We start from the raw sequence: 55,250 nt of genomic DNA, 5'->3' as shown, positions 1-55,250 counted from the left end.
ACGGCGGGCCCAAGGACCGCCGTTTTTCAAATCCGCTGTGGGAGACCAGCCCGTATTTTCATTACGTGAAGCAGCAGTACCTGACCAATGCCGATGCGATCCGCAAGGCGGTGCAGGATGCCGGCGAGATGGAAGGCAAGGACAAGCAGCGGCTGACCTATTTTGCCGACCAGATCATCGAGATGATGTCGCCGACCAATTTCCTGCCGACCAACCCGGATGCGCTGGAGAAGGCGGTGAAGACTGAAGGCCAGTCGCTGATCGACGGGCTGGAGAACCTGGTCACCGATCTGGAAGCCAACAATGGCGAGCTGGTGGTGCGGCTGGCGGATGAGAGCGCGTTTGAGCTGGGCAGCAATATTGCGACCACGCGGGGCGATGTGGTGTTCCGCAACCGGATGATGGAGCTGATCCAGTACAAGCCGGCCACGGAAACCGTGCATGAAACGCCGATCGTGCTGTTTCCGCCATGGATCAACAAGTTCTACATCCTCGACCTGAAGGCGCAGAACAGCCTGATCAAATGGGTGACCGAGCAGGGCTATACTCTGTTTGTGGTCTCTTGGGTCAATGCCGATGCCAGCCATGCAGAAGTGGGCATGGAGGATTACATCCAGGAAGGCTTCCTGACCGCGATTGAGACCGTCAAGGAGATCTGCAAGGTCAAACAGGTCAACGCGGTGGGCTATTGCATTGCTGGCACCACGCTGAGCCTGACCCTGTCTCTGCTGAAACAGCGCGGCGACAAATCGGTGAAATCGGCAACTTTCTTTACCACGCTCACCGATTTCGGCGACCAGGGCGAGTTCACTCCGTTCCTGCAGAACGACTTTGTCGACGGGATCGAGGCGCAGGTGGAAGAGGAGGGGCTGCTGCGCTCCTGGGTGATTGCGCGGACGATGTCCTTCCTGCGCTCCAAGGACCTGATCTATGGCCCCGCCGTCAAAAGCTATATGATGGGCGAGACGCCGCCGGCGTTTGATCTGCTTTACTGGAACGGCGACGGTGCAAACCTGCCGGGCCGGATGGCGGTGCAGTATCTGCGCGGCCTCTGCCAGAATAATGAGTTTGTCGGCGATGGCTTTGAGCTGATGGGCCACACGCTGCATGTGCGCGATGTGGATGTGCCGCTGATGGCGATCACCTGCGAGACCGATCACATTGCCCGCTGGAAGGACTGCTATGCCGGCGTGCAGAAGATGGGCTCGCGCAGCAAGAGCTTTATTGTGTCGGAGTCCGGCCATATTGCGGGCATCGTCAACCCGCCCAGCAAGAAGAAATACGGCCATTACACGAATACTGATCTTAAGGGCGATAGCACCGCCTGGATGGAGCAGGCGGAGTTCCACGAGGGCTCCTGGTGGCCGCGCTGGCAGGAGTGGCTGAAGAAGCGTTCGGGCAAGCAGGTTCCCGCCCGCGAGGTCGGGGATTCGGGCTATCCCTCTTTGGCTCCAGCGCCGGGCACCTATGTAAGGGTCAAGGCAAACCGTTGATTTTGCGGGTTTTGCGGAATTTTTCTGCACTGCAGCAAGAAAAAACTTGAAATGCTGCGGTGCAGAAACGATATTCACCTCATGCTGAAGAGCGCAGGATGGTCCTGCCGCAGCTTTCTGAGGAATTAGAACTATGGCAAAGACCCAAGACTTCACCGCGATGATGAAAGACTTCATGGGCGCCTTCCCGGTTGACACCAAAGCCATGGAAGACGCGTTCAAGACCACCGCTGCCCTGAACGAAAAGCTGTCCGCTGTTGCTCTGGACGCTGCTGAGAAATCCGCTGAGATCTCCAGCAAGTGGACCAAAGAAACCCTGGCCAAGCTGGGCACCGTGTCCAAGGTCCAGGAAGATCCGGCAGACTATGCCAAAGCGGCAACCGATTTCGCTTCCGCTTCTGCTGAAGTGGCTGCCGAAAACCTGGCTGCCTTTGCTGAAGTTGCCAAGAAGGTCCAGATGGACACCGTGGAACTGATGATGGCTGCCGGCAAGGAAGCCTCGGAAGAAGCCACCGCCGCTGTGAAGAAGGCCACCGCTGACGTGACCACCGCCGCCAAGAAAGCGGCTGCGAAGTAAGAACGTCCACGGACCGGCCCCGGCTCTCCTCCCTGATAGGTGCCGGACCGTGAAGAAGGGCAGGCCGTGAGGCCTGCCCTTTTGCGTTGCGGGGGTCAGGCCGGAAGGCCGGCCCGCTGCAAGCCCTTGCAGTAGTGCTCCAGATCCTCAGCCCGGACAAAGGGCAGCGTCTTGCAGATACTGGCAATGGAAAACCCCGGTTCCATATCCAGAATGCGCCCGCATTCCCGCGCGGCCGCGGTCTTGTCGCCCGCCTGGGCATAACAGGCCGCAAGATGGCGGTGCGGGGACGGGAAGCCGGGAAACAGCGCAACCGCCTTGTTCACTTCGGCAATGCCTGGCTGGTATTCCCGGCACATGTAAAGCGCGAGCCCCCGGAACCAGTGGAAATAGGTCGGGTGGAACGGGTTCCGCGCCGAGGCCCTGTCGAGCTCGGCTATCGCTTTGTCCGGCTGGCCCTGAAACACGTAGGACAGGCCGCGGAATGCCATGGTATCGGTGTCATTCGGGTTCAAACTCAAAGCACGCTGGAAGTGATCTTCGGCCAAGGCGAATTCGCCCTTGCACAGATGCATCACGGCCAGCCGGCGCTGTGCGACACTGTCCAAGGGGTCGATGCGGGCAGAGCGGCGCAGCAGCGGGAAGGCAAGGTCCAAGGTGTCCTCGGGGGATGTGCTCCAGCCGCTCATCCACTCCACCAAGTAGGTGAGCGCCAGGCCGGAGTGGGCCGCGGCGCTTCCCGGATCGCTGTGGCAGGCCTGTCGGTACAGCTCTCTGCACTGGGCCAGAGTGTCACGCGAATCCAGTATAAGAGCCTTGGCCCGCAGAACCATTTCCCGGGGCGTCTCCTGCCCGGCGCTGGCGGCCAGTTGCTGCGACTTCCGTTTCGCTTCTGCCTGAAGCTGTCCTGCCAGGGTCTGGGTGATTTCCGCTGCCAGCGCATCCTGGGCGCTGAAGCCCGCGGCCTCTTCCTGAACATACTGCTGGCTCAGCAGCGCCGAGCCGCTGCTGCCCTCTGTCAGTGTCACGGTAACCCGCAGCTTGCCAGGCAGCTTCCGCACGCTGCCTTCCACCAGGTAACGGACGCCAAGCTCGACCGCCGCGGGGGCCGTGTTGCCGGCTTCCGCGGCATAGCGGAGCGCGGTGGTGCAGGAGACCATGCGCAGGTCCCGGAACCGGGAGAGGCCGATTGTGACATCTTCGGTCAGGCACTCTGCCAGGGCTGCGGCGGCCGGAGCATCCGGCGTGCGGCTCACGAAGGGAAGCACCGCGGCTGAAATTTCGGCGGCTGGGCCCTCGGCCTCGGGTGCGGGCAGTGAATTTCCGGAAACGCGGAACAGGCGGACGGGTTCGGAAATGTTGCGCACCAATTGCAGGCCCAGGTCCTCGAAGGAAGCCTCAACTTTGCCGCGGGCCTGGCGCTGGACGGTGCCGGAGACGCAGATTTCACCTGGTGCCGCGAGGGATTCCAGGCGGGCGGCGATGTTGACGGCGTTGCCGTAGAGGTCGCCCCCGGCTGCGAGAACAGCGCCTGCGTGAATGCCGATCCTGAGGGCCAGGGCCTTGCCCTGCGCTGGGGCCGCGGATTTTCTGGAAATCAGCAGCGCCGCCCTGACGGCCTGCGCCGCAGTGGGGAAGGCCAGCAGAAAGCCGTCCCCTTGTGTTTTGACAAGCTCGCCGGAGTACCGTTGCGCGGCAGGCGCAACGATGTTTTCCGCCAGATGCCGGATTGCGGCCACAGCATCAGGCTCCCCGGCCTCGACCAGCGCGGAGAAGCCCGCCACGTCAGCAATCAGAATGGCAGCCTGTCTTTGTCTGTCCCTTTGGTCAGCCATATTCCTTGCCACCACAGACTCAAAAGACCTGCCCCGAATTATATCACATTGAGAATCTTTTTCTGTGACTTTTGCCACAAAACTCCGGATTGCCGTTCAGGGGGCGCGCCTTGCCTGTCAAAACTGGGCGTCGCGGAAACTGGTGAACTGCGGCTGCCAGCCGGTCAGGCGGCGCAGCTTGTCCGAGCCCATCTGCTGGTCCAGCGTCGGGCCTTCGGCCCAGTCGCCGTATTTGATCAGCGCGTGTTTCAGCGAGCGCACCACGTAGCTTCCGTCATGGCCGTGGCGGCGGGCAATTTCGCCGGTGATCTCGGAGACCTGTACGCCGTCCTGGGCACTGGCATTGAAATGGCCGGTGAGTTGCGGGTTTTCCAGCAGCAGGCAGTAGGCACGGGCAAGATCGTCGCGCTGCACCAGCGGCCAGCGGGTGGCGATGCTGCCCCAAATCTCAAATGGCATCCTCTGGCGGGCGGCTTCGAGGTAGCGGGAGAACACGCCGCCCTCCTGGTGATAGACCATGGCGGGGTGGATTACCGCGGCGGAGACGGCCGGGGAGGCCAGTACCTTGGCGGCGTTCCTGTGCATCCAGGCGAAAGGCTTGATCGGGCGCATCGGAGAGGATTCGCTGGCCACCCGGGGGCCGGTGGCGCCGTACAGCCAGCAGCCGCCGGTGTAGATCAGCCGCAGCGGTTCCGGGCACAGGGCGGCCTGGCGCAAAATGGCGGTGATGGCGGCGGTGTCGGCTGCACCCATGTCTTCGTCAAATGTCGCGGCCAGCTGGATCAGCCCGTCCATGGCGGAAATCTCCCGCGACCAATCGCCGGGAAACCGCAGATCGCCGCGCAGGGGGCGGGCGCCGAGGGCGGCGAGTCTTTCATCCGAGGCTTGCGAGCGGCTGAGCCCGGCGACCTGATGGCCGCGGCGGATCAGTTCTTGGGTGACGGCGGTGCCGATGGATCCGGTGCCGCCTAGGATCAGGACTTTCATGCGTGCGCTCTCCTGCAGATTCTGGTGCAGGTACGATCTGTAAAAGCTGAAGCCAGGTTGAGGTCAAGCGGTTTGGATGCAGGTGCAGCAATGTTCGCAAGCTGGAGGTTCGGAGAACAAATATTGCTGAAATGACGCTGAGGCTTCCATTTTGTTCTGCGCTGGCATAGTCTTCGCTGCGATGCATCATCGCCGGGGAGGGAACGGATGGCGGAACAGGACAAGCCCTTGCTGATCAAACGGTATGCGAGCCGCAGGCTCTATAACACCGAGACCAGTGATTACGTGACGCTGGAAGATATCGCGGGGTTCATCCGGGACGGGCGCGAAGTGCAGATCGTTGATCTGAAAACCGGCGACGACCTGACCCGCCAGTACCTGCTGCAGATCATTGCGGAGCATGAAAGCCGCGGCGAGAACGTGCTGCCGGTCAATGTGCTGAACGACCTGGTGCGCAGCTATATGGTGCCGGGCGGCGGGGTGATGCCGCAGTTCCTGCAGGCCTCTTTCGACATGCTGCGCGACAGCCAGTCGAAGATGATGGAGAACATGAACGCGATGAACCCGATGGCGCAGATTCCTGGGTTCGAGGCAATGAAGGCGCAGCAGGAGGCGTTCCTGAAGGCGATGACCGGCGGTTTCGGCACTGCGGGCTGGACCGGCGGCGCGCAGCCGGAAGAGAAATCCGAAGGCGGCGAGGATCTGGACGACATCAAAAAGCAGCTGGCCGAGCTGCAGGAAAAACTGTCGAAGATGAAGTGAGCCTTGGGCGGGCCTCCTCCTGCAAGGGGGCGCTCCCGCCTGCTCACGCGCATTCAAAGAATGCGGTTCACAGTTGGGCATGGCACCGCTGGCGCGGTGCCTTTTCATTTTTGGCGGGAAGATTGGCGGCAGCGGCTGTAGTGCGCCTGGAGACTGCCCGGATTACGCCTTGATTTTCAGGATGTTGTGCAGCCGGTGATAGGGGGCGTTCTGAACGATGTCGTCAAGTTCCTTGGCCTCGGGCTGCGGTTTGGCGCGGTAGAACAGGTAGACGCTCGCAGCAAAGGACAGGGTGCAGGCCCCTGCGATTGCGCTGACGATGACAGTGTCCAGTCCCATATTCAGTCCCAACGCCTCAAACATGCGGTTCTCCGGTTTCGGGACCAATATAGGGGGAGAAGGGTGAAAATTCCATATCAGTCTTCGCCTCCTGCAGATTTGGCGGCTTCGAGAACATGGCGGGCCAGGGTTTCCGCTGCCTCGCGCTCCTGCGCCTTGACGCGCATGCGGCTGCGGCTGCCGAGGCGGGCGGCGGTGGAGAAGATGAAGCCCGAGAAGGACAGGAGCGTGAGGCCGAATGCGGCTCCGCCGGTGACGGTGCCTGCGATGGCGGCGCCGAAGCTCGCGAGCAGGGCGCCGGCCGCCAACCGCTGCGCCCATTGGCCGAGGACCTGATCGCTGTCGCGCTCCCGGGCTTCGCCTTCACCTGCCTCGGCGGCATAGGCGGTCAGCAGGTCGGCCACGGTCAGGCCGCTGTCAGGATCATTGGCGGCGCGGACGGCGGCCAGCAGTGCAGCGCGCTCAGCGCGGCTGGAGACTACTGCCTGGATGATCCGGGTCAGATCCCGATCAGGAATTGCGTCGCCCATGCTGAGCGCATTGGCCATTGCCACCAGCGCCGTGGCCGGGCGCCGTTCGAATTCAGGAAGCGGAGTCATGGCGACAAGGTGGAACGCACAAGCCAGGATTGCAATCACGAAAAAGCCCCGGCGCGAGGGCCGGGGCTGTGATGTCTTAAGGCAAGGGCTGGTCAGGCGGCGGCCTTGCCCATGGTCTCTTCCACAGCAGCCAGAAGGATATCCGCAATCACGTCCAGCTCAGCCCGGGTGAGGCGTACCGGCAGGCGCACGTCGCAGGCCTTCATCAGCATGGCGCGGGTCTGCGGCAGGTCGGGCTGATCGCGCAGGAACTGCCAGTTCCAGAAGGCGCGGGCGTTGTCGGTGGAGAGGCCGAAAACCTGCACCTTGACGCCTTTGTCTGCCGCGGCAATGGCAAAGGCGCGGGTCTGCTCCTCGCTGAGGCCTGCCAGGTTGAACTGGATCGAATCCGGAGCGCGGCTTTCCGGCGCCAGCGGCTCCGGCACCTGGAAGAAGGGGGAGGTGTTCAGCCGCTCTGCCACGTAGTTGTGGTTGGCAAGGCCCAGGCGCACCCGGCGTTCCAGCTCCGGCAGCTGCGGGCGGATCACGGCGGCGGACAGGTTGCTCATCCGCAGGTTATAGAGCGGCAGCTGGTTCTGCCATTTGGCAAAGGCCTGCTGCAGATCCGGGGTGTTTTCGCCGTGCGGGCCCTTGTGCTTTTTCCAGTTGTGCTCGTAGGCGCCGGACATGATGGCGGCGCGGGCAATCAGGTCCGCGTCGTCGGTGATCAGGATGCCGCCTTCGCCGGCGTTGACCATCTTGTAGGACTGGAAGGAGAAGCAGCCGACCTTGCCGATGGTGCCGATGTTGCGGCCGTTCCAGGTAGTGCCGAGCGAATGGGCAGCGTCCTCGACAACCGGGATGCCGCGCGCATCGCAAAGCGCCATGATGGCGTCCATGTCGGAGGTATGGCCGCGCATGTGGCTGATGATCACCGCCTGTACACTGTCCAGCTTGGCCTCGAAATCCGCCATATCGATGCGGTAGTTGTCTGCGACTTCGCAGAGAACCGGCACACAGTCGGCGTGCACAACCGAAGAAGGCACCGCGGCAAAGGTGAAGGCGGGGATCAGCACCCGGGCGTCGCGGGGCAGGCCAAGCGCCTTCAGGGACAGGAACAGCGCCGCCGAGCAGGAGGACACCGCCAGCGCGTATTTGCTGCCCAGGAGTTCGGCATATTCCTGTTCCAGCAGCGTGACCGGGGCGTCTTCCGCAGCGGTATAGCGGAACAGGTCGCCGGATTGCATCAAGGCGTCGATGGCGTCGCGGGCGGCTGCGGGAATGGGTTCAGCGTCATGAACGTTGGGCGGCAGGGCCATATTTCAAAATCCTGAATTGTTGCTTCGGGAAATGTAAAACTATGACGGGGCCGTGCCAAGAGGCGGCGCGGCGGAAATTGCCGCCGCAGGCAAGATTTCACAGAACTGTTGCGGAGTTCGCGCGGATTCCGGCCGGGATCAGATCCCCAGCCGGTCGCGCAAGGCAAACCAGGTCATTGCCAGCACCAGAAGCGGCGAGCGCATCCGCGGGCCGCCGGGGAATCGCGGTGCAGGAACGCGGGCTATGGTGTCGAAGCCTTCGGCCTGTCCTTGTATGGCTTGTGCCATCAGCTGGCCTGCATGGGTGGCGGTGCCGACGCCGTGGCCGGAGTATCCGGAAGCCGTCAGGATGTTCGGCGCCAAGCGGGCCAGATAGGGCATCCGCTTCATGGTGATTGCCAGGGTTCCGCCCCAGGCGTAATCGATCTTCACGTCCTTCAGATGCGGGAAGATCTCGGTCATGGGCTTGCGCACGGTGGCAGAAATATCGGCCGGGAAACGGTAGCCGTAGCTTTCGCCGCCGCCAAACAGCAGCCGCTTGTCGTGGCTGAGGCGGAAGTAGTTCACCACGAACTTGGTATCCGCCACGGCGACGTCGCGGGCCAGCACCCGGGCGGCTTCATCGCCGAGCGGCTCGGTTGCGGCCACGAAGTTGTTGATCGGCATGACCCGCGCCGCCACCTGGCCATTGAGCCCGCCCAGATAGCCGTTGCAGGCAAGGATCAGGTGATCGGCGGTGACACTGCCGCCTGCGGTGCGGATGCGCACCTTGGCGCCTTCCTGGATATCCAGAACTTCACTGCCTTCATGAATGCGGGTGCCTACAGCCGAGGCGGCGCGGGCCAGGCTTAGGGCATAGTTCAGGGGATGCAGATGGGCGGCCCCGTGATCCAGGATGCCGCCCTTATAGGCTGGCGAGGGGCACATGGCCCAGCAGGCGTCCTTGTCCAGGAATTCGATGCCGCTATAGCCGTAGCGGTCCTGCAGGTGGCGGCCGTATTCATGCAGCTCTGCGGATTCCTTTTCCGAGAACGCGGTCCAGGCGACGCCGGGTTTCAGATGGCAGTCTTCGCCGTGCTTGGCGATCAGCGATTTCACCAGATCCTTGGAGTCCTCGCCCAGCTGCCAGAGCTTCTGCGCCTCGGGTTCCCCCATCAGCGCTTCCAGCCCTTCCTGGTCAATCCGCTGTCCGCTGCCCAGCTGGCCGCCGTTGCGCCCCGAGGCACCAAAGCCCACCCGCTGCGCTTCCAGCAGCACCACATCCATCCCGGCCTCAGCCAGATGCAGCGCGGCGGACAGCCCGGTATAACCGCCGCCAACAATGCAGACGTCAGCCTTTACCTCGCCGGCAAGCGCCGGAAACGGCTGCATCGGGATGGCCGTCGCCGCATACCAGCTGTTTGGATATTCGCCTTTGCGATCATTGGAATAGAGCAGATTCATCCCCATTCCGCACCTCACCTGTTGGCGGGAAGCCGATAAGAGCGTCCCGCTGTTCTTCTTTGTCCAAATAATCAATTGCGCTGCCGCCGGCTGGGGGCGGCAGCGCCAGAGGATTACACGTTCATCAGCAGATGCTCGCGCTCCCAGGGCGAGATCACCTGCAGGAACTCCTCGTACTCCGCGCGCTTCACGATAGAGTAGACGCGGGCGAACTCCGGCCCCAGCACTTCGTGCAGCTCGGTTGCCTGTTCGAACAGATCCAGCGCTTGGCCCATCACCTGCGGGATATCGCCTTCGCCTTCATAGGCATCGCCCTTGAACTGCTTGCGCGGGCGCTCTTCCTTGATCAGGCCGAGGTAACCGCAGGCAAGCGACAGCGCAATGCCCAGGTAGGGGTTGCAATCCATGCCGGCGATGCGGTTTTCCACCCGCCGCGCTTCCGGCCCTGACAGGGGGATGCGGATACCGGTGGTGCGGTTGTCGCGCGCCCATTCCAGATTGATCGGCGCAGCGTGGTCCTTCACATAGCGGCGGTAGGAGTTCACATAAGGCGCCATCACCGCAAGCCCGGCCGGCAGATGGTTCTGCAGCCCGGCAATAAAGTGGTAGAAGGCATCCGTCTCGCCGCCCTGGGGGCCGGAGAAGATGTTCTCACCCGTCTCGATGTCCAGGATCGAGTGGTGGATGTGCATGGCCGATCCCGGCTCATCCTCGATCGGCTTGGCCATGAAGGTGGCAAAGCAGTCGTGACGCAGCGCGGCCTCGCGGATCAACCGTTTGAAATAGAAGACTTCATCCGCCAGCTTCACCGGGTTTCCGTGGCGGAGGTTGATCTCCAGCTGGCCTGCGCCGCCTTCCTGGGTGATGCCGTCGATCTCGAACCCCTGCGCTTCGGCAAAGTCGTAGATGTCGTCGATGACGGGGCCGAATTCATCCACTGCAGTCATCGAATAGGCCTGACGCGCCGCCGCCGGGCGGCCGGAGCGGCCCATCATCGGCTCGATTTCCTTGGCCGGGTCGATGTTGCGGGCGACCAGGAAAAACTCCATTTCCGGTGCCACAACCGGCTTCCAGCCCTTGTCGTGGTAGAGCTGCACCACGCGCTTCAGCACGTTGCGCGGAGAGAAGGGGATCGGCCTGTCATCCCGGTCATAGGCGTCATGGATCACCTGCAGGGTCCAGTCGCCGGTCCAGGGCGCTGCCGTGGCCGTGGACATGTCCGGCTTCAACGTCATGTCCTTTTCGATCCAGCCGTCATCGTCCGCGGCATCCGCCCAGTCTCCGGTGATGGTCTGGTAGAAGATGCTGTCGGGCAGATGAAAATAGTCGGTCTTTGCGAATTTCGATGCCGGTACCGCCTTGCCACGGGCGATACCGGGAAGGTCCGAGATAACGCATTCGACTTCGTCGAGACGACGCCCCTCCAGATAGGCTTGTGCTGCTTCGGGAAGGGTGTCGAGCCAGGCTGACATTAGGTCCTCTCTTTCCTGTAAAACTCTGCGAGGAAGGTTGCGATTTCAGGGTTGTCCACGGGGGCGTCCAGCTCGGCGGCTGCACGGTCCAGAAGGTCGTCCGGCACCACGCCGCGGCCGCGTTTTTCGATCAGGCCGCCGACAAAGGCGCTGGGAAACTCAGGATGCGGCTGCCAGGAGATAATGTGGTCGCCATAGGCCAGGATGCCGTTTTCACAGAAGTCGTTGCCGCCCAGCACACGGGCGCCAGCGGGCAATTCCACCACCTGGTCCTGATGCCAGGCATTCAGAGTCAGGTCCTTGCCGTCCACCTGATAGGTGACCCGGCCGACGGCCCAGCCACCTGCGTATTTTTCGACCTTGCCGCCAAGCGCCTGGGCGATGATCTGGTGGCCAAAGCAGATGCCGGCCAGCGGCTGTTTCCTGGCGTTGATCTCGCGGATCAGCGCTTCCAGCGGCGGGATCCAGGCGTGGTCTTCATAGGCGCCATGCTTGGAGCCGGTGATCAGCCAGGCGTCGGCGTCATCGGCGCTGTTGGGCAGCACGCCGTCCACCACCGCCCAGGTCTGGAATTCAAAGCCGTTGCCATCCAGCATGTCGCGGAACATGCCGTCGTAATCGCCGAAGGGGCCGAACAGGTCTTCGGGGGAGTGGCCGGTTTGCAGGATGCCGATTTTCATGAGTCACCAAATTTGATCAAATTGAGCCTAGCTGAGGGGGCAAAAGCAGGCAAGAGCCCGGATATGCCCCGCAATCAACAGGGCTCTATACCGCCTCGAGCCAGGACAGCCAATGGCTCTCCCTGGGGCGGTCTGCGAACTGTTGCAGCTCTTGGCGCTTGGTCATCACCAGGTTGCGGATCGCGTCCTTGGGCAGGATGCGGGCGATCAGCGGGTCGCTTTCGAACCAGGTGATTGCGGTTTCCCAGTCTGCTGCCAGCTGCGGCAGGCCGTCGATTTCGTAGATGTTGCCATCCGAGGGGGCAGGCGGTTCCATCTGGTCCTCGATGCCCAGCAGGGCTGCACCGAGGACGGTGGCCAGCATCAGATAGGGGTTGATGTCGCCGCCTGCGGTGCGGTGTTCGATGCGGCGCGCCTTGGGGCTGCCGCCGGGAATGCGGATGGCGGCGGTGCGGTTTTCATAGGCCCAGGCGGCGCCGGTGGGGGCGTGGGCGCCGGGCACCAGACGCTCATAGGAGTTGCCGTGCGGGGCAAAGATCAGGGTGCTGGCAGGCATCGCTGCCAGGCAGCCGGCCACCGCCTGTCGCAGGAGGTCCGATCCCTGTTCGGTGCCATCGTCAAAGACGTTGCGGCCGTCCTGGTCCACGATGGAGAAATGCACGTGCATGCCGTTGCCGGCTTCTTCGGCATAGGGTTTGGCCATAAAGGTTGCAGCAAAGCCGTGTTTGCGCGCCATGCCTTTGACCAAAGCCTTGAACAGCCACGCATCATCGGCAGCGCGCAGGGCAGTCTGGTGGTTCAGGTTGATCTCGAACTGGCCCATGCCGGCCTCGCAGATCGCCGATTGAGCGGGGATTCCCATCGCCTCAGCGCCGTCGTAGAGGTCGGTAAAGAAGGCATCAAAGGCGTCAAGCTCGCTGATCGACAGCACCGACTGCTGGTCCAGCGGGCGGCCGGTCTGCGGGTTGACGGCGGGACGGGGGGTGTCGCCGCTGTCGTCGATCAGGCAAAACTCCATTTCAGTTGCGGCCAGTACCGACCAGCCGCGTGCCTTGTAGCGATCCAGCACATGCGCCAGCACCTGGCGCGGGTCGCCCATGAAAGGGGAGCCGTCTTCCCAGTACATCATCATCGGCACCAGGGCAGAGGGGTTTGCCAGCCAGGGCATCGGCACTGCGCCGCGGTCGGCGGGCAGCATGATGCCGTCGGCGTCGCCGGTCTCGAACACCAGCGGGCTGTTGTCGATGTCCTGGCCCCAGAGGTCCACGTTCAAGGTGGAGATCGGCATCCGTGCGGCGCCCGTGTCCAGCTTGTCGGCCATATCGGCAGGCAGGCGCTTGCCGCGCATCTGGCCGTTCATGTCACAGGCGGCGACGCGGATGGTCTTGAGGGCGGACAGGTCCATAGGGGGCTCCACGGTTTTGTTGCGCCAACCCTAGCGCAAGGAAGTCCATTCGCCAAGATAATTTGATCAAAAGTTCGAGGCGGTGCTGTTTGACGTGGATTTCTCAGGAGAATTTGGCGTTTCCGACGGTTCCAATCTGTGTGGATTCCTACCGCTGAGGCGGAGGGGGCAAAAAAATGGCTCCCGGAGGAGCCATTTTGCGTTAGCGGATCAGGTTGAGCTTCAGCTTGGTCTTGCTGCGCCGCTCTTGCGGCAGGTGCTTGTTCAGGCGCCGGTTCACGAATCCGAAGATCGAGATGATCACCAGCGTCAGCAGGATGAAGTAGAAGGCCAGGATCGGGTAGGGGACAAAGGGGTTGAAGGTCTTGTCCGCAAAATAGCTGGCGTAATAAAGCGCATCGCCCTTCTGCCGCCAGGCCGGGAAGCCCGAGAAGAACACCAGCGTGGTAGCGTGGAACAGGAAGATCGCCTCGTTGGTATAGGCGGGCCAGGCGAGCCGCATCATGGTCGGGAAGGTGATCCGGCGGAAGCGGGTCCAGCCGGTCATGCCATAGGCATCGGCGGCCTCGATGTCGCCCTTGGGAATCGACAAAAGCGCGCCATAGAAGATCTCGCCCGAGTAGGCCGCGGTGTTGCAGAACAGCACGATCAGCGCACCCAGCCAGGCCGAGGTGAAGGGGTCGAAGAAGCCGGAGACGCCTTTCAGGCTGAGAAAGCAGGCGTAGGCAAAGAAGAACTGGATGAACAGCGGGCTGCCGCGGAACACGAAGATGAACCACTCCGCGGGCTTGCGCCACATCGGGTTGGCGCTGGACTTGCCGACGGCCAGCGCAACCGCCAGGAAAAAGCCGGTCAGCAGGGCCAGAACGCCGAAGTAGACGTTCCAGATCATGCCGGAGCCGATCAGGGTGAAGTGCTCACACAGGGTGTACTCGCCTTTGGGCAGCAGGCGCTCGCCAAAGCCCAGGGAGCGGAAGGCATAGGCCTGGATGGTTTCAACGCAACTCATGCCGCTGCCTTTCTTTGTGCTTCGCCGCCTGCGGTGGCCTGGCCTTTGGTCAGGCGCTTCATGATGCGGTCCAGGGCGACCTCGGACACTTTGGTGAAGCAGAGGTAGAAGACCAGCAGCGCAGCGAAGTACCAGACATGCCAGTTGGGGTGCGGGTAGTCGGTGAACCTGGCGGTCTTGGTGCCGCCCAGTTCGCGCGCCCAATAGACGATGTCTTCAACCCCCAGCAGGAACAGCAGCGGAGTGGCCTTTATCAGCACCATCCAGAGGTTTGACAGGCCGGGCAGCGCATAGACCCACATCTGCGGCACCAGGATGCGCCAGAAGGCCTGGCGGGACGTCATGCCATAGGCCTCGGCGGTTTCGATCTGGGCGCGGGGAACAGCGCGCATAGCGCCGTAAAGCACGTTGGCTGCAAAGGCGCCGAAGACGATGGAAAAGGTCAGCACGGCCAGGAAGAAGCCGTAGGTTTCATGCACCCATTGCGGAGCGGTGGACAGCGGCAGTTTGGCCGCGTCGCAGACCACGAAATCGATGCCCTGGCGGACCGGCTGATCCCAGTCAGGGCATTTCACCTTGTGGCGCATCCACTCAAACGCCTGGTCGAGCGCGATGACGAAGAACAGGAAGAAGGCAATGTCCGGCACGCCGCGCACGATGCTGGTGTAGCCCATCCCGAACCAGCGCAGCGGCAGGAATTTGGAGCGGGCGGCGCTGGCGGCACCAAAGCCGAACAACAGCGCAACCGGGGCGGTGATGGCCAGCAGCACCAGCACCACAAAGACCGAGATATAGAGGTTCATATGCTTGCCTGTGGTCAGGTAGCAGCTGAGCCAGCTCAGCCCCTCAAGCGTGGATGGGTCCGTGCAATAGGAAAACATGTATGAGCCTGTCTTTCTCGGGCCGCGCCCGGCCGCGTTACGGCCGGAAGAGAATGAATGAGGCCCGCGTGCTACGGCGCGCGGGCCTGCAGATCCGATCAGCGGATCAGATTACCACTGGGAAGCCACTTCCCACTTGGCGATCAGGGTGTTCAGCGTGCCGTCGTCCTTCATCGACTGGATCGCCGCGTCGAACTTGCCGCGCAGGTCCGCGTCGGATTCACGGAAGCCCATGCCAACGCCGCCGCCGATGGATTCAGTGCGCTCAAGCTTGACCAGGCCGTCGCCGACCATGGTGTCGATGAAGCTGTTGTCGGCCAGAACCGCATCCGCTTCGCCGCTGCGCACGGCGGCAACGGTTTCTTCCGGGGTTGCGAATTCAACCAGGGTCCAGCCCTGCTCGGCGATGAAAGCAGCCTGAATGGTGGTGGCCTGGGCTGCGATCACGCCGCCGGCCAGGTCAACATCGGCGGACTGGGCCAGGTATGCGGACGGATCCGGCGGGGTGTAGGCCTGGGTGAAGTCGATGACTTCGTCACGCTCGTCGGTGATCGACATGCCGGCGATGATGGTGTCGTAGTTGCCGGACACCAGGTTCGGAATGATCGAATCCCAGTCGTTCTTGACCCATTCGCAGGTCAGTTCGGCGCGCTTGCACAGCTCATCGCCCAGCTCGCGCTCAAAGCCGTCGATCTCGCCGGCGTCATTCACGAAGTTCCACGGCGCATAGGCGCCTTCGGTGCCCAGGCGTACGGTGTCCGCCAGGCCCATGCCTGCGGTCAGCGCCAGGGCGGCGGTGCCGAGAATCAGAGATTTCATATGTTTACTCCCGTTCTGATTGGTTATTGGAATTTGTTGTTATGGTCAGTGTGCGTGGCGGGTCGAGGACAGGAAGGCGCGCAGCCGTTCCGAGCGGGTGCCGCCAAAGACTTCGTCCGGAGAGCCTTCTTCTTCGATCAGCCCCTGATGCAGGAACACCACGTGGCTGGAGACATCCGCCGCCATTTTCATGTCGTGGGTTACGATCAGCATGGTGCGGCCCTCGGAAGCGAGGTCCTTGATCACCTTGATGACCTCCTGCTCAAGTTCGGGGTCGAGCGCAGAGGTGGGTTCATCGAACAGCAGTGCTTCGGGCTCCATGCACAACCCGCGGGCAATCGCCGCGCGCTGCTGCTGGCCGCCAGAGAGCTGTGCGGGATAAACATCGCATTTGTCGCCGATGCCGACCTGGGCCAGGTAGTGGCGGGCTTTTTCCTCAACCTCTGCCTTGTCGCGGCCCAGCACGGTGACCGGGGCCTCCATCACGTTCTGCAGAATGGTCATATGGGCCCACAGGTTGAACTGCTGGAACACCATGGAAAGATTGGTGCGGATGCGCAGGACCTGCTTGGCGTCGGCGGGGCGGCGGTGGAGGCCCTGGCCGGCCCAGGTGATCGGCTCGCCCTTGAACAGGATTTCGCCCTGCTGGCTGTCCTCCAGAAGATTGCAGCAGCGCAGGAGGGTGGACTTGCCCGATCCCGAAGACCCGATCAGCGAGACCACGTCGCCCTTGCGGGCAGTGATGTCGACGCCTTTGATCACTTCCAGCTCGCCATAGGATTTATGCAGGCCGCGGATTTGCAGAACGGGCGGTGTATCGGTCAAGGTGTGTCTGTCCCTGTGAGTGGAAATTCGTTCTTATTGGACCGAAAAAAAGACCGAATGCAACGTTCAAACCGCACAAGTCGGCATGGCAGGCGTCAAAATGGCGGGGGTAACCGCCATTTTGGAAGGGGGCGTTACGTCAGCTCGGCGGCACGGATGCGCTGTTCGGTCAGCACCGGGCCGGGCGGTGTTGGCACCGCCAGGTAGTCGCTGGGCGCAATTTTCACCAGGCCTTTCAGATGCAGCAGGCTGCGGGTCTCTTCGTCCAACCCGCGAATGGCGGATTCAATGGCGGCAAACAGCGCTTCGGCATCGCCGCCAAGGGCGGTGATATAGGGCAGGGTGGGGGTCGGCTCGGTGCGCTCAACCTCGGTCAGCCCGGCGGCGAAGGCATCGTATTCCTTGACCAGTTCCCACGTCAGCGCATCCAATGCGGCAAAATCGGCGCGGCCCTCTGCCACCGCCTCGGCCGAGGCTTTGTGGCCGCCGGTTTCCACCAGTGCGCCAGGCAGGATGCTGCGGTCGTTCAAATGCACCATCGGCGCGGCCCAGCCGGACTGCGACAGCCCCTCGTTATAGGCCATGCGGCGGCCTGCAAAGCTGCTGAGCGGCTTGCCCGCGTCTTCGCTGCGGGCGACGAAGACGCTGTTGTAATAGCCGGGAGGACAGCCGGGCAGGCCATAATCCGGAGTGCCGACCAGTTCGACTTCGCCGTACAGGCGGGTGCGGTAGGGGCAGCCGCAGGTCTGCGACAGCAGCAGATCAGGCGACTTCCACACTTCCCAGAAATCGGCGCCGCGGGTCAGGGCCTCGGGGCCGCCGCCCAGGTGTTCGCGGACCGAAGCCCAGAACCGGTCATTTGCCTCGGCCGTCTCGGGCCGGTCGTACATTCCTAGGTGAGCAATCATAAAGCAGCCTCTGCCCGTTTGCGCGCCTGAGCGCTGTCCATATCCGACACTCCCAGCAGGCTGGCGGACAGCCGCAGGAGCGCGTCTTCATTTGCATCGCGCCGGCCATCGGCCAGCGCCACTTGCCACAGCGCCTCGATCACGCCGGTGCGGTCCTCATAGGCGACGGCGTCCTTGATGGCGCGGGTGAAGCGCACGGTGTCCGGCGCTTCGGCCTCCATCGCCTCGGCCTGTTCGCGCAGGATCAGCGCGCCGCCGGTATCCAGCCCGTAGCGGGCGCCCAGGATGCGGTCGATGCGGTCCTTCTCCACCTCCGAGTAGTTGTTGTCGGAGCGGGCAATGCGCACCAAGAGCGCGGTCAGCGCCATCCGGGCGCCTTCGTCATCCAGCTGCGCAGGCGCAGGCTCCAGCAGCTTGTGCAGGAGTTCCTTGAACATCAGCTATCCTCCTGCACGTCGGCTGCCTTGCCGGTGAATTTCTCGGTCGCGCGGGCGCGGGCCTTCTGGCTGTCGGCATAGGACAGGCCCATCGCCTTGCGGGCGTCCTCGACAATGGTGATTTCGCCCGGGTGCTCATTGCCGTCGGCCAGCACCACCTCCCACAGCGCGTCCAGCGCCGCCAGGCGTTCCTCAAGGCCCGTGGTCTCGCGGATCAGCCGTCCGAAGGTGTCGGTCTCGGGGGCTGCCATGTGCAGCTTTTCGCAGGTGGCGCGCACCTTGGCGGCCTCGATGGCGTTGTGCTGGTAAAGCCGCGCCAGGATCCGGTCGATCAGGCTGATCTCCTCCAGCTGGTAATCGCGGTCCGACTGCGCCACACGCACCAGCAGTGCCCCCAAAGCCAGTTCCGCGTCCGGGTCCGGCAGAGCCGGCGGCTCGGACGGGCGGAAGGCTTGGAAGAATTTCTTGAGCAGTGGCATTAGCGGACCCCGGGCAGAAGTGCAGGCAGCATCAGCCGCCGTAGCCTTCGATGATTTCCATATCACCAGCGGACACCGGATCGCGCAAGGCCTTGGCGTCCTGGTAGGCCACGGAATCATAGCAGGCTTTTGCGGTTTCGAAATCCTTGAATTCGATCACTACGGTGCGGGCGCGCATTTGGCCTTCGCGGACTTCCTTCTGGCCTCCGCGCACCAGAAAACGGGCGCCGTATTGCGCAAAAGGCGCAGCATTGGCGGCAACATAGTCCTTGTAGCGCTCGGCATCGTCCACATCGATGTGGGCTACCCAGTATCCCTTGGGCATGGCGTTTGTGTCCCTGCATTTTATGGTTGAGCGCAGGCTGATACAAAACCGCGTCAAAGACAATGGGGCGGATGTTAAGAATTTCCCCGTTTCCCAGGATTTTTCGGTTGTTTCAAAGGCCTGCGTGAAAAATGAAAACGCCCGCCGGAAGGGCGGGCGCTCCAATCTCTGTGTTTGGCGGGATCAGCCGATCTCGGCCAGGCGGGCAAGCGCCTCCTTGACCTTGGCTTCCTCCTCCTCGCGCGCGGCGAGGTTGGCCTTGGCTTCCGCAACAACATCTTCCGGCGCGGAGGCCGCGAATTTCGGGTTGTTCAGCCGCCCGCGCAGGCCCCCCAGCTCCTTGGCCAGCTTGCCCAGGGTTTTCTCCAGGCGCGCCTTTTCAGCGTCCACGTCGATCACATCCGCCAGCGGCAGGCCGAAGGAAGCACCGGGGGCAGCCACTGAAGCGCAGCCCTTCGGGAAGCTCTCCACCTGCTCTAGAGATGTGATGCGGGCCAGTTTCTGGATCATCGCCTCGTTCTTCTCCCACGCGCTGCGCGCCTGAGCGGAGAACTCGGTCACCACCATCGGGATCTTTGCGCCCGCAGGCACATGCATCTGCGCGCGGGTGGAGCGGATGTTTTCAATCGCGGTGATCACCCAGTTCATTTCGGCATCCGCGTCCGCATTGACCAGCTCAGTGCCGTAGGCCGGCCAGTCTTCATGCACCAGCATGTTGTCGCGCTTCGCGGTGTTGCCCCACAGCTCCTCGGTGATGAAGGGCATGATCGGGTGCAGCAGGATCATGCACTGATCCAGGACCCAGCCCAGCGTCTGGCGGGTCTCGGTGATCACCGCCTCGTCGTCCGAATTGAACAGCGGTTTTGAAAGTTCGATGTACCAGTCGCAGACCTTGCCCCAGACAAAGGCATACAGCGCATTGGCCGCGTCGTTGAAGCGGTAGGCCTCCAGCGCTGCGTCCACTTCCACCCGCACCTTGGCGGTCTCGCCGATGATCCACTGGTTCACCGCGGCCTGTGCATCGGGGCAGGCATAGGCCGGGACGTTCTCGTCATAGACGTTGTTGAAATGGGCAAAGTTCACCGCATTCCACAGCTTGGTGCCAAAGTTCCGGTAGCCTTTGAGGCGTTCCATATCCAGCTTCAGCACGCCGCCCAGTGCCGCCATTGCAGCGGAGGAGAAGCGCAGCGCGTCGGCGCCGAATTCGTCGATGATCTCCAGCGGGTCCACCACGTTGCCGGTGGATTTCGACATCTTCTTGCCCTTGGCGTCACGCACAAGGCCATGCAGGTAGACGGTGTCAAAGGGGATCTGATCCACGACCGCCAGCTGCATCATCATCATCCGGGCAACCCAGAAGAACAGGATGTCCTGACCGGTGACCAAGGTCGAGGTCGGGAAGTATTTCTGCATCTCGGCGGTGTCTTCCGGCCAGCCCAGGGTGCCGATCGGCCAGAGACCGGAGGAGAACCAGGTGTCCAGCACATCGGGGTCGCGATGAACAAAGAGTTTCCCTGTGCCTTCTTTGATGGTTTTCAAGTTGGACAGGTACACATCCATTGGATTTGCATAGTTTTCGCGCCCGCTGTCATCCGGCTTGACTGTGACCTCAACGACGTCACTACAGCCAAACCGAGCGATCAGTATTGAGCGAAGCTCTTCGAAAGAGGCCGCACAAAGTGTTTCGGTGCCGGTAGGATTGTCTTCAGACTGATTGAAGCCTTCACCATACCAAACCGGGATCTGATGGCCCCACCACAGCTGGCGCGAAATGCACCAGGGCTCGATGTTTTCCAGCCAATGGTAATAGGTCTTCTCGCCGCTTTCCGGCAGGATCTTCACATCGCCGTTCTTCACTGCATCCAGCGCCGGGCCGACAACCTTTTCCGCGTCCACGAACCACTGGTCAGTCAGCATCGGCTCGATCACCACTTTGGAGCGGTCGCCGAAGGGCTGCATGATCGGCTTGTTCTCGACGTAAGGCACGGTCTCGGTGACTTGCGTCTCCTCGCCGTCCTCGCCTTTGACAGTTTTGGTCTCGCTGACCATCACCGCCAGGCCCTCGCTGGTGATTTGCTCCACCACCAGTTTGCGGGCCTCAAACCGGTCCAGACCGCGCAAGTTCTCCGGCACCAGGTTGACGGCGTCGGCTTCATTCTCGGTCAGGGTCTTCTCGCCCTTGGCCACAGCCATGGCCAGGGTGGCAGCGGTCTCATAACTGTCGCCGTCCGCCCGCATCTGGCCGCGCATGTCCATCAGGCGGTACATCGGAATGCCGCCGCGCTTGGCAACCTGATAGTCGTTGAAGTCATGCGCGCCGGTGATCTTCACCGCACCGGAGCCGAAGTCCTTGTCCGGGTACTCATCCGTGATGATCGGGATCAGGCGGCGGTGCTCCTTGGGGCCAACCGGGATTTCGCACAGCTTGCCGACGATGGGCGCATAGCGTTCGTCCGAGGGGTGCACAGCCACCGCGCCGTCGCCTAGCATGGTCTCGGGGCGGGTGGTGGCGATGGAGATATAGTCGCGCTCTTCCTCAAGGATGACGTTGCCGTCTTCGTCCTTCTCCACATAGGTATAGGTGGCTCCGCCTGCGAGCGGGTATTTGAAGTGCCACATGTGGCCGGCGACTTCGATGTTTTCGACCTCAAGGTCGGAGATTGCGGTTTCGAAATGCGGGTCCCAGTTCACCAGCCGCTTGCCGCGGTAGATCAGCCCTTTGTTGTACATCTCCACAAAGACCTTGATCACGGCGTCGTGGAAGTTGGGGGAGTTCTCGTGGCCGGTGCGGGTGTCGCCCTGCGCGCCTGCCATTGTGAAGGCGGTGCGGGAGAAATCGCAGGAGGCGCCAAGGCGTTTCAGCTGCTCGACAATGGTGCCGCCGGATTTTTCCTTCCATTCCCAGACCTTCTCCAGGAACTTCTCGCGGCCCAGTTCCCGGCGGGAGGGCTGCTGGGTTTTGGCCAGCTCGCGCTCCACGACCATCTGGGTGGCGATGCCGGCATGGTCGGTGCCCGGCTGCCACAGGGTGTCGAACCCCTGCATGCGCTTCCAGCGGATCAGGATGTCCTGCAGCGTGTTGTTGAAGGCATGACCCATGTGCAGCACGCCGGTCACGTTTGGCGGCGGGATCATGATGCAATAGGCGGAGGCCTCGGGTTTGGCATTTGCGCCCGACTTGAAGCAGCCGGCTTCTTCCCAGGCCTTGTACAGGCGGCTTTCGGCCTCGCCTGCGTTGAACGTCTTTTCCATCGCCATCGCTCGTGATCCCTCATGCAGTTGGGCGATCAATTACCCAATGGGGCCGGGAAGGGGAAGGCGGATTTTGCTGCAAGCGTCCCGTCTGGGGCTGCTGGAGCGCTATTGGGTATTTAAGACCAGAAAGAAGCGGCAGGATTTCGTTAACCAGAATCGGCGCACTCTCCTTGTGCGGTACAGGCTGGGGAGCCGATGACCGCACCAGGAAGAAGCTGCCCTTGCTCCTGGCATGATTATCCCTTGGCGGACGGACGGCCAGCGGGCAAGGGCGCTTCGCTTGCGTCTTCTTTCTGGTCAAAAATACCCAACTCCCGCGCCGCAGGCGCTGAAACCAGCGTGCGCCATTCGGCGCGCACTGCATTAGCGCCAGTTACAGCTTGTCCAGCGCTTCGTGCAGCTTTTCCAGTTCGCCATCGTGCATGGAAATCGCCTGTGCTTTGTAGGGGAAGTTTTTGGCGCGCACTTCCGACTGGAACTCCTGCAGCGCTTCCACACGCTCCTGGTACATCTGCTTGTGCAGCCGCCCCAGGTCTCGGAAGGCATGGGCGTGGCGCGGCGGGTTCTCCGCTTCGCCGCAGATGTCGGCCATGAACAGGAAGATCACGTCGCCTGCGTTGCCGGAACCCAGCGAGATGGTCACGATCGACGTCTGGCCGTTCAAAAGGCGCAATGTATCCTCGGCCACGCATTCGATCTCGCAGGCAAAGGCGCCGGCGTTCTCGTAGCGCTTGAAGGTGTCATGGATCTGCATCGCTTCTTCTGCGGTGCGGCCAAAGGCGCGCAAGCCGCCGCACCAGTGGCTGAGCGAGGGCACCAGCCCCATATGCACCTGCACCGGGATGCCTTCCTTGGCCAGCATCTCCACCACGTCATAGGATCGGTTGGTGAAATACATGTCAGCGCCGTTTTCCATGCAGTCGATGGCGTGGCGCATGATCTCGTCATTGGTGGCGAACTGGCCCCAGTTCATCGCCGTGCCGGCGAAATGGGTGGGGGCGATTTCGCGGGCCATGTCCAGATGCACGTCCCACAGCGTCAGCAAGTCAATGCCTGCATCGACGCAGGCCTGGATCTCGGCCTCGTTGGCGGGGTTGCACATGGTCAGGCGCTCGCCGGTTTTCTTGAGGTTGATCAGGTCCCGGACGGTATAGTTGCGCTGCGCCGGACGGCGGCCGAAGGTGTAGATGTTTTTCATCGTTTTCCCCTGTCTTTCAAATAGGAAAGCCGGGCCTCTAAAGGCCCGGCAGTGTGTGCTGTGGTGTGTGCTTACTCGGCAGCCCAGATTTTGCGGCGGCGTTCCTTGACCATTTCGTTGCCCTCGTCGGTGCCGTCGTGGAAGGTGTTGAACCACTTGTCCCAAGGTGTCTCCCAGGTGCCGTAATTGCAGTCGAAGAACCTGTGATGCAGCTGGTGGAAGAAGTCGCCGACCAGGAACTTGGCCTTGTTGCCGAACTTGATGTTCTCAAAGCCTGCGTGCGAGGTCGGGGCGCCGATGCCGTGGTGGAACAGCAGGAAGATCGCCAGGACCGGGTGCGACGGCAGCAGGAAGAAAATCATGGTGTCGAACATCAGGAAGAAGCTTTCGACCGGATGCATCGCCAGGCCGGACCAGGGGCCGGTGTTGATGTTGCGGTGATGCCAGGCGTGCACCTTGGTATAAAGCACGCCCACATGCAGCAGCCGGTGCAGCCAGTAGAAATGGAAGCCTGCCCAGATCGGAATGAAGAGGGTCATCAGGATCATGGTGACCGGGTTCTCGTCCAGCGTGATCATAGTGACCCAGCCGTTGGCATAGGCGTATAGGATGAAGCTCTCCCAGAAGGTCCAGAAGGTGAGCGCCGGGCCCAGGGTCCAGAACATGTTGTCCCAGACCTGGTTCTTGAAAGTGAAGACCTTGGCGCCTTTCATCATCGGGCGCATGTCATAGCGGTATTCGTCCTGCTGGGTGCGGAATTTCCACAGCGCCAGGTGCAGACCGCCGGCCACCACCATCAGGATGCAGAAGTTGCGGAACCAGATCTCCGCCACCCAGTCCCAGCTGAGCGTGGCGATGCGATCCAGGGATGGAGTGAAGAAACTCCAGGTGATGATGGCAAAGACCAGCAACAGCGCCCGAAGCGCCAGCGGGTTCCAGCTTTGCAGCAGGTATTTAATCGTGGCCAGCGGCTTCATCGGCCAGTCCCAATAGGGGGAGGTCTGGATCGGCAGCTGCGGGGTGAAGTTCCAAATCTTGCGCTTGGGGCGCGGCGCGTTGGCGGGACTTGTCATGTCTCGTCTCTCATCTGGCTGGTTGGGTGAGGCTGCGCGAGGCGCATCTCTGTTCGCTGGCTGTGAGGTTAGGGCGGCGGCGGAAATTCTCAGAACGGTATGTCTTGCCGGTAAGGCTAAGTTCAGCTTAGCCTGTGCGCATGGCGACACGGATTCCCTCTCTCAACTGGCTGCGCGTTTTCGAGGCGGCAGCGCGCACCGAAAGCTTTGCCCGGGCGGCGGCGCAGCTGAACATGTCGGCTGCTGCCGTCAGCCAGCAGGTGAAGGCGCTGGAGACGCAGCTGGGCACGCCGCTGTTTCACCGCCATGCCCACGCCGTGACGCTGACCGAGGCGGGGCGGGCCTATCTGCCTTCGGTGCAGCAGTCGCTGCTGATGCTGGAGACCGCCACCACCGGGCTGTTCGGCGAGAGCCGCGAGCAGCGGCTGTTTGTGCAGTCAGTGCTGCTGTTTGCCCATGGGGTGCTGGCGCGGGGGCTGCCGGACTTTCAGGCCGCGCATCCGCAGGTCAATCTTGCGCTCAGTACCGGCAATATGGCTGCGGATTTTGCCAACCGGTTTACGGACTTGCAGATCGTGTTCGGAAATCCCGCTTTGTTCGGGACTGACAGCGACGAGCTGCTGCGCGAGGCGCTCTACCCGGTCGCGCCGCCAGAGGTTGCGGCGCAAATACAAACGCCGCAAGACCTGTTTCAATTCCCGCTGATTGAAGTGTCGACGCACCGTGCCAGCTGGGTACAGCTGTTTGAGCATCTGCGGCTGCCGCACGGGCAGGCGCGCTACTTCTTTGCCGATAATTCGCTGATGGCCGCCGAACTGGCGGCGCAGGGTGTTGGTATTGCGCTGGCCCGTGCCCCTGCATCCGGTACGGCGATGAAGGCAGCCGGGCTGGTACCGTGCTTGCCTGAGGTTTCCGTGCCCGGGCAGGAGGCCTACCACCTGGTCTATCCGGACCGCAGCGCCATGCGCCCGGCAGCCCGGTTGTTCCGGGACTGGCTGCTGGATTATGTGCGGATGGTTTGAAGCCTAGCATCTGAGCGCGGCGCCTGCTGACCTTGGGGAGGCGTGTAGCGCCATTACAGGGGGGAAGGTCAGGCGCTGCCCGGCGTGCCGCCGCGCGAAACTTGAGTAACCGGAAGCGTCTATTGCCCGGTCCGGTCCAGCTTAGTCGCCAGATGGATCAGGCTTTCCGACGACCGCACCCCCCGTGCCTCTGCGATATGGTCGATGGTGTCGTCCAGTTCCGCTGTGCTTTGCGCCACCACCTGGGCCAGCAAGTCGAACCGGCCCGAGGTCGTGTGAACCACCTCCACCCCCGGCAGGCTGCGCAGGCGGGCAAGTACCTCCGGCCCGGAGCGCGGCTCGATCGACATCAGCACCGTCGCCTGCAGCGGCGGCCGGGCGGCAGCGGAGGATTTAAGCGTATAGCCGGTGATCACGCCGGTGGACTCCAGCCGTTCGATCCGCGCTTGAACGGTGGTGCGGGCGAGGCCCAGATGGCGGGCGAGCTCAGCTACCGGGCGGCGGGCGTTTTCGCGCAGCAGGGTGACAAGGCGCTGATCGGTGTCGTCGGTTTGCATGTGTGGCCTGCGATATGACGAAAATTTTCGTCACTATAAGCGAAGTGCCAAGCGATATCGACGGGAAATTCCCGGAAAATATGAAAAACGAATGAGGGTTACCCGATGCAGCAGATTCCTCCGCTTTGGCTTTCGCCTGAATCCCACCTGGCCCGCAGCGCGCCGGATCACCCGATCCTGTATTTCTCTCCGCGGGTGCTGCATGAGGTGGCGCGGCGGTTCCGCAGCGGGTTTCCAGGGCTGGTTACCTATGCGGTGAAGGCCAACCCGCATCCCGCTGTATTGTCTAATCTGGTGGCCGCGGGGATCACCGCCTTTGATGTGGCCTCGCCCGCCGAGATGGAGGCCGTACGTGCCGCCAGCCCCGATGCGGTGATGCACTACAATAACCCGATGCGGTCGGAGGCAGAGATCGCTGCCGGGATCGAGCATGGTGTGGCCAGCTGGTCGGTGGATGAGCTGAGCGAGCTGGAGAAGCTGGACGCGGTGCCGCGCTCCTGCGAGCTGGCGGTGCGCTTTGCCTTGCCGGTGGCGGGGGCGGCATATGACTTTGGCAGCAAATTCGGGGCGGCACCGGAAGAGGCCGTGGAACTGCTGAAGCAAGTGGCGGCCAAGGGCTGGACCCCGGCACTGTGCTTCCACCCGGGCACCCAGTGCGAGGATGAGGCGGCTTGGGTGGAATATATCCACGCCGCAAAGAAGATTGTTGATGAAGCCGGTGTTCAGATTGCCCGCCTGAATGTCGGCGGCGGTTTTGCCGCCAACCGCGATGGCGAGGCGCCCGATCTGGAGAAGGTCTTTGCCGCGATTGAAAAAGCGGCCGACAAGGCTTTTGGCGCCGACCGTCCCATTCTGATCTGCGAGCCGGGCCGGGCGATGGTTTCCGAAAGCTTCACTCTGGCCGCGCGTATCAAGGGGATGCGCAAGGACGGCGAGGTCGTATTCCTGAACGATGGTATCTACGGCGGGCTGGTGGACATCCGCGATATGGGTCTGCCGGGCCGGGTGGAGGTGGTCTCCTCCGATGGCAAGCACCGTGCAGGCGACCGCCAGCCGCGGGTGGTGTTCGGGCCGACCTGCGACAGCCTTGACCGGCTGCCCGACGGGCTGCCGCTGCCTTGTGATGCGGCGACGGGCGATTATGTACTGTTCCCGGGGCTTGGTGCCTATTCCTCGGCCATGAGCACGCAGTTCAACGGCTACGGTCTTTCTGACGTGGCGACGGTGATCGAGCTGGCTGGACAACCGGCCAGCTAACAGTAGTCTCGCCCCGGAACACCAGCCAGCGCGGGATAGGGGGCGAGCATGGAAAAATTCGGAAAGAGCCAGCCGGTAAAACGGGTTGAGGACACCCGTTTCCTGACCGGCCAGGGACGCTACATCGAGGACGCCGCCCCCGCTGGGGCCTTGCGTACTTGGGTGCTGCGCAGCCCGGTGGCGCATGGGGTGATTACGGCGCTGAATGTGGAGGATGCCCGCGAGAGCGATGGCGTCCAATTGGTCATCACTCTCGCAGATCTGGAAGCGGCTGGCGTCGATGTCTGCATGGACGGTGTGACGGTCAAAAACCGGGACGGCTCGGACGGTGCGTCGCCGGAGCGGCTGATGCTGGCGCGCGACCGGGTGCGTTATGTGGGTGAGCCGGTGGCTGTGGTGATCGCGGACACGCTGGAGCAGGCGCGCGATGCGGGCGAACTGATCGAGCTGGATATCGATGATCTGACGGTGAAGATGGATTTGATGCCGGGCGGCGAAGCGCTGCATGATGATGTCCCGGACAACAAGGCTTTTGACTGGGGCACGGGGGATGAGGCGGCGACGGAAGAAGCCTTCCGGAGCGCTGCCCATACTATTGCGCTGCAGGTTGAGGACAACCGGATCATCGTGAACTCGATGGAACCGCGCGGCTGTTTTGCCGAATGGGAGAACGGCAGGCTGCACTTCTGCTTCGGCGGGCAGGGTGTCTGGGGGCTGAAGTCCCAGATGTCTGCCAAGCTGGGACTGGATGAGGCGGATGTGAAGGTCACCATCCCCGACGTCGGCGGCGGCTTTGGCATGAAGGCCTTTGCCTATCCGGAGTATTTCGCCGTGGCCTATGCCGCCCGCACCCTTGGCCGCCCCGTTTTCTGGATTGCAGACCGCACCGAGGCGATGCTGAGTGACAATGGCGGCCGCGATCTGACCTCGCTGGCGGAGCTGGCCTTTGACGATGATCTGCAGATCACCGCCTACCGGGTGACAACCCGCTGCAACCTTGGCGCCTATAACGCGCATTTCGGGCAGCCGATCCAAACCCAGCTGTTCAGCCGGGTGCTAGCAGGTGTCTATGACATCCAGACCGCCTGGCTGCAGGTGGAGGGGATCTATACCAACACCACCCAGGTTGACGCATACCGCGGTGCCGGACGCCCGGAGGCGATTTATGTACTGGAGCGCGTCATGGACCGGGCCGCGCGCGATTTGGGCGTGGACCCCTGGGAGCTGCGGCGGCGCAACTTCATCAAACCTGCGGCATTCCCCTATGGGACCGTGACCGGGGAGACCTATGATGTAGGGGATTTTAGCAAAGTCTTAAGCCGTGCCGCGCAAGAGGCTGATATTGCGGGATTCGCTGCCCGGCGTGCCGAAGATGGTAAACGCGGCAAGTACCGGGGCGTGGGTTTGTGTTACTATATCGAAAGCATTTTGGGCGATCCTTCAGAAGGCGCGGAAGTGGAGTTTCTGGAGGAGGGCCGGGTGAATATCTATGTCGGCACGCAAAGCAACGGGCAGGGGCATGAAACCGTCTACGCCCAGTTCCTTGCCGACCAGAGCGGTATCCCGGCGGAGAATATCCAGGTGATCCAGGGCGACAGTGACCGCATCGCCCAGGGCGGCGGCACCGGCGGTTCGCGCTCGGTCACCACCCAGGCCAATGCCACGCTGGCGGCAGTGGACGCGATGATTGCCGCCTTTACGCCCTTCCTGGCAGAAGAAATGGGGGTTGCGGAAGATGCAGTCGAGTTTGACGGCGAAACCTTCCGGGCTCCCGGGTCAAATCTGACGCCCACCATGCTGGAGGCGGCAGAGATGGCCCGCGCGCAAGGGCGGCTCGATTTGCAGCGTCACGCGGCGCGGGCCCGGCTGCCGGGGCGCTCGTTTCCGAACGGCGCCCATGTTGCCGAGGTCGTGATCGATCCGGAGACTGGGCATTCCGCCGTGGAGCGCTACACTGTAGTTGACGATTTTGGTAATCTGATCAACCCGATGCTGGCCGAGGGTCAAGTGCATGGCGGGGTTGCGCAGGGACTGGGACAGGCCATGCTGGAGCGCGTCGTCTATGACGGGGACGGCCAGCTGCTCACGGCATCGTTCATGGACTATGCCTTGCCGCGCGCAGATGGCGTCCCCATGATTGGATTTACCTCCGAGCCGGTGCCTTCGACACAGAACCCGATGGGGATGAAAGGCTGCGGCGAGGCGGGCACCGTCGGCGCTTTGGCTGCTGTGGCAAACGCGGTGCAGGACGCGGTCTGGGACCGCGGCGTACGGCAGGTGGACATGCCGTTCACCCCGCTGAGGATTTGGGAAGTGCTTAGGGATGTTTCTGACGCAGCTGAGTAAAAGGGTTTTAGGGTGGCTGGGACGGCCGCTGCGCTCGGAGCATTCCGGCGAAACCAAGCTGCGCGGGCCGCATGCCCATGTGATCATCCTGGACGGCACCATGTCGACGCTGGAGGAGGGCCACGAAACCCACGCCGGGCAAGCCTACAAGCTGTGCCGGGAGATGGGCGGGCAGGTCTCGGTTTTCTATGAATCCGGTGTGCAATGGAAAGGCTGGGGCAGCGCGCCGGATGTGATGATGGGGCGGGGCATCAACCGCCAGATCCGCCGCGCCTATGGCTATCTCGCTTCGCGCTACCGGCCCGGCGACAAGATCTATTTGCTGGGCTACTCCCGCGGCGCCTATGCGGTGCGCTCGCTGGCAGGTGTCATTGACCGCATTGGCCTGCTGACGGCAGAGCACGCCACCGTCCGCAATATCCGCACCGCTTACCGCCATTACCGGCTGAACGGGCGGTCCAAGACCGCCGGCGCCTTTACTCAGGCGCATTGCCATGACGAGGTTGAGATTGAGATGGTCGGGGTTTGGGACACCGTCAAGGCGCTGGGCCTGCGGCTGCCGCTTTTGTGGCGCTGGGCGGAGAACCGGCATAATTTCCACAACCACCACCTGGGCCACCATGTCAAAAGCGGCTTTCACGCGCTGGCGATGGATGAAACGCGCGATGTGTTCAAGCCGGTGCTGTGGGATTGCCCGGAAGGCTGGACCGGACGGATGGAGCAGGTCTGGTTCCGCGGCGCCCATGGCGATATCGGCGGCCAGCTTGGCGGCTACGAAGAGGCCCGTCCCAAGGCCAATCTTTCCCTGGTCTGGATGCTGGAAAAGGCTGAGGACCGGGGTTTGCCGCTGCCGCTGGACTGGCGGATGCGGTTCCCGGTGGATCCCAGCGCCCCGTCAGTCGGCACCTGGCGGGGCTGGGGCAAGATCTTCCTGCTGCGCAGTCGCCGCCGGGTCGGGCTGGACGGCAGCGAGCGTCTGCACAGCAGTGTCAGCGCCGCTTCGGAAAAGGGGGCGGCTGCAGCCTGGGGGGCTACGGCTTCCAAGACCTGATGGTCCGCTTCCATGCGCGGATGCAGTAAGGATTATAGAACGTCAGGCAGTTCCGGCTCGGGTGTGCTGGCGTGCGGGGTAAAGAGTGCCCGTTGTCCGCCTTTCCGCGCCGTTTCATTGAAATGCCCTATGTAGTACAGGTTTTCATAGAAATGAGACTGCGGGTATCCGTTCTTGGATGGAGGCAGCCCTGGCGTTCTAACTTCGCTTGCTTTCCGACACAGAATGGGGCTGGGCTGCTCAACACCCACACGGTTCAAGTCAAAACTGAAGCAGCCGGCCTGTCCTTCGTGGAGCACATAGAGGCCTGAGCTGTGCAGATAGAGGTTTGATCCGCGCCACCAGCCTGTGTCCCCGTCCAGGCGGACTGTTTCGCTTTTCAGTCCGTTAGAGATGCGGAGTTTCCGGTGCCAGTCGCTGTGGATCCCAAACATTGCCCTAATCGACATACTGACCCGCTTGCCTGCCCCTAAGTCGGCGCGGGCTGTGTGAGTCCTGTTGTTGCAGACCGCCAGAATGGTCAGACATGCGAGCGATGCCAGAAATACCCGCGAGAACGGCCTGAGGTTCAATTTTCTTTTCCTTGGAGGGTGGCCAGAGGGAAAGTCCACAGCCGCAATTTTAGCTGGATTCCTGATGCTGCAGACGTTTCAGTGATGCGGCCGCAATCAGCTTATGGGCCGGGCGGACTGGGATCATGTAGATGCGGCCAAACCAGTTGTGGGTCTTGACTGACGAGGTGATGGACAGCACGCCGCTGTTGACGGTGAGGCAGGTCATCACGTCCAGATGGCTGTCCCGCACGGTGAGGGTCAGGACCGTGTCCGACACCGCCTCCACCAGGAAGAAATCCAGCTTGTCTCCGGCCTGCACAGATGTGCGCGGCTGGCCGGAAAATCCGCCGATGCGTTTGACACCGAAGCAGGCCGAGACCGTGTCCCGCAGCCAGAAGGCCAGTTTCAGGCCCGGCAGCGGGCGGGCGTGCATCAGATTCCAGGCTTCCAGCGGTGTCAGCGGCTTGGGCAGGACAACGGACTGAGTGTCCAGGAAGTCCAGCTCATTGGCGGGGGCAAGGACTTGAATGCGGGCGGTGGCGGCGCGGGCGAAGCTGCTGGGCGGCATGGACAGTCCTTTTCCGGCAGGGCAGGTTGCACGCTGCAGCATAAAGGCATGCAGACGGGCAGCAAGGCCGGAGTCGGCGCTGTTACCTGGGGGCGATCTGCATCACGATACAGGTGGTGGAGCCAGTTGCATAGAGGCGGCCGTCGTCCACGCCTCGCAGCTCGCCATGGGCGATGCCGGTGGAGCGGCCCACGTGGTCAATGGTGCCGGTGCAGTCGATCTGAGTGCCCAGCGGGATCGGCCGCAGAATGTTGATCTTGTATTCCAGCGTTGTATAGACCGAGCCCTGCGGAACCTTGGTCATCACAGCGCAGGCCATGGCGCTGTCCAGAAGCGTGCCGTACCAGCCACCGTGCACGGTGCCCATCGGGTTGCAGACATGGAATTCCGGCGTGCCGCGAAAGACCACCTGGCCGTCTTCTACGCTGTGCAGATGATAGCCAAGGGTTTCGGCAATCGGCGGGCCGGGCAGGCGGCCGTCCAGAATACCTTGCATGAACTCGAGCCCGGAGATCCGGGTGATCTGCTCCATTGTCAGCAGGTCGGCAGGTTTTGTGGCGTAGTACATGGCGCGGGGGTCCTTGGCGGGGAAGTCCCCTCCATTAGAAACCGCGCAGCCATGGGTGCAACGCTTACGCCACGTTCGACAGAGCCACTTTGGGGGTGATGCCCAGGGCAAAGCAGACGTCGCGGGTCAGCTCGGGCCGGTTCAGCGTGTAGAAATGCAGCTTGTCCACACCGCCCTCCATCAGGTCCGAGCACAGCTCGGTGCAAAGTGCTGTGGCCAGCAGTTCTTCGCGGTCATCGCGCAGAGCTTTGTCAAAGGCGTTCTCGACCCAATCCGGGATGATGGTGCCGCAGCGCTTGGCAAAGTTGCGGGCGCCTTTCCAGTTTTCGATCGGCAGGATGCCGGGGGTCAGCTTGCTGCCGTCGATCCCGGCCTTCTCGCAGGCATCGCGGAAGCGGAAGAAGGTCTCGGCCTCGAAGAAGAACTGGGTCAGCGCCTCGTCCGCACCGGCATCCAGCTTGCGCTTCAGCCACTCCACATCGGCGGATTGATCGGCGGCCTCCGGGTGGCGGTCCGGGTAGGCGCCGACCTTTATGTTGAAGTTGCCGCGCGCTTTCAGCCCCTTGATCAGCTCCACCGAGTTGGAGAAGCCGTCGGGGTGCGGGGTGAACTTGCCTTCGCCCTTGGGCGGGTCGCCGCGCAGGGCCACGATCTCGGTCACCCCGGCCTCGGCGAACTGGTCGGCGATCTCCAGCGTTTCCGCCTTGGAGGCGTTTACGCAGGTCAGATGCGCCGCCACGTTCAGGCCGGAGGATTTGTGCAGCGTTGCCACCGCATCGCGGGTCAGGGTGCGGGTGGTGCCGCCTGCGCCATAGGTCACGGACACAAACCGCGGGTCCATCGGGGCGAGGACTTGCACGGTGTCCCAAAGCCGGAAGGAGGCTTCGAGATTCTGCGGCGGGAAGAATTCAAAGGAAATCTTGGGCGTCGTCATCTCAGGTCTCTCGCTAGGTTGATTTCGCCTCTTGTTGCATGCGCAGCATTGTGAGACAATTTCATAATTCTCAAGAACAACATGAGCGATCTGATAGGATGCACATCGAATTCCGCCATCTCCGCACCATCAAGGCCATTCACGAGGCCGGCGGGCTGGCAAGGGCTGCGGAGCAGCTGAACATCACCCAAAGCGCGCTGAGCCATCAGGTGAAGGGCTTGGAGGAGCAGGCGGGTGTCGAGTTGTTCATCCGCCGCTCCAAGCCGATGAAACTGTCACCGGCGGGGCTGCGCCTGCTCAGGCTGGCGGAACAGGTTTTGCCGCAAGTGGAGGCAGCGCAAGCGGAATTTTCCTCTCTGCGCGAGGGCAACACCGGCCGGATGCATATCGCCATCGAATGCCACGCCTGTTTCGAATGGCTGTTCCCGGTGCTTGAGGGGTTCCGCAAGAACTGGGGCGATGTGGATGTGGATATCCGCCCCGGCCTTGCCTTTGACGCGCTGCCCGCGCTGCAGAAAGAGGAGGTGGATCTGGTGGTCTCCTCCGACCCCGAGGACATCGCCGGCGTCGAGTTTATCGAGCTGTTTGATTACAATGCGGTGTTTGTTGCCTCGGCTCAGCATCCTTTGGCAGAGAAGCCCTATGTCGAGGCCGAGGATTTCGTCGGCCAGAACCTGATCACCTACCCGGTGGAGAAAACCCGGCTGGACGTGTTCAGCCAGTTGCTGATCCCGGCCGGGGTTGAGCCCGCCTCGATCCGGCAGGTGGAACTGACCGCAGTGATCCTGCTGCTGGTGGCTTCGAACCGCGGCGTGTCGGCACTGCCGGACTGGGTGGTGCGGGAGGTGAAATATTCCTCGGACTATGTGACCCGCCCGCTGACCAAATCAGGCATCACCCGGCGGCTGTATGCGGCGATCCGGACCGAGGACCGGGAAAAGCCTTATATGCAGGAGCTGATCCGGCTCGCCAAGGTCGAGGCGCGCAAGCTGCAGCATCAATAGGCGGGGTGCGTGGCGAAGCGCGGAGCGGCCTGGCGCCGTTCCGGCTTCCGTGCCCGCTCCGCGCGGTTGCGCAATACTGCGGCCTTGCGGCCAGGATCAGACCAGCTTGACGATCTGCTTGCCGGTATTGCCGCCCTGCATCATCGACAGGAAGGTCTTGGGCGCGTTCTCCAGGCCTTCGGCAATGTCCTCCAGGTATTTGATGTCGCCGCTGGAGATTTTGGGGGCAACGTCCTGCAGGAACTGCGGGTAGCGGTCGTAGTGGTTGAAAATGATGAAGCCGTTCACGGACAGGAATTTGGTCAGCACAGAACGCCAGATGGCCGGCGCGGTCAGATCCGTTTCGGCGCTGTTGTACCAGGCGATCATGCCGCAGACCGGGATGCGGCCGAAGTTGTTCATCAGGGGCAGGACTGCTTCCAGCACCTTGCCGCCGACGTTTTCGTAATAGATGTCGATGCCGTCCGGGCACTCCGCCGCCAGCGCCTCGCTGAGCGCTTCGGCGCTGGCATAGGCGCTGTGATCAAGGCAGGCGTCAAAGCCGAAGGTCTCAACCGCCAGCTTGCACTTGTCCGCGCCGCCCGCGACGCCGACCACGCGCAGGCCTGCTTGTTTTGCCAGTTGCCCGACCATTGAACCAACCGGGCCGGTGGCGGCCGCAACCACCAGGGTTTCACCGGCTTTGGGCTGGCCATACGCCTGCAAGCCATGCCAGGCGGTAAACCCCGGCATGCCGAGAACGCCAAGCGCGGTGGTGAGCGGTGCCATACCCGGGTCTAGCTTGCGGATCTCCGAGGCCTTGGCACTGGCATGGCTGGCCCAGCCGAACATGCCCAGGGCAAAGTCGCCGGGCTTGAAACCGGGGCTGTTGGAGGCAAGCACTTCACCCACACCGCCTGCGGTCATGACCTCTCCGATTTCGACAGGCGGAGCGTAGGATTTGCCTGCGTTCATGCGGCCGCGCATATAGGGGTCCAGCGACATATAGTGAACTTTTACAAGCACTTCGCCTTCACCGGGCTGGGGCAAGTCCAGCGCTTCAAGGCGGAAGTTCTCTTCGCTGGCCTGGGCTTCGGGGCGGCTTGCCAGCACAATGCGCTGCATCTGTCCGGTCATGGGGGGATTCCTTTGTTTGCTTGTGCCGGAGTTTGAGCGCCGCCTGCCGGGATTTCAACTGGCGGCCGGGCTTTGACGGGACGTCAATCCTGTTAGACTCCTGGCAGTATAACCCCTTGGCAAGCGGGGGCAGGGGGCGTATAGGCACGCATTGACCCGGCATCTCCCCGACCTGACAGGATTCTGCAGACATGATTGGCAGCGCAAACCTCAATGTGATGATCAAGGCCGCCCGCAAGGCAGGCCGTTCCCTGGTGAAAGACTTCCGCGAGGTGGAGAACCTGCAGGTGTCGATGAAAGGCGCGGGCGACTTTGTCTCCAAGGCCGACATCGCCGCTGAGAAGATCATCAAGGAAGAGCTGCGCAACGCCCGCCCGACCTATGGCTGGATCGCGGAAGAGGGCGGCGAGATCGAGGGCGAAGACCCGACCCGCCGCTGGATCGTCGATCCGCTGGACGGCACCACCAACTTCCTGCACGGGCTGCCGCATTGGGCGATCTCCATCGCGCTGGAGCACAAGGGCAAGATCGTCGCCGGCGTGATCTATGACGCTGCCAAGGACGAGATGTTCTTTGCCGAGAAGGGCGCGGGCGCCTGGATGAACGACACCCGCATCCGTGTCTCGGGCCGCCACCGGATGATCGAGTCCATCTTCGCCACTGGCGTTCCCTTCGGCGGCCGCTCCGACCTGCCGCTGACGCTGCAGGACCTGGCCCGTATCATGCCTGCCTGCGCCGGCGTGCGCCGCTGGGGCTCTGCCGCGCTGGACATGGCTTATGTGGCGGCTGGCCGCTATGAGGGCTTCTGGGAGCGCCGCCTGAACGCCTGGGATCTGGCCGCTGGCATCATCATCGTGAAAGAGGCCGGCGGTCTGGCCGAGGCGATCGACCCGGAAGCGGGCATCATCGACAGCGGTTCTGTGCTGTGTTCGAACGAGCCGATTTTTGAGAACTTCGCCAAGGTGATCCGCGGCTGATCTGAAGATCCTACGAGGCCGCGATCGAGCGCGCCCTGATTGGGGCGCGTTTGTTGTAACGTTAGGGTTGTTTTCGCGGGCAAGTAAACAAGTTCTGGAAGGCCGCAGTTCGGCCGCAATTGCGGTCTAAGCCTCGGGCATGTCTGATACACCCCATCCTTCTGGTGAAGCCCGGGTTGACCGGCCGTTCGGCTCCAGAACCCTGTCTCCGTGGCAGCGTCAACGGAACCCCCTGATGAATGCGCTGGCCGCGTTGCAGCTGTGCGTCTGGCGGCGTCCGGCCCAGGGCATTACCGGGCGGCCCGGCGACGTGCTGGCCGCCATCGCGCTTTACTTCGCAATCACGGTGCTGATCCAATACGGCTTCTTTGCTGCGGCCGGCAGCTACACGGTTGCGCTTGACATATACGGGGTGCAGCTCAACCTGGGGATTTCAGCAGCTTGGGTGCTAACGCTGGTGCTGGCAGCGCTTCTGTTTGGCAAAGGGGCGCAGGCCGGGCCGCTGCTGGTGGCAGCTTTTGCGGCCAGTGCCGCAGGCAATGTTCTAATCATGATGCTCTTTTTCGGCCTGGGGGCGGCGGGTGCTTCTGAAGCGTGGACCTATTGGCTGAGCGTTTCAGCCGGAAACCTGCCGGGGCTTATAGCCGTGACTTGCCTGCTGGCCGAGGGCGCATTGCGACGCGCCTTTCCAGGGTTTTGTGTTGCAGCCCTGGCGGCTGCTCAGGCGATGGCGACACCGTATATCTTTGAGACCGGCTATTTTTTAACCTATGGCGCCGGCGGTGAAGACTATGCTGGCGAAGATGGAGTGCCGGATTGGTCCTTCCCGGACCCCGAGGTGATCTATCCCATCCAAGCGGGCATGGTTGCGAAACAGGCGGAGGCGCTGCGGGCGGAGGAGCCGGGGCAGGTGGATCTCTATGCCATCGTCGGCGCCGGAACACCTTATCAGGAAGTCTTCCAGCGCGAAGTTGCGGCAATGTCCGCGCTGCTGGCCCGAAGCTATGATGCCAAGGGCCGTGTGATGCGGCTGGGGGCGCAGAAGCTGCTGCCCGCGGGGCGGCCGCTTCTCAACCGGACCAACCTCAGCCAGGCCCTGCAGGCGCTGGCCAGCCGCATGAACCCGGCAGAGGATGTGGCGCTGATCTTCCTGACCTCGCATGGGATGCCCGATACCATCTCGACCTCGTTTTACGGCCTGAGCGAGGGGGACCTCACGTCGCGGGAAGTTGCCGCAGCGCTGGACGCTTCCGGCATTCAGAACGCGGTTTTGGTGATCTCGGCCTGCTATTCCGGCTCCTTTGTGGATGAGCTGGAGGGCCCCGGCCGCCTGGTGCTGACCGCGTCCGCGGCGGACAGGAATTCCTTTGGCTGCAGGGACAGCCAGGAGTTCACCGACTGGGGCCGGGCCTTCATTGTGGAGGCGCTGGCGGAGACCCGAGATTTCCGGGCCGCTGGGGAACATGCAAGAAAGCTGGTTGCCGCGCGGGAGGCGGAGCAGGGGCTGACCCCCTCGCTGCCGCAGATCAGTGAAGGCGAAGGCATCGGTGCGGTCCTGGACCGGCTGACCCAGCGTGTGCTGGCGCTGAACTGACCCCAGCGCTACCTGTCGGACGGATGATTCACCCCGTCGTTCCAAGGAATCTCGCCATAGGTTTCCGGGTGCGTCCGCGGATTGGCGCCTTCGATACAGCCCAGGTTGACGCCGCATTCCTTGGGGTCGGAGCGGCGCTGGTGGTGGGTGTAGATGCCGCAGGTCTTGCAGAAAAAGTGTTTCGCGGTATGGGTGCCCCAGGTGTAGAGGCTGAGGTTCTCCGCCCCCTTCAGCACCTTGAGGCTGGCGGCAATGGCGGTGACGGCAGCCGCCCCGCGGCGGCGGCAGAAGGAACAGTCGCAACGCGCCGCAGAGGCGAGGCCTTCAGGAAACTCCGCCTCGATCTCAACGGCGCCGCAGTGGCAGGTGGCTTTGAGCTGCTTCAATGGTGCTTCCTTTGTTGATGTACGGCACTCCCGAGTTTGTGCACTTTCTTGGCGAATTGCCAGAAGCAAGGGCTTTCATAACGAGCCAGAGGCACGTAACTTCCTGTTCATTGAATAGAATGCGTATAGGAAACCGATGAAATCCCTTTTCTTGACCTGTTTGTCTGTGTTGGGTCTGACGGCGTGCACGAGCGTCACTACTGTGCAAAACCTTCCGATTTCAGCTGCAGAAAAGAGAGAAGTTGAAAGCGTTACCCGATCGGCTCTCATTCATCCAGAAACTGCTGAGTTTCGAGGTATTCGCAAAACCCGTCTCACCTACTCAAATGGAAAAACGGTCGAGCGTACTTGCGGTGAAGTCAAGGCCATGAATTCTGGCGGGCTCGAAGACGACTTCAGAACATTTTTGGGAGTATTGAGTGATGGCAAGTATACTCTTCAAGGAATTGCCAGCCCGAACGTTTCGATTGAAGATCGTGTTTTAGGAAGGGTTGAGCAGAGTGCAGAGGAGTTTGTACGGATCCTTTGCTACAATGAAATGCCTGACAGATGGCAGTAAGAGACGCATTAACGGTTTGAGAGATTAAAATTTCGGAAAGCTGCTGGGTTTCACTTCCCCCAGGGCCCCGGACGCGGCTTCTTACGCGGCAGCTTGGGGATGCGGCTGGCGGAGTATTCGTACTCGTTCTCCGGATGCGGCGGCTGCCCGTGGGTCTTGTTCCAAAACGCAGGACCTCCGCGGCGCAGCCATAGGGGCAGGCAGAGGACCAGCCCCACCGCAAAGCCTCCGGCATGGGCCCAATAGGCAACGCCGCCCTGGTCGGGGTCGGAACCGAGGCCTCCGAAGAACTGCATCGCCAGCCACAGGCCCAGCATGATGAATGCAGGGATGGTGAAGATGCGGAAATAGATGATCAGCACCAAGAGGATATCGACGCGGGCCTTGGGGAACATCAGGAGGTAGCCGCCCATGACGCCTGCGATGGCACCGGAGGCACCGACCGTGGGCACCCAGGAGCCGGGGGCCGAGAGCACATGGATCAGCCCGGCGCCGATGCCGCTGGCGAGGTAGAAGAGGAGGAAGGGGAGATGGCCCATCTCATCCTCCAGGTTGTCGCCGAAGATCCACAGGAACAGCATGTTGCCGCCCAGGTGCATTAGCCCTGCATGGATGAACATCGAGGTGAACAGGGTCTCGAACCCGTAACCGTGGCTGATCTCGGCCGGCACCACTGCATAGGTGTCATAGAAAACGGCCAGCGCGCGGGGCGAGGCAAAGCTGGCAGTGTAGTAAATATAGGCCAGGATATTCACTGCCATCAGCGCGTAGACGACATAGGGCGTGCGGCCGGAAGGATTGTGATCTCGGATTGGAAACATGGGGAAACGCTGGGCCGGAAATGGCCCAGCGTCAAGCACTTATCGGCTGTGCCTCAGGCGTTGCCGCCCAAGAGCTGTGCGTTGCCGCCCGAGGCGGTGGTGTCGACGCAGACGTGGCGTTCGGCCAGGACGCGGGCGCGGTCGGGCTTGCCGGGGATCAGCGGGGTGATCGGGCCGTCGCGCTTGGCCAGCGCGCGTTCGATCCCGCGGCCGGTGTCTTCGTCGCCCCACCACAGCACGCCGGAAATGCCTTCAATGGTTTCCAGCCGGTGCAGGTCGAACATGCCGTCTGCTTTCATGGCAGTGCCACCCAGGCTGATGACCTCCTGGGCTTGCGCCTCAGCCGCCTCGGCGCCCGGCCCCATGCACAGAAGCGGCGGGCGGGCGGAGAGGGTCAGGCGGTTCGACTCGCCGGTCGGGCCGGGCAGGCTGGTGGTTACCGGCTGGGCTGGCACGCCGCTGACTGCGGGCACGTGCGCGGTGGAGGTCTCCCACTGGCTGCTGCTTTGCTGCCGGTCCGGCGCGCAGAAGCGGCTGAGGTAGTCGGGGCCGCCCGCCTTGGGGCCGGTGCCCGACAGGCCCTCGCCGCCAAAGGGCTGGCTGCCGACGATGGCGCCGATCTGGTTGCGGTTAACATAAAGGTTGCCCGCATGCACCCGGTCGCAGACATGCTGCACCCGGTCGTCGATGCGGGTGTGCAGACCAAAGGTGAGCCCATAGCCGGTGGCGTTGATGTCGTCGATGATCTTATCCAGCTCCTGGGACTTGAAGCGCACCACATGCAGGACCGGGCCAAAGATCTCTTCTTCCATCCAGGCGATATCCGGGATTTCGATCAGGGTCGGGCCGACAAAAGTGCCGGCCTGCGGCGGGCGGATTTCTTTCAGCACCCGGCCTTCGGATCGGGCCTTGGCGATATGGGCCAGGATGCCGGAGCGCGCCTTGTCGTCGATCACCGGGCCGCTGTCGGTGGACAAATGCCAGGGGTCGCCCACTTGCAAGAGGTCCATGGCGCCCTGCAGCATCTCCAGCACGTTGTCGGCGATGTCGTCCTGCAGGTAGAGGCAGCGCAGGGCCGAGCAGCGCTGGCCTGCGGATTGAAATGCACTTTCGACCACTGATTGCACCGCTTGTTCCGGCAGCGCGGTGGAATCCACGATCATCGCGTTCAGCCCGCCGGTTTCTGCCACCAGCGGTGCGCCAGGGCGCATGGTCTCGGCCATGGTGGCGCGGATGCGCATGGCGGTGGCGGTGGAGCCGGTGAAGCTGACGCCTGCAACCCGCGCGTCGCCGGTGATGGCGGCGCCGACCTTGGAGCCGCGGCCCGGCAGCAACTGCAGCGCATGGCGCGGTACACCGGCCTCATGCAGCAGCTGCACCGCGCGGTGGGCCACCAGCGGGGTCGGGTCGGCAGGCTTGGCCAGAACGCCGTTGCCGGTGGCCAGCGGCGCCGAGATCAGGCCGGTGAAGATGGCCAGAGGAAAGTTCCAAGGGGAAATGCTGGAGATCACGCCTGCCGGTTCCGCATCGGGGATGCGGGCGGCGTAGTAGCGCAGGAAGTCCACCGCCTCGCGCAGCTCGGCCACCGCGTCGGGGATGGTCTTGCCGGCTTCGCGGGCGAGGATGGCAAACAGCTCGCCAAAATGTTCCTCGTAGAGGTCCGCGGCCTTGTTTAGGATGGCCGCGCGTTCGCTGGCCGGGGCAGCCCAGGGCGCAGCAGCGGCCAGTGCGGTTTCCAGATCGGCGCTGGAGCAATAGCGCACCTTGCCTACCGCGCTAAGGTCGGCGGGGTTGGTCACATCCAGCGGCGCCTCGGGCTGGGCCTCGCCCGCGATCAGCGGCCCTGCCTCCCAGGTGTGGGTCCGCCAGGGCGCGCGGGCCTCTTCGATGCGCGCCAGCGTCGGAGCATGGCCAAGGTCGAAACCCTTGGAATTGGGGCGTTCCGGCGCGTAAAGCTCTGGCCCGGTCGGGATCTTGCGGGTGATGTCGGCAACTTCCAGGAAAGGATCAGCGGCGACCTCTTCCGGGGCGACGTTCTCATCCACGATCTGGTTCACAAAGGAAGAGTTGGCGCCGTTCTCCAGCAGACGGCGCACCAGATAGGCCAGGAGATCGCGGTGGGCGCCCACCGGCGCATAGATCCGGCAGTTGGTCTTGTTCTGCTCCAGCACCATCTGGTGCAGCGTTTCGCCCATGCCATGCAGGCGCTGGAATTCGTACCGCTCATTGCCGATGCCTTCGGCCATATGCAGGATAGCGGAGACGGTATGCGCGTTGTGGGTGGCGAACTGCGGGTAGATCCGGTCCGTCAGCCCCAACAGCTTGCGGGCGTTGGAGATATAGGACACATCGGTCAGCGCCTTGGAGGTGAAAACCGGGAAGCCGTCGACGCCCTCGACCTGGGCGCGTTTGATTTCAGTGTCCCAATAGGCGCCTTTCACCAGCCGCACCATGAAGCGGCGGTCGTATTTTTCTGCCATCTCATGCAGTGCGTCGATCGCCAGCCCGGTGCGCGGGCCATAGGCCTGTACCACAACGCCAAAGCCGTCCCAGCCCGCCAGCGCGGGATCCGAGACCACCGCGTCGATCACTTCCAGAGACAGTGACAGGCGGTCGGCTTCCTCGGCGTCGACGTTGAGACCCATCTTGGCCGCCTTGGCCAAGAGCGCCAGCGCTTTCAGGCGCGGCACCAGATGCTCCATCACACTCTCTTCCTGCGCCAGTTCATAGCGCGGGTGCAAGGCGGAGAGTTTCACCGAAATACCGGGGTTCTTGCGGATGTCGTCGCTGTTGCAGGCGGCGGCAATGGCAGAGATCGCCTTGGAATAGGCCAGGTGATACCGGGCCGCGTCGGCCTCGGTGCGAGCGGCCTCGCCCAGCATGTCGTAGGAATAGGTATAGCCTTTGGCCTCCATGCCCGCCGCGCGGTCCATGGCGCTTTCGATGCTCTCGCCCAGCACGAACTGGCGGCCCATTTCCTTCATCGCGCGGCTGACGGCGGTGCGGATCACCGGCTCGCCCAGGCGCTTGATGGCGCCGCGCAGGGCACCGATGGGGCTGCGCTCCTCATCCAGCACTTTGCCGGTCAGCATCAAGGCCCAGGTTGAAGCATTGACCAGCGAGGAGGTGGATTTGCCCAGATGCTTGCCCCAGTCGGAGGGTGCGATCTTGTCCTCGATCAGCGCGTCGATGGTGTCGGCATCCGGCACCCGCAGTAGCGCCTCGGCCAGGCACATCAGCGCCACACCCTCGTCGGTCGACAGCCCGTATTCGGCCAGGAACACCTCCATCAGGCCCGGCGCCGAATGGCCGCGGATATCGCGCACCAGGGCGGCGGCGTTGGAGCAGATGCGGGCGCGGTCTGACTCGGTGAGGGCAGCCTGGGAAATCAGCTGGTCGCGGACCGCGGTCTGGTCGGCATAGGTTCCGGCATCAATCCGGTAGCGCAGTTTGGCTTGGGTGGTCATGCAGGTAACTCCACAGAAGGTGTGCAGGGCTTTTGCTTAGGATACACCCTTTCTGGCAGGACAATTGCCTAAAGGTGCGGTATACGTAGTTCGTGATCATAAAAATTCCAGCAAATGGCAGTCCAAATGAACTCTGCAGATCTTGACCGGTTCGACCGCGCGATTCTGAATGTCCTGGCTGAGGACGGCCGGATCTCCATTGCCGATCTCGCCCGCAGGATCGGCCTGTCCAAGACCCCGACCCAGACCCGGCTCCGGCGGCTGGAGTCGGATGGCATCATTACAGGCTACCGGGCATTGGTGGATCCGATCCGGCTGGGGCTGGACCATGTGGCTTTTGTCGAGGTGAAACTGAACGACACCCGCGAGGCCGCGCTGGCCAAGTTCAACGCTGCAGTGGCCAGGCTGCCGGAAATCGAACAGGCCCATATGATGGCCTCGCATTTCGACTACCTGCTGAAAGTGCGCACAGGATCGATGACCGATTACCGCGCGGTGCTGGGCGAGAAGATTTCTTCGCTGCCGCATGTGGCCTCGACCTCCACCTATGTGGCGATGGAAGCAGTGAAGGAAGACGGGGCAATGGGGCCGCTTTGACGCTGCGCACGGCCAGTTGACTTGATCGCTGCTGCAAATGTGCCAGCATAGGAGAATGCTGTTATCTGTAATCCAAGCTCCGTTCCGGTCCGCGTCTGCTGTCGCAGCCGCGGTCTGCCTTTTTGCGGGTGCGTCAGCCGCCGCAGCGGACTGCCCCGCCGCACCTGACCACAGCACACCGCTGGATGCACTTCTGAGTGAGGTTCAGCAGGCCGAAACTGAAGGCCAGGCGCGCGAGATCGCCGGCAGAATGTGGGAGCTTTGGGCCGATGCCCCGGATGAGCAGGCGCAGGAAATACTGAACCGGGGCATGACCCGGAGGTCGTCATTCGACTTCCTCGGGGCGCTGGCGGACTTCAATCAGCTGATCGCCTATTGCCCGGACTATGCAGAGGGCTACAATCAGCGCGCTTTTGTCCACTACCTGCGCCGGGATTTTGCCTCTGCCCTGATAGATCTGGACAAGGCGCTGGAACTGTCGCCCCGGCACATCGCGGCCATGAGCGGCCGCGCGCTCTCGCTCTATGGGCTGTCACGGCTGGACGAGGCGCGTGTCGCCCTGGCTGAAGCGCTGGCGCTGAACCCCTGGCTGCCGGAGCGTCATCTCGCCGATCCGGGCGGCCCGCTTGCACTGCCGGGGGCCGGGGATGTGGAACTGTAGCTTTGCCCGCACCGCGGGAAAATTTTTCCGCAAACTTCGAAAACCGATTGTCCGCGCCAAAACAGGAGGCTAGACCTGCCCTAAGGCGCCGTGCTCCGGCGCTTTGTGCGGACGTGGTGGAATGGTAGACACCGGAGACTTAAAATCTCCTGGCTTTATGGCCGTGCGGGTTCGAGTCCCGCCGTCCGCACCATTGATTTCAAAGGGAAAATCGCGATCTTGGTAAGGGCGGAGATTGGCTCCATTTTGCCTTACTCCCACAAGCGACTCCCACATCCCGTTTTGTTTTCCTTCTGTTCTGCAGTCATTTCCGGCGCTGCTGAGCCGCGCGAGAAAGGGCCTTTCGGCTCGCCTTCTTGCGGTAATAGGCGACCATCTCAGGGCTTTGATTGGTGACTGCCTGGATTTCGGCGTCGCTGCAGCCAGCCTCTGCAAGCCGGATGATTGCCAGCTTCCTCAACCCGTGCAGCACATACTTTTTGGCCTTAGGGCCTAGCTTCCCGCGCCAATTGCGGAAGGCTGAGGACACCGCATAATACCCGCGGGGCTGGGTCAGGTTCTTTGCGAGCACGTGGGCTCCCTGGCGCGGGGCATCTGCAATGAACTGGCGCAGAGCAGCAGGGCAGAATACCTCGATCCGCTCATCGCTCTTCTCGTCCAGAACACTCATCCAGTCGCCGTCGAAGTCGGAGAACTTCATGGTGATTGCAGCATTCGGGCGCTGGCCGGTGTTCAGGATCAGAAAGGCAGCGGTGCGCACTGTCTCAGGCGCTTCTTCCAACTTGTTGACCATCCATTCCGGCCAGGGCTCATATTCGCTTTGCTTGCCGAAATGATCGATACCTTTGGCCGGATTCGGTCCTAGAGGCCAATCCAGTTTGTTCGCACCGTAATTCCACAAGAGGCTGACCACTTGCAGATAGCGATCGGCCATGCGCGGTGTCTCTCCGAGTTTGGTGTGCGCAGCGCGAATTGCTTGCCGGGTTGTGTTGCGCACATCTTTACCCGCATTCTTCTCAAGAATGCGCTCCATGTCGCGGCGGTACTTTTGCTTTGTGCCTTCCGCTAGCTTGCCCTGAATGCGCGGATCGTTTCTCCAGGCGTCAATCAGCGCCCGCCATGTGTACTTTGCCGGTTTGGCCTGCTTCACATGCTTCCCGGACCGGCATTCCCAATAGAGCGCGTCCAGGCGCTCCGCGTCGCCTCGCCAGTCCAGTTTGACGGTCTTCTCTTTTCGCTTGCCGCCCTCAGTCCAAGTGACACGGTGGTACGGCTCCCAGGCATCCTGGCGCCTGTTCAGCTTCCAAGTCAGGTTTGGCTTTGTGATCCGTGGCTTGGCGGGCTTTCTCAAAGCTCAAAGTCCTCGGCTGGTCGGGCGGCCTCACCGCTCAGAATGGCCCGTAGATCGTCGGTGCGCCAGCGCTCCACGCCATCGGCCAAACGCACGGGCCGCGGCAGCGCGCCGCAGCTCACCAGCTTGCGGAAGCGCGACACGGACAGATCAAGATAGGCCGCAGCATTGGCTTCCTTGAACGCTGCCGGCTCATGCTTTCCCATCTATTTCATCTCCTGTAGTGCGGCGCGGGGGCAAGTGTGCGGTCTAACGGTCATACTGCCTTCTCCGTGGTGTCGACTTAGGTGACCTAGGCGGACAGCGCCGGTTCGAACTCAACCGGCATGAAAACCTCGTGGACAACCGGATGCTCAAGGAACGTCTCTTTCACCACGCAGCGATATCCCCGCCCAAGGGTTCCGAAGAGGCCGTAGGCTTTCCAGTTGCAGGGCGAGCTATCGCGGATGACCCCGCTGTCGCATTCGTAAGGGTCGGTCGAAATGCCGTGACAGGAAGGGCAGCGAAATTTCCTGCTCGGAATGAGGGCTTTGAAATCGGCAAGGGTAGCGTGAACCGGGATTTCGCTGATCGGCGGCAGCTTTGCGTCCTGATAGTAGTTGATGGCACTGTAACTCCGGTTGCGCTCCAGCGCGGCCAGAACCTCGTCCTGGCTAAGATCGAGGGCTGCGGCATATTCGGGGAGGACACGGGTCAGCAGCTTTTCCATGCTTTCCGCCCGGCGCTCTCCGGTTTCACCATCCCAGCTATCGCGACCCATCTGCTTGATCGCTTCAAGCGTGGCGCGGGATTCCTCGTTCAAGCAAAGTTCCATGATAATCTCCAAAGGGTCAAACTGCGTCTTGAAAGCAACCGGGCGGGTATTGCGGCAAAGAGAGTGAACCTGGCGGGCAGGTTTCATGCAGGACGCGGTGTGCGGCTGCTTCATGCTGGTTCGGGTGCCCGGTTGCTGTCATGGCGCAGTGCGGATGCGGTCCTGGGTGGCAGCGATCCAGTCCCGGTCGGAGCCGTACCATTCGACCCAGAGCGCGCGGTCGCGGTGGATGGCGGTTTTGGACGTGTCGAAATCGCCCTGGTGGTGGCCGTCGCAGAGGGGGATTGCCTCGTGGTCCGGAACGCGCTCGCCGCCGTGGCGCTCGCAGATCGGGTGGTGCGCCGTGGTCGGGGAAAGCTGGGTGTAGCCGAAAGCCTCGCAAATACAGCAGGGTAGGGCGCGGACTTTACGCAGGTACTCCGGGTTCGGCTTGGCCTTGGGCTGCTTGAGGCCAAGCGGCGGCTTGTTCATGATGTTCATTTCGCCACCTGTAGCCAGGGGTCAAAGCCCATCTCCGAAATGAAGCGCAGCTGCGCCTTGCGGAAGTACTGGGCGAACTGGCTTTCGTTCATCTTGCTGAAAGCCGTGGACTGCACGCGGATCTCCCATTGCCCGGTCAGAGGGCTGAAATACTCGTCGACATAGCCGCAGTATTTCTTGAGGTCGGCGTGCAGACGCTCGGTGGTGGGCCAGACGTCGCAATGCTCGATGGCGGTGTGCAGGCCCGCCCAATAGGCGGAGTTCCGGGGCAGGCCGCGGCCCTTGCGGGGCTTGGCGGTCAAAACCTGGCCGGGCACCAGATCCTCTAGCATCGGCGCGCTGTGCCGGCCGTAGGGTTCAAGGCCGCCCGGCGTCTTGATCAGCAGGATATCGGGAGCCTTGTCCATTACGCGGCCTGCTCACTGGTGTTGAACGGATCATCCTCGGTCACCGCGTCGTCATCCTCGGTGGCGGCCAGGTCGGCCTGCACTGCCATCTTCTGCAGCGCGTCGAGCTTGATCTCGGTGCCGGGCAGCAGACCGTTGACGACTTTGCGCGCCCAGTTGTCGTTGGCTTTGACCTTCTCGCTGTTCCACCAGGCGGTGAAAGCAGCCTTGCCGCGTTTCGCAGCTTTTTCAGCGTCATGCAGGACGGCGTTGATTTCCTCGGCAGTCGGTTCGGCGGGCATCTGCTGCCCCTGGGGTGCTGCCAGCGGCGTGACCGTGTGCTGCTTCTTCTTGCCCCGCGTTTCAGCGAGAAAGAACGACTGCGGCGCCTCCATGTGGGAAAGGTGCGAGATGCGGATGCCGCCGACCTTCATGCCGCCGTACTTCACATCGGGATCGAGATAGAGCGTCATGGAGCGGCCGACGTAAGCGGCGCTGTCATCACCCCAGACGCGGATCAGCAGCCGGCGCATGGTCTTGCAGGGCTTGAACGGCTTGCCGTTGTCGCCTTCGAACTGGATCCAGACGGGCTGTTCTTCGGAGGTGTTCACCCTAACGCCAGTCACGCGGATGGTGCGGTCGCCGCCAATCAGGTCATCGGCGTTCAGCTGGTCGGACTTGGCGGCGATGGTGTGCAGAATAGAGGTCACAGGATCATCCCTTCATAGTCGATACGTTCAGTGGGGGTGTAGACAGCGTCGTTGGCAGTGGCCGTGCGGTAGTCGGCGATGATGCCCTGCACGGTTTGCTCGAAGGCGCGGGCCGCCTCGCCAATGGCCGCCTGATAGTCAGGATCCGGCAAAACCCGGTGCACCATCATCGGCAGGCCGTGCGAGAAGCTGATGAAGTCGCACCAGTCGCGGCCGGACAGCAGGAGGCCGGCCTGTACCTGGGCCATGTAATCCTTGGGGATGCCTTCGCCGCGCTCGCGGGCGGTGATGCTGGCGATGTGCAGATGCGGGTCGCGGCTCTTTACCTCGATCAGCCCATCAGCGCCCACCAGGCCGTCAGGCGAGTAGCCGAAGTGCGGGAAGCGGTCGTTGGTGATGAAACCCACCTCGATCACCCTGGCGTATTTCCTGGCATAGAGCTCCCGGGCAACTTCCTCGTCGATATGGCCGCGCAGCATCTTCTCGGAGGTGAACAGATCTTCCTCCGGGATGCCGGTGATGCGCTGCACTGCGATCTTGTTGGCCAGGGCGCGGGTGTTGTCGTTTGCTGCCAGCTTGAGGGTCGGCGTCACGATCTCTTTGACTGCGCTGGCGGTCAGCACACCGCAGCGCAGCTGGTGCCATTCATCGCTGCCTTGCTCTGCGTTGTGCAGCTTGACGGGTGAAAACTGGTTCATGTCTCGCTCCTTTGGAAAAGACCCCCGGCGGCGCAGAGTTGCGGCAATGCAGCCGCCGGGGGTGAGTAGGGCGCCAGGACGTAGGACAGGAGGCGCCCGACTGGGGAGGTTCAGGGTGTCTGGTGCCACATGGTGCGCAGCGTCTCGGCGTGGCCGGTCAGCTGGGCACCGATGGAGAGGGCGCCGATAGCCATGCAGGACCAGAAGACGAGGCGGACAGCTGCGGGGCTGGACAGCCAGGGCTGAGGGCGCGGTGCGGGGTGCTTCCACGGCCCCTTGTGCCACTTGTGATCAACTCCCCGGCGGCGGCTGCCGTGAGTGGTGGTCTTTGCCGCCGGGGTGGAGGCGGCCAGTCGGCGCGCCTCGGAAATCATGGATGCGTCTTGTTTCATGCTCAGAACCAGCTCCGGCGCTCTGCAGCGGCGGCCTTGTCCAGAGTTTCCAGCAGGTCGATGGCCAGCGGGATGAAGCGGTCGGCGTTATCCCATGCGCAATACCAGTCGATAAGGTGGCAAAGGGCGTCTGCGCCTTCCAGGGCCACGCGCTGGGTCAGCGCTGCAATCGTCTCTTCCGGCTGCTCCTGATCAATCAGCACGTCGGCCAGATCGGTCAGGGCGCGCAGCGGGCTGTCGCCATAGCCGGTGATTGGCGAGCCGGGCTCAAGAAAGGCCGCGTGCGTGTCCAGGCAGGCCGGGTTGGGCGGGGTGAATGGGATCACAACGACGGTGAGGGCAGGGGCGCTGTCCAGCATCGGTTACGCCTCCTCTGCCAGGAGGTCATAAGCCTCATCCGGGTTGACGTATTCGCCGGTTTTAGCCGGCTCGAAGTCGTCGGCGCAGGCGTGGCAGACGTTGAAGCCGAAGGCGGCACGGACAGCGCGGGTGTGCTCTGCAGAGAAGTCGTCGCCCATGTGGTCGTCAAAGTCGGTGACGTCTTTGCAGCAGCCGCAGGTGAAAACCGGAGCGGCAACTTGGCCGGTTGCGATGCGGAACTTTTCAGTCAGTGCGTTCATCTCGGTTCTCCCTTTGCTTGAGAACTAAGATAATCCACAAAAGGTGGATGTGCAATGATAGAAACCACAAAAGGTGGATTTTTGTGCTGCTCTCGGCGGCCACCTAACCCGAGCGAAGGAAAATACTTAGTGCCTGGAAGGCGCGCGCATCAGGGAGGGACTGTGCATGGATCGTGGTGGGTCGGAGCGGGACGAAGCTGCCATTCGCCGCACATGCAGCCTGAGCGCCCCTCCCCCCAGGTGTCTGCTATGCGCAAGTAGACGACATTGAAGCTCTATGCAGCGGAAGACAGGGGCGAGCCCAATTTACCGGCTACTGCGCTTTACCCCTATGAAAAGTACGTCAGATCCTGCTAGTCTCATACCATAAAAAAAGACCAAATTGATAACTTAGATTCTAGATTGCTTCGAGGCTAGATTATGAGAGCTATATTTTTAGTTGTGCCGGCGCTATTGATTGCTGCCGCCGTTTTTTTTATTTATCCGTCAAGGGATGAGGTTCGCTCGATACTCGTTGGTGTAAGTGAGCTAGATCGTAGACATGAATCCATGACACGTTCGTATGCTGCTTACGTCAAAATGAACGACCCGAATTTAGTGGTTCAAGTGGATAGGGAAACCTTTCAGGATTTCCTTGTTCCGTACATTTCATCTGAATTAAGAAAAATTCGCCTTCCAGAAGGTGGTGATTTAGAGTTCAAGGATCCAAACTTCACCTTTGTCGAGCAAGGAATTATTTCTGAAGTTAGTTTCAGCGTGGCCTCTGATGAGTATCAAGTTAGCTTGTCGGGAACGTTGAATCTAATGGTAACTCCGTACGTAAAGGAAGGCAGTGTTTTTGTCATTCCTGCGGTTGTCGGGGGCGAGGTTAGCGCCGGAAGGCAATGGCCTTGGAGAAGTAAATTTGCTAAAGGTCTTGTTAATGCTGTAGTGAAGGAATTTGAGGATCAAATCAACGCAACGCATTACCTAAATCCTGTCGAGGTTAAAGTCGATCTTCGGGATATTAAATTGTTAAAAATGGATGATCTCTCGCCTGATAATGACTTGAAAGTTTCAGAAGGCCTGAGCTCAATGAGCTTCCATATTGAACATGCTGCCGTCCTCATTGCCCCAGAAGGCTTGCAGATAATGGCTCACATCGATGATGACGGTGTCGTTAACTACCTTAGTGAGGACGTCAAGTTGGATGTTCCTGCACCTGAAAGCGATTTTGAATCTGATTTTGAAAACTACAGACTTTCATTTTTGGAAACTAGAGAGAATTACTTCCCTGGCTTCGGGAGTTCTAGTGGAGCATCAGTTTCTCGTGAGTTCATTGCCAGGAAGATGAACAAAGCCTTTTCATCCGTGGATGGGAGTATTTTCGAGTTTGGAAAGACTATACATGATGTAACTGAGAACTTTAGCGCTCATCCTATGATTTATAAGAAAAGTCATGTTCATTGCGGCAGCGTGAAGCAAGATTGCGAAGCTAAAAGAAAAAGTTGTCAAAGCACTAGAAGTTGCGCGAATACAAGCAGTTGCGCTGGTCGAAGCTGTGCGAGAGACTGCAGTAAGTTCGATCTTTTTTGTAAGGCGAAGGCAGAAGCTTGTCGCAACGAAGAACGGATCAAATCTGAAGCCTGTCGGGTTGCAGCACGAGTGAAAGCAGAGACTTGTCGCAATGAAGAACGTGTCAAGGCTGAGCTTTGCCGAGCAGGGCAAGATCTAGAGGTCAAAAACTGTAAGCTGAATAATGAGACTAAAGTAGCCGCTTGCAAGACAGAGCTAGAGATATTGAGAGTTGTCGAAGATTTCTTAGACATAGGAGAGATTGACGGAACAGTGAAAGTATCTAATATATCGGCGTCTGCGCAGGTTGATGAGATTATTTTTGATAGCAAACTACAGGAGGCAGTCATTGTTTCCGATATTGGCGTCGATGGATTTATTAATGTCGACATTAACCTTAATCCAGAAGGCATCGGCCATCTAGCTTGTCTGTGGAAAGAAAAGCCTTCTATCAGCTCCCACATTTCGGCCAAACATTCTGGGTACGAAATGTCTTCAAGAATTGAATTTTCCAAAGGAGATTCCGAAGGTGTACTGATCGGCAGAGTTAATGTCGTTGGGGAGCCAATCAGGGTAGAAATAGAACCTTCCCCTTGGGAGAGTTTGACTCAGGACACGGGTTTTGCTTTGTCGTGTTCTGTTGCTGATGTTCTCCTTAAGGCTGCAAGCATTCTTGACCTTATTGATATAGTTAATCTTCCGGAAGAGGTTCGCGGGTTAATGATTGGAAGCTACACTCACTCAGATGTTAGTTTTGACTTTGACTTTTCTCTTGGGCGAATGGACTTTACTGTCGGAGACACAAGCATTGGTTTCTTCCCTAGTGTAGATGAACAGGCAATAAATTTTCTCTCTTCAGAATATGCGAATTAGAGATTTAGCAGAGTAGGAAAAATGCTCGCCACTAGCGTGACGTTTGCTCTGCGGCCCAGATCTGGCCGAGCGTCTATTGAATACTCGGTGTGAGGACGCGTGATCTCGTTCTAGGAGCTGCATGTTCGAGCCGAATTTCCGGTTCGCAGCTGCGGCGGCTTCCCCAGACTGGGCCTTGACTCATCAACATTGAAAGCCCGCTACGTCCCGCACTGACGTCTTTCCTTAGCGAACCTGTCAATGGTCGCTTAGCGCCGTTCGCGGCTTTCTGCACGCACGAGGAGCCACAAGTTGACCAATGACTGGTGAGGGTTCAAGCTCGCCCGCTCCCAGTTGCAATCCGTACCAAGCCGTAGCCCATTGGCCAGGTTCCAGGTAGGGCATAATGGGTCGGAAAGTGCATTGCGAATTACTTTGCGATTCTACAAATTTCTAGCGTGCATCACGGTAATGTTGGATACAGCGCACGCAATTGCGCCTCCATATCATCTGGAACATACGGCAACAGCGAGAAAATACAGGTGTGCTCGAGGTCGTCCATAGTGTCCCCTAGCTCAAAAGACCTTCCGAGAACTCGCGACAGGGCGGCAATAGTCATGCTCACCGCAAAGAAAAGTGCCTCGTGATGGGCAGAGAGGTTTTCTACCGTTTCACGTTTGCCGTTCTGAAGCGAGTTGAATAGAGCGAACCCATGAAATGACCCATGGATTATCTCGGAGCTGACATCATGTATCATCCCTTCGACACCGCCGAAGAACAGGCCTGCTCTGGCGTCGAAAGACGTTACCTCCTCTAGCATTTCCGCTCGGCTCTCTACAAAGCAAGGCCGTATGTTGGAACTTCCTCCAAACATCTCCAACGCGGCGGCAACTTGCGGGTCTTTTCTTGACAGGCGGGGCTCCCGAGATACACGAAGAACGATGCCTCCAGCTTCATGTGCCTGTGTTTGGGTTCTAAACGTTTTGTAGACTGAATATAACTCTGCTTTCTTCGCACGTTCAGGACCACCGACACACGTGAACGCCGCGACCAATAAGGTCTCATAAAACACCCGTGAGAGAGCGATTCCCTCTTTCAGCTTAAGACTTAGCTTCTCAGTCAGGGATAAGATGGATACCAGGGAATTTACCCCAGAGAGAAGATGTGTGGATGCTACGCGCACCACCTGCTTTTGCTCTTCAGTAACTTCAGTCGCACCACATACGATCAACTCGACGTTGGCTCTGTGGAGCGAGAGGGCAAGTTTTTGGAGAGCCGCATGCTCCTCAGCATGCTTAGGTGTTTCGAACTCCTCCACAAATACTTGACTGCTCATTGAAAATCCTATTTTGGGCGATACCGACAATGTCAACTGTTGCCTAAAGTCGCTACAGCTTCCAGCCTTCCTTCTATGACCGCTTTTTGTGGAACCGGCATGCTGCAGCTGCAGCGCAAGCTGTTCTGGGCAATGGCAGAATTGGGCTCCTCCTGACCACCTTTCCGTTCCACGGAGGATGGTCGGATCGAGCTCGTTGTGCCATCTAACCTGTACGATACACTGCAGTGCCTATGTATGGAGTTTCGAGAAATGAAGAGCCTGAGTAAAGCACTTGCAGTTGCTCTGGCCTATCTTGAGACCAGAAGTGAGAATTGCACTGAAGATGATGACTTGCGGGCAATGGAAGATGCAGCAGCATACTTAAACTCAGCCACCCAAGAGGAGAGAGCAGCAATGGCCGAGGCGTTTCGCGAGCTTAGTAAACCTGAGCTCATTGAGGGCTTTGGACTCGATGTGCTGCGGAACTGAACGTCCATTTTGGTATCAATGCGCTTGCCTTAGCGGGCTGCAGCGGATGGTTGGAAGGCCCTGGGCCTTCTATCTTACTGTGTTAAGGGAGGGACTTCAGTCAGCCTACAGGGCACGCTTTTGCATCAATATTGAGTTCAGGTTCGTTGTCGATCAGAATTTCAGCCGCGATCTCTTGCGGTAACTTGACGGAAAGCAGGGCGAGATAGCATCTTCAGTCTGGAGACACGTCCGGTCCGGCGTCGCGGCCTCTTGCTGATGGTCCTGAGTAGATGCCGAAAAACAGTAAAAACAGCGGGCTGCGGGTCAATCGTGCGTGATGTACAAGCACTCGTTTGACCAATCAGGAGAACTGAAGTTGGCCAAGCTATCTAATGACCTCGAGCTGCTTTCATCCAGAACCGGCCAAGAATTCCTGCAGACTTTTGTTGATCTCTTACAGGAGGTTGCGCAGGTGGATTTTATTGCAGTCAGTGAGTTAAGAGTAACTGATAGAGAGCGCTTTCAAGTTCAGGCCGGCTGGATGGATGACGAGTCGCTTGAGAAGTTTGAATATGACGCTTGTTTCACTCCTTGCCTTGAAGCGATCAAGAGCGCGAAACTAGTATTGGTCCACAAGGATGTGCAAACCGCATTTCCAAAGGATGACTTGCTCCAGCAAAAAGGCCTGGAGAGCTTCATAGGTTATCCGGTCTCAAATATAGATGGAGAAGTGATCGGCCTTATACAGCTTGGCTGGCGGCGTCAGACCTCCTCTGAAGAGTGCGATCAAATCCTTGACACAATCAGTGATTTTGCCGACCGGATAGCGGCCGAGCTAGAGAATTTGCGCATGATGCGGATCCTAAAGGCTTTGGCTCGCGGGCCGGACATGCATTCTTCAGGGGGAGTGTTCCACCTGATTACACAGCAGGTTCAGGCGCTATTAGGCGTTAATGCCGTGTTTGCGGCAGAGTGCTCGCCAGCTGACAAAAGGCTTTTCAACATTCTGGCTTATTGCGAAGGTGGGGAGTGGCTGCGAGAGATGGAAGGTAGATCTCTCACATATGAGGGCAGACCATGTGAACACCTAGAAACACTTGAAGAGTTTCGTATCCAGAGCGGGCTGGCGGATGCCTACCCAAATCAAGAAAGATACCGCACCGCTCCGTTTGACGCATACCTTGGTGTTCGGGTGGACGATGCCTTAGGAAACACGGTTGGGCATTTTGTCGCCTTCCACAACGCGCCCATCACCACGCACAAGCTAGAAACAGAGCTGCTTGCCATCTTACGGGACAGGTTAGGCTTCGAGATCCTGAGGCGCCGTTCGACTCTTCGCGAGTGTGCTTGAGATAGTGCTTAAATCTAGTTCGCTTTCTTTCCCGATCTATCCGTACGATCTGCCACCGCAAAGTGTTCAGATCACTTATCCTCAGGGATCATCCCTTGCTGATCTCATGTGAATG

55 protein-coding genes and 1 tRNA gene (1 of these 56 cut by a window edge) are annotated in these 55,250 nt (G+C 61.2%); 17 read left to right on the top strand and 39 right to left on the bottom strand.

What is annotated here, in order from left to right; genetic code table 11:
* Positions 1-1,493: the 3' portion of a PHA/PHB synthase family protein gene (locus tag RA19_RS00580; protein ID WP_039158565.1), read on the top strand. The gene continues 310 nt to the left of window position 1, outside the view; the window shows 1,493 of its 1,803 coding nt (coding positions 311-1,803); its start codon lies beyond the left edge, outside the window; the stop codon is at positions 1,491-1,493.
* Between the two features lie 133 nt (positions 1,494-1,626).
* Entirely contained in the window at positions 1,627-2,070 is a 444-nt protein-coding gene (locus tag RA19_RS00575) for a phasin family protein (protein WP_039158562.1), read from the top strand.
* A gap of 95 nt (positions 2,071-2,165) precedes the next feature.
* Here RA19_RS00575 and RA19_RS00570 read toward each other — a convergent pair whose 3' ends face one another.
* Positions 2,166-3,905, bottom strand: a complete 1,740-nt coding sequence (locus RA19_RS00570; protein WP_082020419.1) for an adenylate/guanylate cyclase domain-containing protein — start codon at positions 3,903-3,905, stop codon at positions 2,166-2,168.
* A 117-nt stretch (positions 3,906-4,022) separates the two neighbouring features.
* Entirely contained in the window at positions 4,023-4,892 is an 870-nt protein-coding gene (locus tag RA19_RS00565; RefSeq protein WP_039158560.1) for an NAD-dependent epimerase/dehydratase family protein, read from the bottom strand.
* Positions 4,893-5,099: 207 nt separating this feature from the next.
* Here RA19_RS00565 and phaR point away from each other — a divergent pair, with 207 nt between their 5' ends.
* Entirely contained in the window at positions 5,100-5,654 is a 555-nt protein-coding gene (phaR, locus tag RA19_RS00560) for a polyhydroxyalkanoate synthesis repressor PhaR (protein WP_039158558.1), read from the top strand.
* A gap of 162 nt (positions 5,655-5,816) precedes the next feature.
* Here the strand turns inward: phaR and RA19_RS00555 are convergent, their stop codons facing one another.
* The 18 genes from RA19_RS00555 to RA19_RS00470 form a co-directional block, all read right to left on the bottom strand.
* Positions 5,817-6,017: a hypothetical protein gene (locus tag RA19_RS00555; protein WP_039158557.1), complete on the bottom strand. Its 201-nt coding sequence runs from the start codon at positions 6,015-6,017 to the stop codon at positions 5,817-5,819.
* Between the two features lie 53 nt (positions 6,018-6,070).
* Positions 6,071-6,592 carry a hypothetical protein gene (locus RA19_RS00550; protein WP_039158556.1) on the bottom strand — a complete coding sequence of 174 codons (522 nt, stop codon included), beginning with the start codon at positions 6,590-6,592 and terminating at the stop codon, positions 6,071-6,073.
* 92 nt (positions 6,593-6,684) lie between these two features.
* Positions 6,685-7,890 (bottom strand): DegT/DnrJ/EryC1/StrS family aminotransferase, encoded by a 1,206-nt coding sequence (locus RA19_RS00545; RefSeq protein WP_039158555.1) that lies wholly within the window; start codon positions 7,888-7,890, stop codon positions 6,685-6,687.
* Positions 7,891-8,028: 138 nt separating this feature from the next.
* Positions 8,029-9,339, bottom strand: a complete 1,311-nt coding sequence (locus tag RA19_RS00540) for an NAD(P)/FAD-dependent oxidoreductase (protein ID WP_039158553.1) — start codon at positions 9,337-9,339, stop codon at positions 8,029-8,031.
* 107 nt (positions 9,340-9,446) lie between these two features.
* Positions 9,447-10,805: a glutamine synthetase family protein gene (locus RA19_RS00535; protein ID WP_039158551.1), complete on the bottom strand. Its 1,359-nt coding sequence runs from the start codon at positions 10,803-10,805 to the stop codon at positions 9,447-9,449.
* The gene (locus tag RA19_RS00530) at positions 10,805-11,485 is read right to left on the bottom strand and encodes a type 1 glutamine amidotransferase (RefSeq protein ID WP_039158549.1); all 681 of its coding nucleotides are present in this window, start codon (positions 11,483-11,485) and stop codon (positions 10,805-10,807) included. The genes RA19_RS00535 and RA19_RS00530 overlap by 1 nt, the downstream gene beginning before the upstream one ends.
* Positions 11,486-11,570: 85 nt before the next feature.
* Positions 11,571-12,890: a glutamine synthetase family protein gene (locus tag RA19_RS00525; protein WP_039158547.1), complete on the bottom strand. Its 1,320-nt coding sequence runs from the start codon at positions 12,888-12,890 to the stop codon at positions 11,571-11,573.
* A 202-nt stretch (positions 12,891-13,092) separates the two neighbouring features.
* Positions 13,093-13,899, bottom strand: coding sequence for an ABC transporter permease (locus RA19_RS00520; protein WP_039158545.1), 807 nt, complete (start codon positions 13,897-13,899; stop codon positions 13,093-13,095).
* Complete coding sequence (locus tag RA19_RS00515) at positions 13,896-14,780, bottom strand: ABC transporter permease (RefSeq protein WP_039158543.1); 885 nt, start codon at positions 14,778-14,780, stop codon at positions 13,896-13,898. The genes RA19_RS00520 and RA19_RS00515 overlap by 4 nt, the downstream gene beginning before the upstream one ends.
* Positions 14,781-14,891: 111 nt before the next feature.
* Positions 14,892-15,599, bottom strand: coding sequence for a transporter substrate-binding domain-containing protein (locus tag RA19_RS00510; protein ID WP_039158541.1), 708 nt, complete (start codon positions 15,597-15,599; stop codon positions 14,892-14,894).
* Between the two features lie 45 nt (positions 15,600-15,644).
* A complete protein-coding gene (locus RA19_RS00505) occupies positions 15,645-16,424 on the bottom strand; it encodes an ABC transporter ATP-binding protein (RefSeq protein WP_039158538.1) in 780 nt (259 codons plus the stop codon).
* 134 nt (positions 16,425-16,558) lie between these two features.
* Positions 16,559-17,332 carry a phosphate/phosphite/phosphonate ABC transporter substrate-binding protein gene (locus tag RA19_RS00500; RefSeq protein WP_039158536.1) on the bottom strand — a complete coding sequence of 258 codons (774 nt, stop codon included), beginning with the start codon at positions 17,330-17,332 and terminating at the stop codon, positions 16,559-16,561.
* Positions 17,329-17,769, bottom strand: coding sequence for a tellurite resistance TerB family protein (locus RA19_RS00495; RefSeq protein ID WP_039158534.1), 441 nt, complete (start codon positions 17,767-17,769; stop codon positions 17,329-17,331). The genes RA19_RS00500 and RA19_RS00495 overlap by 4 nt, the downstream gene beginning before the upstream one ends.
* Positions 17,769-18,242: a tellurite resistance TerB family protein gene (locus RA19_RS00490; protein WP_039158687.1), complete on the bottom strand. Its 474-nt coding sequence runs from the start codon at positions 18,240-18,242 to the stop codon at positions 17,769-17,771. The genes RA19_RS00495 and RA19_RS00490 overlap by 1 nt, the downstream gene beginning before the upstream one ends.
* 37 nt (positions 18,243-18,279) lie before the next feature.
* Positions 18,280-18,573, bottom strand: a complete 294-nt coding sequence (locus RA19_RS00485; RefSeq protein WP_039158532.1) for a DUF1330 domain-containing protein — start codon at positions 18,571-18,573, stop codon at positions 18,280-18,282.
* Positions 18,574-18,756: 183 nt separating this feature from the next.
* On the bottom strand, positions 18,757-21,831 hold the full coding sequence (locus RA19_RS00480) for a valine--tRNA ligase (protein WP_039158531.1): 3,075 nt from the start codon (positions 21,829-21,831) through the stop codon (positions 18,757-18,759).
* 370 nt (positions 21,832-22,201) lie between these two features.
* The gene (locus RA19_RS00475) at positions 22,202-23,026 is read right to left on the bottom strand and encodes a 3-methyl-2-oxobutanoate hydroxymethyltransferase (RefSeq protein ID WP_039158529.1); all 825 of its coding nucleotides are present in this window, start codon (positions 23,024-23,026) and stop codon (positions 22,202-22,204) included.
* A 71-nt stretch (positions 23,027-23,097) separates the two neighbouring features.
* Positions 23,098-24,099, bottom strand: coding sequence for a sterol desaturase family protein (locus RA19_RS00470; RefSeq protein WP_039158527.1), 1,002 nt, complete (start codon positions 24,097-24,099; stop codon positions 23,098-23,100).
* Positions 24,100-24,239: 140 nt separating this feature from the next.
* Here RA19_RS00470 and RA19_RS00465 point away from each other — a divergent pair, with 140 nt between their 5' ends.
* Complete coding sequence (locus RA19_RS00465) at positions 24,240-25,121, top strand: LysR family transcriptional regulator (protein ID WP_039158525.1); 882 nt, start codon at positions 24,240-24,242, stop codon at positions 25,119-25,121.
* A 119-nt stretch (positions 25,122-25,240) separates the two neighbouring features.
* Here RA19_RS00465 and RA19_RS00460 read toward each other — a convergent pair whose 3' ends face one another.
* The gene (locus RA19_RS00460; RefSeq protein ID WP_039158524.1) at positions 25,241-25,678 is read right to left on the bottom strand and encodes an Lrp/AsnC family transcriptional regulator; all 438 of its coding nucleotides are present in this window, start codon (positions 25,676-25,678) and stop codon (positions 25,241-25,243) included.
* A 105-nt stretch (positions 25,679-25,783) separates the two neighbouring features.
* Between RA19_RS00460 and RA19_RS00455 the strand changes: the two genes are divergently transcribed.
* The 3 genes from RA19_RS00455 to RA19_RS00445 are packed head-to-tail and all read left to right on the top strand — an operon-like array spanning position 25,784 to position 30,332.
* The gene (locus tag RA19_RS00455) at positions 25,784-26,935 is read left to right on the top strand and encodes a type III PLP-dependent enzyme (protein WP_039158522.1); all 1,152 of its coding nucleotides are present in this window, start codon (positions 25,784-25,786) and stop codon (positions 26,933-26,935) included.
* A gap of 48 nt (positions 26,936-26,983) precedes the next feature.
* Positions 26,984-29,281 carry a xanthine dehydrogenase family protein molybdopterin-binding subunit gene (locus RA19_RS00450; RefSeq protein ID WP_039158520.1) on the top strand — a complete coding sequence of 766 codons (2,298 nt, stop codon included), beginning with the start codon at positions 26,984-26,986 and terminating at the stop codon, positions 29,279-29,281.
* The gene (locus RA19_RS00445) at positions 29,259-30,332 is read left to right on the top strand and encodes a DUF2235 domain-containing protein (protein ID WP_039158518.1); all 1,074 of its coding nucleotides are present in this window, start codon (positions 29,259-29,261) and stop codon (positions 30,330-30,332) included. The genes RA19_RS00450 and RA19_RS00445 overlap by 23 nt, the downstream gene beginning before the upstream one ends.
* Positions 30,333-30,953: 621 nt before the next feature.
* On the opposite strand, the gene RA19_RS00435 is transcribed toward RA19_RS00445, so the two are convergent.
* From RA19_RS00435 to metF, 3 genes are all read right to left on the bottom strand, one after another.
* Positions 30,954-31,454 (bottom strand): DUF2867 domain-containing protein, encoded by a 501-nt coding sequence (locus RA19_RS00435; protein ID WP_052261584.1) that lies wholly within the window; start codon positions 31,452-31,454, stop codon positions 30,954-30,956.
* 82 nt (positions 31,455-31,536) lie between these two features.
* Positions 31,537-32,022, bottom strand: a complete 486-nt coding sequence (locus RA19_RS00430; RefSeq protein WP_039158514.1) for a PaaI family thioesterase — start codon at positions 32,020-32,022, stop codon at positions 31,537-31,539.
* A 64-nt stretch (positions 32,023-32,086) separates the two neighbouring features.
* A complete protein-coding gene (gene metF, locus RA19_RS00425) occupies positions 32,087-32,956 on the bottom strand; it encodes a methylenetetrahydrofolate reductase [NAD(P)H] (protein WP_039158512.1) in 870 nt (289 codons plus the stop codon).
* 98 nt (positions 32,957-33,054) lie between these two features.
* Here metF and RA19_RS00420 point away from each other — a divergent pair, with 98 nt between their 5' ends.
* A complete protein-coding gene (locus RA19_RS00420; RefSeq protein WP_039158510.1) occupies positions 33,055-33,960 on the top strand; it encodes a LysR family transcriptional regulator in 906 nt (301 codons plus the stop codon).
* 96 nt (positions 33,961-34,056) lie between these two features.
* On the opposite strand, the gene RA19_RS00415 is transcribed toward RA19_RS00420, so the two are convergent.
* Entirely contained in the window at positions 34,057-35,076 is a 1,020-nt protein-coding gene (locus RA19_RS00415) for an NADP-dependent oxidoreductase (RefSeq protein ID WP_039158508.1), read from the bottom strand.
* Between the two features lie 191 nt (positions 35,077-35,267).
* Between RA19_RS00415 and RA19_RS00410 the strand changes: the two genes are divergently transcribed.
* Entirely contained in the window at positions 35,268-36,053 is a 786-nt protein-coding gene (locus tag RA19_RS00410) for an inositol monophosphatase family protein (RefSeq protein WP_039158506.1), read from the top strand.
* A gap of 139 nt (positions 36,054-36,192) precedes the next feature.
* On the top strand, positions 36,193-37,647 hold the full coding sequence (locus RA19_RS25595; protein WP_082020418.1) for a C13 family peptidase: 1,455 nt from the start codon (positions 36,193-36,195) through the stop codon (positions 37,645-37,647).
* A gap of 8 nt (positions 37,648-37,655) precedes the next feature.
* On the opposite strand, the gene RA19_RS00400 is transcribed toward RA19_RS25595, so the two are convergent.
* The gene (locus tag RA19_RS00400) at positions 37,656-38,033 is read right to left on the bottom strand and encodes a GFA family protein (RefSeq protein ID WP_039158504.1); all 378 of its coding nucleotides are present in this window, start codon (positions 38,031-38,033) and stop codon (positions 37,656-37,658) included.
* Positions 38,034-38,169: 136 nt separating this feature from the next.
* On the opposite strand from RA19_RS00400, the gene RA19_RS26400 reads away from it, so the two are divergent.
* Positions 38,170-38,592, top strand: coding sequence for a hypothetical protein (locus RA19_RS26400; protein WP_152615648.1), 423 nt, complete (start codon positions 38,170-38,172; stop codon positions 38,590-38,592).
* A gap of 50 nt (positions 38,593-38,642) precedes the next feature.
* Here the strand turns inward: RA19_RS26400 and RA19_RS00395 are convergent, their stop codons facing one another.
* Both RA19_RS00395 and putA read right to left on the bottom strand, forming a co-directional pair.
* Positions 38,643-39,413 (bottom strand): rhomboid family intramembrane serine protease, encoded by a 771-nt coding sequence (locus RA19_RS00395; RefSeq protein ID WP_039158502.1) that lies wholly within the window; start codon positions 39,411-39,413, stop codon positions 38,643-38,645.
* Between the two features lie 53 nt (positions 39,414-39,466).
* The gene (putA, locus tag RA19_RS00390) at positions 39,467-42,880 is read right to left on the bottom strand and encodes a bifunctional proline dehydrogenase/L-glutamate gamma-semialdehyde dehydrogenase PutA (RefSeq protein WP_039158500.1); all 3,414 of its coding nucleotides are present in this window, start codon (positions 42,878-42,880) and stop codon (positions 39,467-39,469) included.
* A gap of 126 nt (positions 42,881-43,006) precedes the next feature.
* On the opposite strand from putA, the gene RA19_RS00385 reads away from it, so the two are divergent.
* From RA19_RS00385 to RA19_RS00375, 3 genes are all read left to right on the top strand, one after another.
* Entirely contained in the window at positions 43,007-43,477 is a 471-nt protein-coding gene (locus RA19_RS00385; protein ID WP_082020417.1) for an Lrp/AsnC family transcriptional regulator, read from the top strand.
* A 55-nt stretch (positions 43,478-43,532) separates the two neighbouring features.
* Positions 43,533-44,138 (top strand): tetratricopeptide repeat protein, encoded by a 606-nt coding sequence (locus RA19_RS00380; RefSeq protein ID WP_039158496.1) that lies wholly within the window; start codon positions 43,533-43,535, stop codon positions 44,136-44,138.
* Between the two features lie 107 nt (positions 44,139-44,245).
* Positions 44,246-44,331 (top strand) — tRNA-Leu (locus tag RA19_RS00375).
* A gap of 111 nt (positions 44,332-44,442) precedes the next feature.
* Here RA19_RS00375 and RA19_RS00370 read toward each other — a convergent pair.
* The 10 genes from RA19_RS00370 to RA19_RS00325 form a co-directional block, all read right to left on the bottom strand.
* Positions 44,443-45,489, bottom strand: coding sequence for a tyrosine-type recombinase/integrase (locus tag RA19_RS00370; RefSeq protein WP_039158494.1), 1,047 nt, complete (start codon positions 45,487-45,489; stop codon positions 44,443-44,445).
* Positions 45,486-45,695 (bottom strand): helix-turn-helix transcriptional regulator, encoded by a 210-nt coding sequence (locus RA19_RS00365; protein ID WP_039158492.1) that lies wholly within the window; start codon positions 45,693-45,695, stop codon positions 45,486-45,488. The genes RA19_RS00370 and RA19_RS00365 overlap by 4 nt, the downstream gene beginning before the upstream one ends.
* 86 nt (positions 45,696-45,781) lie before the next feature.
* Positions 45,782-46,417 carry a hypothetical protein gene (locus RA19_RS00360; RefSeq protein WP_039158490.1) on the bottom strand — a complete coding sequence of 212 codons (636 nt, stop codon included), beginning with the start codon at positions 46,415-46,417 and terminating at the stop codon, positions 45,782-45,784.
* A 24-nt stretch (positions 46,418-46,441) separates the two neighbouring features.
* The gene (locus RA19_RS00355; protein ID WP_039158488.1) at positions 46,442-46,783 is read right to left on the bottom strand and encodes a DUF968 domain-containing protein; all 342 of its coding nucleotides are present in this window, start codon (positions 46,781-46,783) and stop codon (positions 46,442-46,444) included.
* Positions 46,780-47,190 (bottom strand): hypothetical protein, encoded by a 411-nt coding sequence (locus RA19_RS00350; protein ID WP_039158486.1) that lies wholly within the window; start codon positions 47,188-47,190, stop codon positions 46,780-46,782. Before RA19_RS00350 ends, RA19_RS00355 begins: the two co-directional genes overlap by 4 nt.
* Positions 47,190-47,879: a hypothetical protein gene (locus RA19_RS25590; protein ID WP_052261582.1), complete on the bottom strand. Its 690-nt coding sequence runs from the start codon at positions 47,877-47,879 to the stop codon at positions 47,190-47,192. Before RA19_RS25590 ends, RA19_RS00350 begins: the two co-directional genes overlap by 1 nt.
* Positions 47,876-48,577, bottom strand: coding sequence for a lambda exonuclease family protein (locus tag RA19_RS00340; RefSeq protein ID WP_039158484.1), 702 nt, complete (start codon positions 48,575-48,577; stop codon positions 47,876-47,878). The genes RA19_RS25590 and RA19_RS00340 overlap by 4 nt, the downstream gene beginning before the upstream one ends.
* 110 nt (positions 48,578-48,687) lie before the next feature.
* Positions 48,688-48,969: a hypothetical protein gene (locus RA19_RS00335; protein ID WP_039158482.1), complete on the bottom strand. Its 282-nt coding sequence runs from the start codon at positions 48,967-48,969 to the stop codon at positions 48,688-48,690.
* Positions 48,970-48,971: 2 nt separating this feature from the next.
* Positions 48,972-49,328 (bottom strand): hypothetical protein, encoded by a 357-nt coding sequence (locus tag RA19_RS00330; protein WP_039158480.1) that lies wholly within the window; start codon positions 49,326-49,328, stop codon positions 48,972-48,974.
* Between the two features lie 3 nt (positions 49,329-49,331).
* Positions 49,332-49,589: a hypothetical protein gene (locus RA19_RS00325; protein ID WP_039158477.1), complete on the bottom strand. Its 258-nt coding sequence runs from the start codon at positions 49,587-49,589 to the stop codon at positions 49,332-49,334.
* Positions 49,590-50,009: 420 nt separating this feature from the next.
* On the opposite strand from RA19_RS00325, the gene RA19_RS26395 reads away from it, so the two are divergent.
* Positions 50,010-52,016 (top strand): hypothetical protein, encoded by a 2,007-nt coding sequence (locus RA19_RS26395; RefSeq protein ID WP_152615647.1) that lies wholly within the window; start codon positions 50,010-50,012, stop codon positions 52,014-52,016.
* Between the two features lie 442 nt (positions 52,017-52,458).
* Here RA19_RS26395 and RA19_RS00320 read toward each other — a convergent pair whose 3' ends face one another.
* Positions 52,459-53,331, bottom strand: a complete 873-nt coding sequence (locus tag RA19_RS00320; RefSeq protein ID WP_039158476.1) for a hypothetical protein — start codon at positions 53,329-53,331, stop codon at positions 52,459-52,461.
* Positions 53,332-53,583: 252 nt separating this feature from the next.
* Between RA19_RS00320 and RA19_RS00315 the strand changes: the two genes are divergently transcribed.
* Both RA19_RS00315 and RA19_RS00310 read left to right on the top strand, forming a co-directional pair.
* Positions 53,584-53,802, top strand: a complete 219-nt coding sequence (locus tag RA19_RS00315; RefSeq protein ID WP_152615646.1) for a hypothetical protein — start codon at positions 53,584-53,586, stop codon at positions 53,800-53,802.
* Between the two features lie 358 nt (positions 53,803-54,160).
* On the top strand, positions 54,161-55,135 hold the full coding sequence (locus RA19_RS00310) for a GAF domain-containing protein (protein ID WP_039158471.1): 975 nt from the start codon (positions 54,161-54,163) through the stop codon (positions 55,133-55,135).
* Positions 55,136-55,250 lie beyond the last annotated feature (115 nt).

The sequence above is a fragment of the Leisingera sp. ANG-M1 genome (assembly GCF_000813745.1).
Taxonomy (GTDB): domain Bacteria; phylum Pseudomonadota; class Alphaproteobacteria; order Rhodobacterales; family Rhodobacteraceae; genus Leisingera.
This window is presented reverse-complemented; position numbering and strand designations above follow the sequence as displayed.

Excerpts from the sequence above, each read along its gene's own strand:
- RA19_RS00575 (WP_039158562.1), top strand. The coding sequence starts at position 1,627 with ATGGCAAAGACCCAAGACTTCACCGCGATGATGAAAGACTTCATGGGC.
- RA19_RS00570 (WP_082020419.1), bottom strand. The coding sequence starts at position 3,905 with ATGGCTGACCAAAGGGACAGACAAAGACAGGCTGCCATTCTGATTGCT.
- RA19_RS00565 (WP_039158560.1), bottom strand. The coding sequence starts at position 4,892 with ATGAAAGTCCTGATCCTAGGCGGCACCGGATCCATCGGCACCGCCGTC.
- phaR (WP_039158558.1), top strand. The coding sequence starts at position 5,100 with ATGGCGGAACAGGACAAGCCCTTGCTGATCAAACGGTATGCGAGCCGC.
- RA19_RS00555 (WP_039158557.1), bottom strand. The coding sequence starts at position 6,017 with ATGTTTGAGGCGTTGGGACTGAATATGGGACTGGACACTGTCATCGTC.
- RA19_RS00550 (WP_039158556.1), bottom strand. The coding sequence starts at position 6,592 with ATGACTCCGCTTCCTGAATTCGAACGGCGCCCGGCCACGGCGCTGGTG.
- RA19_RS00545 (WP_039158555.1), bottom strand. The coding sequence starts at position 7,890 with ATGGCCCTGCCGCCCAACGTTCATGACGCTGAACCCATTCCCGCAGCC.
- RA19_RS00540 (WP_039158553.1), bottom strand. The coding sequence starts at position 9,339 with ATGGGGATGAATCTGCTCTATTCCAATGATCGCAAAGGCGAATATCCA.
- RA19_RS00535 (WP_039158551.1), bottom strand. The coding sequence starts at position 10,805 with ATGTCAGCCTGGCTCGACACCCTTCCCGAAGCAGCACAAGCCTATCTG.
- RA19_RS00530 (WP_039158549.1), bottom strand. The coding sequence starts at position 11,485 with ATGAAAATCGGCATCCTGCAAACCGGCCACTCCCCCGAAGACCTGTTC.
- RA19_RS00525 (WP_039158547.1), bottom strand. The coding sequence starts at position 12,890 with ATGGACCTGTCCGCCCTCAAGACCATCCGCGTCGCCGCCTGTGACATG.
- RA19_RS00520 (WP_039158545.1), bottom strand. The coding sequence starts at position 13,899 with ATGAGTTGCGTTGAAACCATCCAGGCCTATGCCTTCCGCTCCCTGGGC.
- RA19_RS00515 (WP_039158543.1), bottom strand. The coding sequence starts at position 14,780 with ATGTTTTCCTATTGCACGGACCCATCCACGCTTGAGGGGCTGAGCTGG.
- RA19_RS00510 (WP_039158541.1), bottom strand. The coding sequence starts at position 15,599 with ATGAAATCTCTGATTCTCGGCACCGCCGCCCTGGCGCTGACCGCAGGC.
- RA19_RS00500 (WP_039158536.1), bottom strand. The coding sequence starts at position 17,332 with ATGATTGCTCACCTAGGAATGTACGACCGGCCCGAGACGGCCGAGGCA.
- RA19_RS00495 (WP_039158534.1), bottom strand. The coding sequence starts at position 17,769 with ATGTTCAAGGAACTCCTGCACAAGCTGCTGGAGCCTGCGCCTGCGCAG.
- RA19_RS00485 (WP_039158532.1), bottom strand. The coding sequence starts at position 18,573 with ATGCCCAAGGGATACTGGGTAGCCCACATCGATGTGGACGATGCCGAG.
- RA19_RS00480 (WP_039158531.1), bottom strand. The coding sequence starts at position 21,831 with ATGGCGATGGAAAAGACGTTCAACGCAGGCGAGGCCGAAAGCCGCCTG.
- RA19_RS00475 (WP_039158529.1), bottom strand. The coding sequence starts at position 23,026 with ATGAAAAACATCTACACCTTCGGCCGCCGTCCGGCGCAGCGCAACTAT.
- RA19_RS00470 (WP_039158527.1), bottom strand. The coding sequence starts at position 24,099 with ATGACAAGTCCCGCCAACGCGCCGCGCCCCAAGCGCAAGATTTGGAAC.
- RA19_RS00465 (WP_039158525.1), top strand. The coding sequence starts at position 24,240 with ATGGCGACACGGATTCCCTCTCTCAACTGGCTGCGCGTTTTCGAGGCG.
- RA19_RS00460 (WP_039158524.1), bottom strand. The coding sequence starts at position 25,678 with ATGCAAACCGACGACACCGATCAGCGCCTTGTCACCCTGCTGCGCGAA.
- RA19_RS00455 (WP_039158522.1), top strand. The coding sequence starts at position 25,784 with ATGCAGCAGATTCCTCCGCTTTGGCTTTCGCCTGAATCCCACCTGGCC.
- RA19_RS00450 (WP_039158520.1), top strand. The coding sequence starts at position 26,984 with ATGGAAAAATTCGGAAAGAGCCAGCCGGTAAAACGGGTTGAGGACACC.
- RA19_RS00445 (WP_039158518.1), top strand. The coding sequence starts at position 29,259 with ATGTTTCTGACGCAGCTGAGTAAAAGGGTTTTAGGGTGGCTGGGACGG.
- RA19_RS00435 (WP_052261584.1), bottom strand. The coding sequence starts at position 31,454 with ATGCCGCCCAGCAGCTTCGCCCGCGCCGCCACCGCCCGCATTCAAGTC.
- RA19_RS00430 (WP_039158514.1), bottom strand. The coding sequence starts at position 32,022 with ATGTACTACGCCACAAAACCTGCCGACCTGCTGACAATGGAGCAGATC.
- metF (WP_039158512.1), bottom strand. The coding sequence starts at position 32,956 with ATGACGACGCCCAAGATTTCCTTTGAATTCTTCCCGCCGCAGAATCTC.
- RA19_RS00420 (WP_039158510.1), top strand. The coding sequence starts at position 33,055 with ATGCACATCGAATTCCGCCATCTCCGCACCATCAAGGCCATTCACGAG.
- RA19_RS00415 (WP_039158508.1), bottom strand. The coding sequence starts at position 35,076 with ATGACCGGACAGATGCAGCGCATTGTGCTGGCAAGCCGCCCCGAAGCC.
- RA19_RS00410 (WP_039158506.1), top strand. The coding sequence starts at position 35,268 with ATGATTGGCAGCGCAAACCTCAATGTGATGATCAAGGCCGCCCGCAAG.
- RA19_RS25595 (WP_082020418.1), top strand. The coding sequence starts at position 36,193 with ATGTCTGATACACCCCATCCTTCTGGTGAAGCCCGGGTTGACCGGCCG.
- RA19_RS26400 (WP_152615648.1), top strand. The coding sequence starts at position 38,170 with ATGAAATCCCTTTTCTTGACCTGTTTGTCTGTGTTGGGTCTGACGGCG.
- RA19_RS00395 (WP_039158502.1), bottom strand. The coding sequence starts at position 39,413 with ATGTTTCCAATCCGAGATCACAATCCTTCCGGCCGCACGCCCTATGTC.
- putA (WP_039158500.1), bottom strand. The coding sequence starts at position 42,880 with ATGACCACCCAAGCCAAACTGCGCTACCGGATTGATGCCGGAACCTAT.
- RA19_RS00385 (WP_082020417.1), top strand. The coding sequence starts at position 43,007 with ATGAACTCTGCAGATCTTGACCGGTTCGACCGCGCGATTCTGAATGTC.
- RA19_RS00380 (WP_039158496.1), top strand. The coding sequence starts at position 43,533 with ATGCTGTTATCTGTAATCCAAGCTCCGTTCCGGTCCGCGTCTGCTGTC.
- RA19_RS00365 (WP_039158492.1), bottom strand. The coding sequence starts at position 45,695 with ATGGGAAAGCATGAGCCGGCAGCGTTCAAGGAAGCCAATGCTGCGGCC.
- RA19_RS00360 (WP_039158490.1), bottom strand. The coding sequence starts at position 46,417 with ATGAAGCAGCCGCACACCGCGTCCTGCATGAAACCTGCCCGCCAGGTT.
- RA19_RS00355 (WP_039158488.1), bottom strand. The coding sequence starts at position 46,783 with ATGAACATCATGAACAAGCCGCCGCTTGGCCTCAAGCAGCCCAAGGCC.
- RA19_RS00350 (WP_039158486.1), bottom strand. The coding sequence starts at position 47,190 with ATGGACAAGGCTCCCGATATCCTGCTGATCAAGACGCCGGGCGGCCTT.
- RA19_RS00340 (WP_039158484.1), bottom strand. The coding sequence starts at position 48,577 with ATGAACCAGTTTTCACCCGTCAAGCTGCACAACGCAGAGCAAGGCAGC.
- RA19_RS00335 (WP_039158482.1), bottom strand. The coding sequence starts at position 48,969 with ATGAAACAAGACGCATCCATGATTTCCGAGGCGCGCCGACTGGCCGCC.
- RA19_RS00330 (WP_039158480.1), bottom strand. The coding sequence starts at position 49,328 with ATGCTGGACAGCGCCCCTGCCCTCACCGTCGTTGTGATCCCATTCACC.
- RA19_RS00325 (WP_039158477.1), bottom strand. The coding sequence starts at position 49,589 with ATGAACGCACTGACTGAAAAGTTCCGCATCGCAACCGGCCAAGTTGCC.
- RA19_RS26395 (WP_152615647.1), top strand. The coding sequence starts at position 50,010 with ATGAGAGCTATATTTTTAGTTGTGCCGGCGCTATTGATTGCTGCCGCC.
- RA19_RS00320 (WP_039158476.1), bottom strand. The coding sequence starts at position 53,331 with ATGAGCAGTCAAGTATTTGTGGAGGAGTTCGAAACACCTAAGCATGCT.
- RA19_RS00315 (WP_152615646.1), top strand. The coding sequence starts at position 53,584 with ATGAAGAGCCTGAGTAAAGCACTTGCAGTTGCTCTGGCCTATCTTGAG.